This window comes from Roseovarius tibetensis (assembly GCF_050896375.1).
In the GTDB taxonomy this organism is placed as follows: Bacteria; Pseudomonadota; Alphaproteobacteria; order Rhodobacterales; family Rhodobacteraceae; genus Roseovarius; species Roseovarius tibetensis.
The window spans coordinates 1-57369 of sequence record NZ_JBPBBB010000005.1 but is presented as its reverse complement, the minus strand read 5'-3'; the positions used below and the strand labels follow the sequence as shown (position 1 = coordinate 57369).

Sequence of the window (57369 nt, the reverse complement as noted above, 5' to 3'; positions counted from 1 at the left end):
CATTGGCGCAGGATCCCATCGACACGACGTAGCGCGGTTCCGGCATCTGGTCGTAGACCTTGCGCAGCGCCGGCGCCATCTTGTTGGTCAGCGTGCCGGCCACGATCATGAGGTCGGATTGCCGAGGGCTGGCCCGCGGCGCGGTGCCGAAGCGCTCCATGTCGTAGCGCGGCATCGAGGTGTGCATCATTTCCACGGCGCAACACGCCAAGCCGAACGTCATCCAGTGCAGGCTGCCGGTGCGGGCCCAGTTGATGATGTCCTCGGTCGATGTCAGCAGAAACCCCTTGTCCTTCAACTCGTTGTTCAAGGCCTGCGTTGCGGGGTCAAAGGTCTGTCCGGCATCGAATGCCTCGACCGGTGCAAGGCTGGACGGGCCGGATTTGACCCTTTCACTCTGTGCGCCCTGCCCTTGCGTTTCGGTCACCAGCGCATCGTTTCGATCGTTCACTCCCATTCCATCGCTCCTTTGCGCCATTCATAGGCAAACCCGGCCGTCAGGATGGCGAGGAACACCATCATGGACCAGAATGCCGCCATGCTCAGATCCTGAAACGCAACCGCCCATGGAAACAACATCGCGATCTCGAGATCGAAGATGATGAAAAGAATCGAGACCAGATAGAAGCGCACGTCGAATTTCATGCGGGCGTCATCAAAGGCGTTGAAGCCACATTCATACGCGCTGACCTTCTCCGGATCGGGATGGCGCACGGCCAGCACGACCGCCGCGAGGATCAACACAAGACCAAGGCCTATGGCGATGGCCAGCAAGATCAGGATGGGGAGGTATTCCCTCAGCATCTCTTCCACGGCGTGGCTCCTTTCATGCGCGCAGCGGCGCATACCAAGATGGCTGCATTTCCTCCGATGTAGTCCCGCGGCGCCACGGGGTCAACCGAGCGCACCGGTGAATGCGCATGGCCCCTGCCGTATTTCGCGGCCTTGTATGCCGAGGCATACGATTTCTTCGGGCCCGGACACCAGCCCCGAGCGCGTCACCTCACCGCAGGCGGCGCGGGCCCCGTCCGATCAGGCGCGCCAGTATGGTGTCCGCTTTTCGAAAAAGGCCGTTATGCCCTCGGCGGCCTCTGCCCCCGACCAGCACTCGGCGAGTGCGTCGACACTCTGCCCGATCGCCCGTTCATCGATTGCAGGACCGAAACCGCGCAACAGCGCCTTGGCGCGTGCCACCGCACCGGGCGCACAGTCCAGGTATGGCGCGACTTCGGCCTCGACCCCGGCATCGAGTTCCGCGTCGGACCGCACATCGGCCAGCAGCCCGAGATCCACCGCCTCGGCCGCGTCGAACCGCCGGCCCGACATGAACACGCGGCGGGCCCGCGCCTCGCCCATGCGCGCTGCCACATACGGACCGATCGTCGCGGGGATCAGCCCCAGCCGCGTCTCGGTTAGCGCCATTCGCACCTGGTCGGAACCGATGGCAACGTCACAGACGCTCAGCAGGCCGACACCGCCGCCGAAGGCATTGCCATGCACCCGTCCGATCAGCGGCTTGGGCAAGGTGTTGAGCGCCTGCAACATATACGCAAGCTTGGCGGCCTCTGTCGCGCGCTGCTGCGGGTCGGCTTCGAACTGCGCGCGCATCCAGTCCAGATCCCCGCCAGCGCAAAAGGTCTTGCCGCGCGCCGCCAGCACCACGACGCGCACCCGATCATCGGTGCCAAGGCTGCGCGCTGCGTCGTGCAGTTCGGCGATCATCCGGGCCGACATCGCATTGTGCTTGTCGGCGCGGTCCAGCCACAGCGTTGCAACGCCGCGCGCATCGGTCTCGATGCTGATGGTTTGGGTCATGTCCCCTCCTCCGGGTTCCGGACTTTTGCGAACGACACGCAGGAATCGCGTCAGGGTTTCTATCCGGGGCTGCGCATCGCGCGCGCCATCCCCGCGGCACGCTCCAGCACCTCGCGGTCGAGCCCGGTCTCGAACCCGCGGGCCGTCAACATGTCATGCACATCTTCCGTGGCCACGTTTCCCGCCGCCCCCGGCGCAAACGGACAGCCGCCCAGGCCCCCGACCGCCGCATCGAAAACGCGCACGCCGCGCGCAAGCGACGCCTCGATATTCATCACGGCGCGTCCCGCGGTGTCATGGAAATGCCCCGCCAGCCGTGTCACCGGCACGGCCTCGCAGACTGCGGCCAGCATCGCATCGACCGCCTCGGGCGTGGCCCGTCCAATGGTATCGCCAAGGCTGATCTCGTAACAGCCCATCTGCCAAAGGGCCTGTGCCACCTCGGCCGCCCGTGCCGGCGTCACCGCACCGTCATAGGGGCAGTCCACCACACAGGAGACATAGCCCCGCACGCGCAGCCCCTCGATTTCCGCAGCCTGAAGCACCGGCGAGAACCGCGCGAGACTTTCGGCGATCGTGGCGTTGATATTGGCCCGCGAAAACCCTTCCGAGGCCGAGGCAAATACAGCAACCTCGTCGGCACCGGCCTCGATGGCATCGCTCAGCCCGCGCATGTTCGGGGTAAGGGCCGCATACCGGACGCCCGGCACCCGTGAGATACCTCGCAGCACCTCGCCCGATCCGGCCATTTGCGGCACTCGTTTCGGGTTGACGAAACTGGCTACCTCGATACGCGAAAACCCCGCGCCGCTGAGACAATCGACCAGTGCGATCTTGTCGGCGGCGGGAATGGCCCGCGCCTCGTTCTGCAACCCGTCGCGGGGGCCGACCTCGAATATCTCGACGCGCTCGGCCATCACCCATCCTCCGGCACAGGATAGAAATCCCGCGTATAGATGTCCTGCACACCGTCCCGTGCCTTGGCCCGGATGTAGGCAGGCCGTGTTTGCAGCCTCTCCCAATAGGCCGTGAGACGCGGATAGACCGACAGATCGACGTAATAGCGCGCCAGCTCGAACCCGTATGCGAACATGATATCCGCCGCCGAGAACCCTGAAGGCAGCAGATGATCCCCCTCAAGCCGGGCCTCCATCGCCGCCAGGGTTGCGCGCAGACGCGCATTCAGCAGCTTGATCACGGCCACGGATGGCGTGGCCGGCGGCCGCAGGAATACCTGGTTGAGGTTGAGATTCTCCAGCAGGCACCCCACCGTCTCGGAATAGCCGAGCATCTCAAGATACTGCGCGCGATCGGCCTCGCCCGGCGCAGGCGCCAACCCCGCCTGAGGATAGGTCTCGCATAATAGCTGGACGATCGCCGAGCTCTCGAACCAGACGGCACCGTGATGCTCCAGCACCGGCACGCGCCCGGCTGGCGACAGCGCCATGAACTCGGGGGTCCGCATCGACCCGTCGCGGATCGAGTAATGGCGGATGTCGAAATCGAGCCCCAGCTCTTCCATCAGCCACAGAACCCGGAAGGATCGCGCCAGCGGCACGTGATGCAGCGTTATCATGTCGTCACCTCCAGTCGCACTAGGGCCGCGCCGGCCGACACCTGGTCGCCAGCCTGCACGAGAACCTCGGCGACGAGCCCGTCGCAGGCGGCCAGCAGGCTGTGCTCCATCTTCATCGCCTCCAGCACCGCCAGCCTGTCGCCCTTGGCGACCGTCTGCCCGGCCCGTGCATGCACCGCCTTGACCAGCCCGGGCATCGGCGCCTCGATCAGTGCGGGATCGCCGCCGGCGGCACTTTCGCGCGCCAGCGGATCCACCAGCTCGAACGTCAGACCATGCTGCGCAAAGACGGTGATCGTGGTGCCGCAGGTCGCGGTGCGCGGCGCGGCGTGCCCGTCCAGACGCCACTGCCCGTCCACCCGCCGCGCGGCAACCCAAGTGTCATCAACAAGGATGTCATGCGCATCACCGGACAGCGTGCGCAGCCGCAGCGGGATCTCCTCGCCCGCATGGGTCAGGCGCAGCCCGCGCTCCAGCGGCGCCCACAGCACGAAGCCCGCTTCGGGCGGCGCCTCCTCCAGCAGGCCCAGCCCGGCCAGCGCCGCCAGGGCCGCCGCGCGCGCATCGGGCGCGGGTGCCACCACAAGGCTGTCGATATCGCGCCCGATCAGGCCGGTATCGACATCGCCAACGGCAAATCCCGGATGCCGCGCAAGCGCGCCCAGGAAGGCGAGGTTGGTGACCGTTCCGGCCACCTCACACGCGTCCAGCGCCCGCGACAGCCGCCGCAGCGCCACCCCGCGCGAGGGCCCGTGAGTGATCACCTTGGCGATCATCGGGTCGTAGAACGGGCTGATTTCATCACCGGCGCGCACCCCGCTATCGGCGCGCACACCTGCAGGAAAGACAAGGTGTGACAGCCGGCCCGTGGCGGGCAGAAACCCTTTCGGAACGTCCTCGGCATAAAGCCGCGCCTCGAAGGCATGGCCGGTTATGCCCAGATCTTCCTGCGCCATGGGCAGGCCCTCGCCCGCGGCGACGCGCAGCTGCCATTCCACCAGATCGACGCCAGTGATCGCCTCGGTCACCGGATGCTCGACCTGCAGCCGCGTGTTCATCTCCATGAACCAGAACCCGTCGGGACGCAGGCCGTCTGTGCCGTCGACGATGAACTCCACCGTCCCCGCCCCGGCATATCCGATCGCCTCGGCGGCCCGCACTGCCGCGTCACCCATCGCGGCGCGCATCTCGGGCGTCATGCCCGGCGCCGGCGCCTCCTCGATCACCTTCTGATGCCGGCGCTGCAGCGAACAATCACGCTCGAACAGGTGCACGGCCCTGCTGCCGTCGCCAAACACCTGCACCTCGATATGCCGCGGCTTTAGGATATACTTCTCGACCAGCACATCCGCATTGCCGAACGCGCCGCGCGCCTCACCGCGCGCGCTTTCCAGCGCCTCGGCGAAACCCTGCGACTGCTCGACCAGCCGCATGCCCTTGCCGCCACCGCCCGCAACCGCCTTGATCAGCACCGGATAGCCGATCGCCTCGGCCTCGCGCGCCAGACGCGTGTCCTCCTGATCGGCCCCGTGATAACCCGGCACCACCGGCACGCCGGCCTCGTGCATCAACCGCTTGGCGGCATCCTTCAGCCCCATCGCCCGGATCGCCGCCGCCGACGGGCCGATGAACACCAGCCCCGCCGCCTCCACCGCCTCGACAAAATCTGGATTCTCGCTCAGGAATCCGTAACCGGGATGGATCGCTTGGGCCCCGGTTTCGAGTGCGGCGGCGATGATCCGATCGCCGCGCAGGTAGCTCTCAGACGGCGCCGAGCCGCCGACATGCACCGCCCGGTCGGCCAGCGCCACATGCGCGGCCTCCCGGTCGGCATCGGAATGGACCGCGACCACTTCGACGCCCATCTCCCGCGCCGTGCGCATCACGCGGCACGCGATCTCGCCGCGATTGGCCACAAGGATCCGCTCAAACATCCGACCCGTCCCCGGCTTCATCTTTCCAAAAATACTCCAATCCCACGACCGCCACCCTCACATCCGGAAGACGCCAAAGCGCGTCTCCTCCACCGGCGCGTTCAGCGCGGCACGCAAGGACAACGCCAGCACGTCGCGGCTCTTGCGCGGATCGACGATCCCGTCATCCCAAAGCCGCGCACTGGCGTAAAGCGGGTGCGACTGGCGCTCGAACATTTCCACGGTCGGTCGCTTGAACGCCTCCTCGTCCTCGACCGACCACGTCTCGCCGCGCTTTTCCATCGCGTCGCGCTTGACAGTCGCCAGCACACCAGCGGCCTGCGCGCCCCCCATCACCGAGATGCGTGAATTGGGCCATGTCCACAGGAATCGTGGCCCGTAGGCGCGCCCCGCCATGCCGTAATTGCCGGCGCCGAAACTGCCGCCCACCAGCATGGTGATCTTCGGGACGCTCGTCGTCGCCACTGCGGTCACCATCTTGGCGCCGTGCCGCGCGATGCCCTCGTTCTCGTATTTGCGCCCCACCATGAATCCGGTGATGTTCTGCAGGAAGACCAGCGGTATGCGGCGCTGCGAACAAAGCTCGATGAAATGCGCGCCCTTCGCGGCGGCCTCGGACAAAAGCACGCCGTTATTTGCGACGATGCCGACGGGGCAGCCCTTCACATGCGCAAAGCCCGTCACCAGCGTCTCGCCGAACCGCGCCTTGAACTCGTCGAAATACGAGGCGTCGACCAGCCGCGCGATCACCTCGCGGATATCGTAGGGCGTGCGCAGATCGGCCGGCACCACGCCCAGCAGTTCCGCAGGGTCATAGGCAGGCTCTCGCGGCGTATCCCAGTCAAGGCGCGGCGCGGCCCCGAGGTTTCCTACCGCCCGCCGTGCCAGGGCCAGCGCGTGCGCGTCGTCCTCGGCCAGGTAATCGGCCACGCCCGACAGCCGCGTGTGCACGTCGCCGCCGCCCAGGTCCTCGGCGGTGACCACCTCGCCGGTCGCGGCCTTGACCAGCGGCGGGCCGGCCAGGAAAATCGTCCCCTGGTCCCGGACAATGATCGTCACGTCGGACATGGCCGGCACGTAGGCCCCACCGGCGGTGCAGCTTCCCATCACCACGGCGATTTGCGCGATGCCCTTCGCGCTCATCCGCGCCTGGTTGTAGAAGATCCGCCCAAAATGGTCGCGATCGGGAAAGACCTCGTCCTGGTTGGGCAGGTTCGCGCCGCCACTATCCACCAGGTAGATGCACGGCAGATGGCATTCCTCGGCGATCTCCTGTGCGCGCAGGTGCTTCTTTACGGACATCGGGTAATAGGTGCCGCCCTTCACCGTGGCGTCGTTGCACACGATCATGCAGTCGCGCCCCTGCACACGGCCCACCCCGGCGATAACGCCGGCGCACGGCGCGGCCTCATCGTAAAGCCCGTGCGCCGCTGTCGCACCAACCTCCAGAAAAGGGCTGCCGGGATCGAGCAGACCCGCCACACGTTCGCGCGGAGGCATCTTGCCCCGCGCGCGGTGACGCTCACGCGCCGCTGCACCACCGCCCGCCGCGGCATGGGCGGCGGCCGCTTCGACCTGACGCAACGCGGCGAGATGCCCCGCCTCATTGGTCCTGAACGCATCCGAGCCCGGAAGGATCGCCGATTTCAGTTGCATGACACAGTCTCCGGCCCGGGGACGGGACCGACCCCGCCTGTTGCAATAATGGCACGCGGCGCAGCCTGGCGCGCGACTTGATGCAGGTCAACGTCCCGGGGCGTGGTCCGGCGCATACCCGGCGCGATCGAAACAGGAGTGGACAGACCATGAAACACATCACCGCCCTCACCCTCGCCGCCCTGATGGGCACGACCGCCGCGCCGGCCCTCGCGCAATCGCAGGGGGACATGCTGCTTGGCCTCGGTCTTCATGGCGTGATCCCGAAGGACAACAACGGCGTGCTTGCGAACGGGACGATCCCGATCGACGTCGACGAAAACATTCGCCCCTCCGTGACCTTCGAGTATTTCGTCGCGGACAATATCGGGATCGAAGTGCTCGCCGCGTGGCCGTTCGAACACGACATCAACAGCGGGGGCACCCGGATCGGCGAAATCAAGCATCTGCCGCCGACCGTGTCGCTGCAATATCACTTCAGTAATGCAAGCAACGTCACACCCTTCATCGGCGCCGGTTTGAATTACACGTTCTTCTTTGACGAGACCGCCAAGGGACCCATTGCCGGCAACCAACTCAGCCTCGACGATTCCTGGGGGGTCGCCCTGCACGCCGGTGCGGACTTCGCCATCAGCGAGTCGGCATCGCTGCGCGCAGACGTCCGCTGGATCGACATCGAAAGCGATGTCAAGCTGAACGGCCAGAAGATCGGCAAGGCCAAGATCGACCCTTGGGTTGTCGGTCTTGCCTATGTGGTGAAATTCTGATCCCCGCCCGGTAGGGTCGGGATGGACAGGGCCGGCCGTCGCGCCGGCCCTTTTTGGTATCTGTACCAGGGTCACCGGTTGACCTCCGCCGCGGCGCGCGCCTTCAATTCCTTGCGGATCACCTTGCCGGTCACCGTCATCGGCAGGGCGTCGATGAATTCGATTTCCCTTGGGTAAGAATAGCTTGCAAGCCGTTCCTTTACCCATGACTGAAGCTCCTCCGCGGCAACTGTGACACCGGGTTTCAGCACGACATAGGCCTTGACAATCTGGGTGCGCAGGACGTCGGGCTTGCCCACCACGGCCGCGGTTGCCACGCCGTCATGGGTCAGCAGGCAATCCTCGATTTCCGACGGGCCGATCCGGTAACCCGCGCTCGTGATGACATCGTCCTCGCGTCCGACGAACCGGATGAAGCCCCCCTCGATGACACCACGATCGCCTGTCACCATCCAGTCGCCGCGAAACTTGTCGGCCGTCTCGGCCGGCTTGTTCCAGTATCCCAGCATCATCGACGCCGATCCGCGTCTGACCGCGATGTCACCTTCCTGGTCTGTCTTGCGCCCCTCGGCATCGATCACTGCCACCTCATGCCCCGGCACCGCACGCCCGACACAGCCCGGCACCGGGTCGAACAGCGCCGCGCACGAACTGCCCACCATGTTGCACTCGGTCTGGCCGTAGAACTCGTTTATCGTCACGCCGAGCGCACGCTGTCCCCAATCCAGCATCTCGGCCCCCAGCGGTTCGCCGCCGCTTGCGACGCTGCGCAATCCCTCGATCCGAGCGTCGGACGCCTTCAGCATCCGCAGCGCCGTTGGCGGAAAAAACACATTTCGCACAGCAGCCTCACGGATGACGTTCACGCAGGCCTCCGGGCTGAACTTGGTCATTCGGGCCGCGACGACGGGCACGCCGATCGCCAGCCCCGGCATCAGCACATCGAACAGCCCGCCGATCCATGCCCAGTCCGCCGGCGTCCAGAGACGATCACTCGGCTGGCCCAGGAAATCATGGCTCATCTCGACCCCCGGCAGATGCCCGGTCAGCACCCGGTGCGCGTGCAGCGCGCCTTTCGGGCTGCCGGTTGTGCCGCTGGTGTAGATCAGGACGGCCGGATCATCGGCCGACGTTTCGGCGGTCTCGAAACGGCCTTCGGGCAAATTCTCCTGTTCTGGCACCAGTGTCGCCAGATTGGGCAACTCTGGCAGGATATCGAGACAATCGGTGTCTGTCACCACAAGCCTTGCACCCGCGTCTTCCAGCCGGCTGCGCAGGGCGTCCTGCTTGAAGAGTTGAAACAAGGGAATTGAAATCGCGCCGATTTTCCAGATCGCGATATGCGCCGCCGCACACCACGCCCCTTGCGCGCGCAACACGCCGATCCGGTCGCCGCGCGTGAGGCCCCGCGCATGCAGCGCCCCGGCAAGGGCATCGGCCATGTCACGCAGCGTTCCATACGTGATATGTTGCAGCCCGTCACCCGACGGGGTCACGATCGCCACGCGATCGGGGTCGCGGGCGGCCCAGTCATCGCAGACCTGCGCGGCCATGTTGAGATGCGGGGCGATGTTCCATCGGAACGTTTCACGCAAGGTGTCGTAGGGGGCGGGCTGTAACAGGGGGCGCATGTCCGTCATGAGGTCGATCCCGGACCGTTCGTGTGCGCCAGCCGACCATAGGCATCGACGAAATATTCATGATGGCCGCAGGTCACCACGAGCCACAGATCATCGCTTGCCGCTGGCCGCGCGGAACAATCGGATCTCTGTGCATCCTCGCCCGCCTCGTCGAGATACCGCGCCGCGATCCGCTCGATCACGTCTGTCTCGGTGGTGGTGACCGCACGTCCCCCCAGCAGCAGCCCGATCCCGGCCACCACGGCGACCAGCGCCACGAGCGGCAAGACCATCATTCGGCGTGGCATCGACCGGTTCCGAAACAACGCTGCCATCCAGGGCCGCGCCGGGCGCGCGGCGGGATGCGTGGGGATGTCATGTCATGGCCCCCATCATCTCGCGGCCCACCAGCATGCGGCGGATCTCGGAGGTGCCGGCACCGATCTCCATCAGCTTGGCATCGCGGAAGATCCGCGCGACGGGGCTGTCGTTCAGGAACCCGGCCCCGCCCATGGCCTGCACCGCCTGATGCGCCTGCACCATTGCCTGCTCGGACGCATAAAGACAGCAGGCCGCGGCATCCTGACGTGTCACGTCGCCGCGGTCGCAGGCCTTGGCGACCTCGTAGACATAGGCGCGGGCAGAGTTCATCGCGGTGTACATGTCCGCCATCTTGCCCTGCATCAACTGAAACGACCCGATGGGCTGGCCGAACTGCTTGCGCTCTGCCATGTAGGGCATGATCGCATCGAGACAGGCGGCCATGATGCCCGTGCCGATACCGGCCAGCACGACACGTTCGTAATCGAGGCCGGACATCAGCACGTTCACGCCCTTGCCTTCTTCGCCCAGCACGTTCTCGAACGGCACCTCGACATCGTCAAAGATCAGCTCGGCGGTGTTGGACCCGCGCATCCCCAGCTTGTCGAAATGCGGCGAGGTGGTGAAGCCGGTCATCGTCTTCTCGATCAGGAAGGCGGTGATGCCTTTCGCCCCGGCATCGGGGTCGGTCTTGGCATAAACCACCAGCGTGTCCGCATCCGGGCCGTTGGTGATCCAGTATTTCGTGCCGCTCAGCTTGAAGTGATCATTGCGCTTTTCCGCTCGTAGCTTCATCGAGACGACATCGCTGCCGGCGCCGGCCTCGGACATCGCGAGCGCCCCGACCTGTTCGCCGGACACCAGACCGGGCAGATATGTCTGCTTCTGCTCGGGGGTGCCGTTCAGCTTGATCTGGTTGACGCACAGGTTGCTATGCGCCCCGTAGCTGAGCGAGACGCTGGCAGAGGCGCGCGCGATCTCCTCGACGGCGACGACATGCGCGAGGTAATTCATGTCCGACCCGCCATATTCCTCGGGCACGGTGATCCCCAGAAGGCCCAGATCCCCCATCTCGCGCCATAATTCCGGCGGAAAGGTGTTGCTGCGGTCGACCTCGGCGGCGATCGGCGCCACACGTTCCTGCGCCCATTTGTGGACCATGTCGCGCAGTGCATTCACATCCTCTCCCAGGTCGAACTGCATCACGGCATTGAACATCGCTTCCCTCCCCCAGCGGCCCGTTTATTGAACGCACGTTCATTTGTAAACGCAAGCCACGCGCAAGGTCAATCCCGCATGAAAAAGGGCCACCCGAATGGGCGGCCCTTGCATGTCTCCGGTGATCCGGAAATCAGCGCTTGGAGAACTGGAAGCTCCGACGCGCCTTGCGGCGACCGTACTTCTTGCGCTCCACCACGCGGCTGTCGCGCGTCAGGAAGCCCGCGGCCTTGAGCGCACCGCGCAGGGACGGGTCATAAAGCTGCAGGGCCCGCGAGACGCCGTGCTTGACCGCACCGGCCTGACCGGACAGTCCGCCGCCCTTGACCGTCGCCATCACGTCGAACTGATCTTCGGTGCCGGAGACGGTGAATGGCTGTCTCAGGATCATCTGCAGAACGGGCCGCGCGAAATACACGTTGATCGGCTTGCCGTTCACGACGACCTTGCCCGAGCCGGGCTTGATCCAGACACGGGCGACCGCATCCTTGCGCCGACCGGTCGCGTAGGAGCGGCCAAGCGCGTCGCGCACCGGCTCGCGCGGTTCGGGCATTGCCTCCGGGGTCGCGCCGATGTCGCCTGCGACGGATTCCAGCCCTTCGAGGGATTTGATTTCTTCAGCCATCAGTAAGCCACCCGCGTATTCTTGGAGTTCATGGTCTTGACGTCCAGCACTTCCGGGGTCTGCGCCGCGTGCGGATGCTCGGTGCCGGCGTAGACGCGCAGGTTCGTCATCAGGCCGCGGCTCAGGCGGTTGCCCGGCAGCATGCGCTTGACGGCCTGCATGACGACGCGCTCGGGGTGCTTGCCCTCGAGGATCTCGCCCGTCGATTTCGACTTTATTCCGCCGGGATGGCCGGTGTGCCAGTAATTCGGTTTATCGCGCTTGTTGCCGGTCAGTTGCACCTTGTCGGCATTGATAACGATGACATTGTCCCCGGTATCCATGTGCGGTGTGAAACTGGCCTTGTGCTTGCCGCGCAGGCGCATGGCGATGATCGACGCCAGTCGACCCAGAACGACACCTTCGGCGTCTATCAGGATCCACTTCTTGTCGATATCTGCCGGTGTTGCAGAAAATGTCTTCATGTCAGGCGGAACCTCTCGCTTGGTCTTCGTGTCGGTCCGACGCGGACCAGACATGGCCCGCCTCGCGATCCTCGCCTTATAAAGGGTGCCGCGGTGGCGTCAACACGGCACCCGGACAATTATTATAATTAAAACAATCGCTTGCAAATTGGGTATCATGTTACCCCATATAATGACTTGCCTGTTCCGCCCTTCATCCTCGGCACGATGACCGCCGTGACCTCCGGCACCCGCCTTGCGACCCGTCATGACATCGTCTCCACGGGCCCACCCGCGTGGGGTCCATGCGGCCCTGCGAGAGGCGGCGTCCGACCTATTTCGGCGGGATCGAATAAGTCAGGCTCGCGCGTGCCACGGGGTCCGCGATGCCGTCGGAATGGACAAGCACATCCCCCACGGCCAGCACGCGCCCCAGCTTCAGCAGCCGGCACTCGGCGATCAGATCCGTGCGGGCCGCCGGCTTGCGCATGAAATCGATGCTGCAATTGGTGGTCACCGCCAGTCCCTCGGGCCCGATCATCGCCAGCACCGCAAGGTAGACCGACACGTCGGCCAGCGCGAAGATCGACGGACCCGACACCGTCCCGCCGGGGCGCAGGTGCCGCTCGCCGACCAGAAGACGCGTGCGCACGCGCATCTCGCCCACCTCCTCGATCGCGAAGTCCTGCCCGACCTGCGGAAATTCCCGTTCGAGAAACTCGGTCAATTCGGGTGCGCTCATCACGACGCCCATGCTTTCCTCCCGGCCCGTTTTCGTGCCACAATGGACATAACCCACTGGAGGAGACAAGATGGCAATTCTGGACCGTACCGACGAGGGCGCAATCGCGCGCCTGACACTGGACTCGCCCGGCAATCTCAATGCGCTGTCGGACGCGATGCTGGCCGAATTGCAGGCCGAGTTCGATCGGCTGGCAACGGATCGCAGTATCCGCGTCGTGACGCTGGCGGGGAACGGCAAGGCATTCTGCGCCGGCCACGATCTCAAGGAAATGCAGGCCGCACGCCAGTCCGAGGATGCCGGTCGCGCCTATTTCGCAGATCTCTTTTCGCGCTGCACGGCCGTGATGACCGCGATCCGAAACCTGCCGCAGCCGGTGATCGCCGCGCCGCACGGCATCGCCACCGCGGCCGGGTGTCAGCTCGTGGCGTCCTGCGACATGGCGGTGGCGGCGCATGGCACGCGGTTCGGGGTGAACGGCGTCAATATCGGCCTGTTCTGCTCGACGCCGATGGTGGCCCTCAGCCGCAACATCCCCCGCAAACAGGCATTCGAGATGTTGACCACAGGCCAATTCATCGAAACCGACCGCGCGACAGAGCTTGGCCTGATCAACCGGGCCGTACCCGCCGACGCCCTCGAGGCCGAGACCCTCACGCTTGCCGAAACCGTCGCAGCCAAGCTTGGTAGCGCCGTTCGCGTCGGCAAGCGCGCTTTCTACGAACAACTCGAAATGGGGCTCGACGATGCCTACGCGCATACCGGGGCGGTCATGGTCGAGAACATGCTCGACCGCGACACAGACGAGGGCATCAACGCCTTTCTTGACAAGCGACAGCCGGACTGGCCGCAGTGAGGACCTTTGCAAATGCCGTGTCATCGCCTAGGTGATCGTTCATGACAAACACATTGCATATCATCGGCGGTGGCATGGCCGGGTCCGAAGCCGCCTGGCAGGCCGCCAACATGGGCGTGGACGTGGTCATCCACGAGATGCGCCCCAAGGTCGGCACATTCGCGCACCGGACCGGCGATCTGGCAGAGATGGTCTGCTCCAACTCCTTCCGCTCGGATGACGACGAGCAGAACGCCGTTGGCCTCTTGCACTGGGAAATGCGCGCCGCGCAGGGGCTCATCATGCAGATGGCCGATCACCACCGCCTGCCCGCCGGCGGCGCGCTCGCCGTCGACCGCGACGGGTTTGCACAAGGCGTCACCGAAAGGCTCATCCAGCACCCGAGGATCAGCGTGCAACATGGTGAAATCACCGACCTTCCCAAGGACGGTCAGTGGATCATCGCTACCGGTCCGCTAACCTCGCAAGGTCTCGGACAGGCGATCGCGACCGAAACGGGGACCGACGCGCTCGCGTTCTTCGACGCCATTGCGCCGATCGTGCATTACGACAGTATCGACATGTCGACCGCATGGATGCAGTCGCGCTATGACAAGGGCGAGACCGAAGACGAGCGCACCGCGTATCTCAACTGTCCGATGGACCGCGCCCAGTACGAGGCTTTCATCGACGCGCTGCTCTGCGCCGAGAAGACCGCCTTTCACACCGGCGAGGCCGAGATATCGCCCGACGGCACGCCCTATTTCGACGGCTGCCTGCCGATCGAGGTGATGGCCGAGCGGGGCCGCGAAACCCTGCGCCATGGCCCGATGAAGCCTGTTGGCCTAACCAACCCGCACCAGCCCGATATCAAGCCGCACGCGGTCGTGCAGCTCCGCCGCGACAACGCGCTCGGCACGCTTTTCAATATCGTCGGCTTTCAGACCAAGATGAGGTACGGCGCACAAGCGGATGTTTTCCGGACCATTCCCGGTCTCGAGAACGCCCGTTTCGCACGGCTCGGGGGCATGCATCGCAATACATTCCTCAACGCGCCCACGCTGCTCGACGCGCAGATGCGCCTGCGCACGCGGCCGCATATCCGCTTTGCCGGACAAATCACCGGGGTCGAGGGCTATGTCGAATCCGCGGCCATGGGCCTCGTGGCGGGCCGTCTCGCCGCGGCAGAGATCCTGGGGCAGTCGCTTCCGGACGTGCCACAGGACAGCGCCATGGGCGCGCTCATCCATCACATCACCGGCGGCGCCGAGGCCAAGACCTTCCAGCCGATGAACGTCAATTTCGGCCTCTTCCGGCCGGTCGAGGGCCTCAAGGGCGGGCGCCGCGGCCGCGTCCATAGGTACAAGGCCTATACCGACCGCGCCAAGGCCGCCTGGACGGACTGGCTGGCGTCGCAGCAACCCGCGCATGACATGGGCATCGCTTCCTGAGCGGATGTTCGTCACGCGCTTCGCCCCGTCACCGACCGGTCCGCTGCATCTGGGGCATGCCTATTCGGCCATGCTGGCACATGACATGGCACAGGCGGCAGGCGGCACGTTTCACCTGCGTATCGATGATCTCGACCAGACCCGCGCCCGGCGGGAATACGAGGTGCAGATCTACCAGGATCTCGCCTGGCTCGGGCTCGACTGGCCTAGGCCCACCATGCACCAGTCGGCGCGCCTGCCGCGCTACCGCGCCGCACTCGGCACGCTCTGGGACACGGGGCTGCTTTATCCCTGCACCTGCACGCGCCGCGACATCCGCGTCGCGGCCACCGCCCCGCAGGAAGGCGCGCCGCTGCACGGGCCAGATGGCGTGATCTATCCGGGCACGTGCCGCCCCGCGACCCCTCCGACCGGGCCGATGCCCCGGGATACTGCCCTGCGCCTCGACATGGCCCGCGCGTGCGCGACACTCGGGAACCCGCTGATCTACCACGAAAAGGACGACAGGATCCTCCCGGTAAACCTGTTCGAAACGGTTGGCGACGTGGTCCTTGCGCGCCGCGACATGGGGGCGTCCTATCACCTCGCGGTCGTGCTCGACGATGCCGACCAGAAGATCACGCACGTGATCCGGGGCGAGGATCTGCAGGACGCGACGCAGATCCACGTGCTTCTGCAACGCTTGCTCGGGGTGCCGACCCCGGCCTACCACCACCACCGGCTGATCCGGGACGAGGCACGCCGCCGCCTTGCCAAACGCGACGACGCCCGGGCGATCACCGCCTATCGTGCGGACGGGGCGACCCCTCAGGATATCCGGGCGATCGTCGGACTTTGAATTTTCATCTTTCCATAAATACTCAATCTGCCCGCGCCACAGGCGCCATGATCTCGATCTCCTCACCCCCGCGCAGGGCCGTGTAGAAGCACGACCGCCGGTTCGTGTGACAGGCGGGCCCGGTCTGGCGGATCAGCAACAGCAGGCAATCACGGTCGCAATCGACCCGCATCTCGACCAAGTCTTGCACGTGCCCCGAGGTTTCGCCCTTGATCCACAATGCCTGCCGCGATCGGCTCCAATACGTGACGCGCCCGGTCTCCAGCGTGCGCTTGACGGCGTCCGCGTTCATCCACGCCATCATCAGGACCTCGCCGGTATCATGCGCCTGCGCGATGGCGGGAATGAGACCCGCGGCATCGAATGTCAGTGTGGCCGGGTCGAACGCCATGGCGGATTTCCTTTTGAAACTGGGCTTCGCGAGTCTATTTATTGGGAACAACGCGAAAGGAAAAGCCATGAGCGGCGACACCGACCTGATCAAACTCTATTCCGCGCGCATCCTGGAGCTGGCCGCCGACATTCCGCATCATGGACGGCTGGATGATCCACAAGCCAGCGTCAAGCGGCGCGCGCCGCTTTGCGGCTCTGCCGTCACCGTGGACATCTCCTGCGCCGAGGGTCGGGTCACCGACTACGCGGCAGAGGTCAAGGCCTGTGCCCTCGGCCAGGCGGCCGCGAGCGTCGTGGGCAAGGGCATCATCGGCTGCGACCTGGAACAGGTGAGTGCGGCGCGCGACGCGCTCAAGGATATGCTCAAGAACGACGGGCCCACGCCGCCCGCACCATTCGACGGTCTCGAAGTGTTGCGCCCCGCACGTGACTACAAGAACCGCCACGCCTCGATCCTGCTGACGCTTGAAGCGGCTGCCGAGGCGATGGAAGAGGCGCGGGCGCAAGCACCCTGCGGCTAGCCTTGACGCGGCCTTCCGATCAGGGCCCTCGCGCAGTCATGTTGGACACGATCCCCAAAGTCCCCGCTGTCGATGCGTGTTTCCCGGTGCCGGATGCCTTGGCGATCTTCGGCGTTGACAGTCGGTCACGACGGCCCTGCGCGGCACAAAAAACCGCCGCGCATCCAAGGGATGGCGGCGGCAAGTAAGGCGGATCCAACGGACCCCGACAGCCTTCGGGCGCAATGGGACAAACCCCCGAAGACCGGCTTGGACAGGCATTCGTGCCGGCACCCCGATTCGGGATGCGCACGGTCAGGACCCGGACCCGCCCGGCAGAAACATCACCTCATGGCGGTCAGAACGTCCCGGGCAGGTAAAGCGCGCCGACCAGCGTGACCACCAGCGCAGCGGCCCCGATCGCGTCGCCGACAATCGTGGCCCGAGATCGAATCGCGGCAGTCTTGATCTGGTGCAACATGAGAGGACCTCCATCCATGACCCGTTGTTGCCACTTTGTTCTCATTTTGGGGCGTGCGTGTAAAGAACTTTTTAAGAACTTTTGTGAACACTTCGGAACGCGCAATATATCTCGCGGGACCTATTAGCCGACCATGAGCAGGCGAATGGCCTGATCCTGCTCCATCAGCCACAAGAGAACGCGCGCCGCGCGGCCGCGCTCGGCCTCGAGGTCGGGGTCGTCATGCAAAAGCTTGCGGGCATCCGATTGCGCCACCGCCATCAGCGCCGCCTGCGCCTCGAGATCGGCGATGCGGAACCGCGGCAGGCCCGATTGCGCCGTGCCGATCAGATCGCCGGCGCCGCGCATGTCGAGATCGACCTCGCTGATCCGGAACCCGTCCTCGGTGTCGCGCATGGTCTCGAGCCGGCGTGCACCGCTCTCGCTCAGCGGGGCCTGATACATCAGCAGACAGGTCGACGCCGCCTCGCCGCGCCCCACCCGGCCCCGCAACTGATGCAGTTGCGCAAGGCCGAAGCTTTCGGCGCGTTCGATCACCATGATCGACGCATTGGGCACGTCGACCCCCACCTCGATCACCGTGGTCGAGACCAGCACATTCGTCTCGCCGCGCTGGAATGCCGCCATCGCCGCGTCCTTCTCGTCAGGGGGCATCTGGCCGTGGACCAGCCCGACGACGCCTTCACCAAGCGCGGCGCGCAGTCTTTGATAGCGCTCCTCGGCGCTGGACAGATCGACCACCTCGCTTTCCTCGACCAGCGGGCAGACCCAGTAGGCCTGACGTCCCTCGGCGATGGCGCGGCGCAGATGATCGACAACCTCGTTGATGCGGCCCATGTTGACCAGCGCGGTCTTGATCGGTTTGCGCCCGGGCGGTTTCTCGTCAAGCACGCTGACATCCATGTCGCCATACTGCGCCAGCGCAAGGCTGCGCGGGATCGGCGTCGCGGTCATCACCAGCACATCCGCCTGCGCGCCCTTGCGCCCCAGCTCCAGCCGCTGACGCACGCCGAAGCGGTGCTGCTCGTCGACAATGGCCAGCCGAAGATCGGCAAATTCCACGTCCTTCTGAAAGACCGCATGCGTGCCCACGAGAATCTGGATGTCCCCGCGCTGCAAGGCTGCCAGCTTGGCACGACGCTCGGCCCCCTTGTCGCGCCCCGTGAGGAGTTCGAGAACCACGCCGGCCTCTTCCGCCAGCGGCCGCAGCCCCTGCAAATGCTGCCGCGCAAGGATCTCGGTGGGGGCCATCATCACACCCTGCCCGCCCGCCTCGACGGCGATCAGCAGCGCTTTGAACGCGACCAGCGTCTTGCCCGCGCCGACGTCCCCCTGCAACAGCCGGTTCATCCGCATTTCACTGGCCATGTCACCGGCGATCTCGGAAATCGCCCGGATCTGCGCGCCGGTCAGCGGATAAGGCAAGGCGTCGAGAACCTTTGCCTGCAGCATTCCGGTGCCCGCCGTCGCGCGCCCCTTGGCGCGGCGCAGCTTGGCGCGCGCCAGCGCCAGCGTCATCTGATGCGCCATCAACTCGTCATAGGCCAGACGTTCGCGCGCGGGGTGCGCGGGCGACAGATCCCGCGCCGCGGCCGGGGCATGGGCGGCGCGGACAGCATCGGCCCAACCGGGCCAGCCGGCCTGCGCCTTCTGCACCGGGTCGATCCATTCGGGCAGGTCGGGCAGACGCAGGATCGCAGCCTGCACCGCCTTGGCCATCACCCTCTGCGTGACGCCCGCGGTCAGCGGATAGACGGGCTCGAAGGCGGGGATCTCCTGCGCCTCGTCCACGGGCACGACGTGATCGGGATGTACCATCTGCGCGATGCCGTCGAACAGCTCCACCTTGCCTGACACGATGCGGCGCGCGCCGGTGGGCAGGATGCGCTGCAGGTAATCGCCGCGCGCATGGAAGAATACCAAGTGAAAGCTGGTCGCGGCATCCTCGACCACCACGCGGTACGGCCCGCCCTTGCGGGTGTTGGCGCGGTGGGGACCCACCGTCACCTCGACGGTCACGACGCCGGGCAGTTCGGCGCCCTGCACCGTGGCGCGGCGGGCGCGGTCCACACCGGAATGTGGCAGGGTAAAGAGCAGATCACGCGGTCGCGTGACGTCAAGCGCCCCAAGCGCCTGCGCGGTCTTCTTGCCCACCCCTTCGAGCGTGTCGAGCCCCGCGAAAAGCGGGAACAGGATCTCGGGCCGGGTGCTCATGCCTGACCGATGAGGCGCAGCCAGCCGTCTTCATCCAGCGTCTCGACGCCAAGTTCGGCAGCCTTCTTTGCCTTGCTGCCGGCCCCCGGCCCCGCGACCAGAAAATCGGTGCGCGCCGACACGCTGCCCGACACCTTGGCACCAAGCGCCTCGGCGCGGGCCTTGGCCTCGGCCCGCGTCATGCGCTCGAGGTTGCCGGTGAAGACCACCGTCTTGCCCGCCACCGGGCTATCGGACATGTCGGGCTTTGCCGCATCCTCGACCGTCAGATGCGCCACCAAGCGGTCGATGCTCGCGCGCTCGCGCGAATCGGCGAAGGCACCTACCAGGCTGCGCGCCATCACCTCACCGACGCCGTCGATCCCCAGAAGCCGCTCCCAGTCTGGCCCGCTGAACCCCGCGGCGGCATCCATCGCCGCGATGAACGTGTCCCAGTCGCCGTAATTGCGCGCGATGAGGTTGCTGGCCTGCTCGCCCACATGCCGGATGCCAAGGGCGAACAGCAGCCGCGCAAAGGGGATGCTTCGCTTTTCCTCGATCGCGTCGAAAAGGTTCTGCGCACTTTTCTCGCCCCAACCCTCGCGGTTCTTGAGTTGCCGTGCACCACGGCCGAATCTCTCCTGCAAGGTGAAGATCTCGGCCGGTTCGGTGATCCAGCCGTCGCGGTAGAACTGCTCGACCTGCCTGGCGCCCAGCCCCTCGATGTCGAACGCCGCGCGGCTGACGAAATGTTTTAGCTTTTCGACCGCCTGCGCGGGGCAGACCAGCCCGCCCACGCAGCGCCGCGCGGCATCACCGGGCTCGCGCACCGCGTCCGATCCGCATTCGGGGCAGGTCGTGGGAAACGCGTACGGTACCGCGTCTTCGGGGCGCTTTGACAGGTCGAGATCGGCGATCTTCGGAATCACGTCGCCGGCGCGGTAGACCTGCACCCAGTCGCCGACGCGGATATCCTTGCCATCCCGGATCGCCTCGCCCTTGCTGTCGCACCCGGCGATGTAATCCTCGTTGTGCAGCGTTGCGTTCGACACCACGACACCGCCCACTGTCACCGGCGTCAGCCGTGCAACGGGGCTTAGGGCGCCGGTGCGCCCCACCTGGATGTCGATCGCCTCGAGCCGGGTCCAGGCCAGTTCGGCGGGAAATTTATGCGCGATCGCCCATCGGGGCGTGGTCGAGCGGAACCCGAGCCGCGCCTGCAGGCCAAGGTCGTTGACCTTGTAGACCACGCCGTCGATATCATAGCCGAGCGTCGCGCGTGCCTGTTCGATCCGCGCGTATTGCGCCCGCATCTCGGACGGACCATCGCAGACGGTGATCAGCGGGTTGATCGCGAATCCGAGCGCGACCAACCTTTCCATCGCGCCCATCTGTGTGTCGGCCAGCGCCACAGACAGCTCGCCCCAGCCATAGGCAAAGAACCGCAGCGGTCTGGCCGCCGTGATCGACGGGTCGAGTTGCCGCAGTGAGCCCGCCGCGGCGTTACGTGGATTGGCGAACACCTTGGCCGAGCGTGCGTGCTGGCGGTCGTTGAGCGCGCTGAAATCTGCGTGGCTCATGTAGACCTCGCCGCGGACCTCCAGAAGGTCGGGAGCGTCGGTCAGGCTGGTCGGAATATCGGCGATGGTGCGCGCATTGGCGGTGACGTTCTCGCCGGTCTCGCCGTCTCCCCGCGTGGCGGCGCGGGTCAAGGTGCCGTTCTCGTAACGCAGGCTGAGTCCCAGCCCGTCGATCTTCGGCTCACAGCAATAGGCCAGCGGCGCCTCTGCATCCAGACCAAGGTACCGGCGAATGCGGGCGTCGAATTCGTCGATTTCCGCGGGCTCGAACGCGTTGCCGAGGCTGAGCATGCGCACGCTGTGACGCACCTTGGCAAACGCCTCGGCCGGGGCAGCGCCAACGCGCTCGGACGGGCTGTCACCGCGCTTGAGGTCGGGAAACCGTGCCTCGATCGCAGCGTTGCGTGCCTTGAGCGCGTCATACTCGGCATCCGACAGTACCGGGGCGTCGTCGGTGTGATAGGCGGTGTCGGCCTCTGCCAGGACCTTGGCGAGACGCGCCAACTCCGTGCGCGCCTCGGACTTGGTCAAACGCTCCACATCGGTTGTGTCGCTCATCGGGCCCCCCGCCGTCCTGTCAAGCGGGACGCGCCGCGATGTGTTCACGCCTCCGCCGCCTGCGCCACGTCTTAGGCGCAGTCACAGCGGAGGTCCAGTGATCGGGTTCGTTGCCGTCAGGCACCGATCGCCAGCGGCCTTCCCTGCATCTGGTCCTCTTCGGGATCGCGCAGCACGTAACCCCGGCCCCAGACGGTTTCGATATAGGTTTCCCCCTCGGTTGCCTCGCTGAGCTTCTTGCGCAGCTTGCAGATGAAGACGTCGATGATCTTCAACTCGGGCTCGTCCATGCCGCCATACAGGTGATTGAGGAACATCTCCTTGGTCAGAGTGGTCCCCTTGCGCAGCGACAGCAGTTCGAGCATCTGGTATTCCTTGCCGGTCAGATGCACGGCCTGCCCGGCCACGTCGACTGTCTTGGCGTCGAGGTTCACGTTTATCTTGCCCGTGCGGATAATCGATTGAGAGTGTCCCTTGGACCGCCGGATGATTGCATGAATGCGTGCGACCAGTTCTTCGCGGTGGAACGGCTTGGTCAGGTAATCGTCGGCGCCAAAGCCGAATCCCTTGAGCTTGCTTTCGGTATCGTCGCTGCCCGACAGGATGAGGATGGGGGTCGAGATACGCGACAAGCGCAATTGTCGCAGCACCTCGTGGCCATGCATGTCGGGAAGTCCGAGATCGAGAAGAATCAGGTCATAATCGTACAGCCTGGCCAGATCTACGCCTTCCTCGCCCAGATCGGTCGTGTAGACATTCAGGTTTGCATGCGACAGCGTCAATTCGATGCTTTTCGATGTCGTGGCGTCATCCTCGACCAGCAATACACGCATAAGGGTTCTCCATTTCTTCTTAAATCTTGATTACAACCTTGAACAGCAATGGTTAACCTTGTGTTACCTTTACAAAAATAATGTGCACAATCGCCTTATGGTTGTCTATAGGATTTGAGCAACGTCACTTTGAGCGCATCCAGACCGTGTTTTTTCACGCCACGGACCCAGGTTTCGAACTCTTCCTCGCTCAACCCATAGATGTTCAGGGCCTCGGATCGTGACATCAACCCATACGCGACACCTTGCACCACGGCGAGCTTGCGCGACGCCACCCAGCGACAGGTGTCCGGAGGTGGCAGGTCGGCCCTGCTGAAGACCGTGCCATCGGGCAACGTGACGGCCCTTGGCCCATCGACTTTCTTGAGATACATAGCGTTCACCCTTCTCCCTACCGCGATCAGATTGCGCGGATCAGGCTTAATGACGGGTGAAACAGAGCCCTGGGAATGCCTAGGATTTTCCTAGATTTCTTCATGCTGGAGGCCGATATGGCACTGGACGCAAACACATCGCTCAACTCGCTCGGCTTTGCCAAGGCCCCTGCCGACACGCGGGTCGTCGTGGCGATGTCAGGCGGTGTCGACAGCTCCGTGGTGGCGGCCCATCTCGCGGCGCAGGGCTATGACGTGATCGGGGTCACTTTGCAGCTTTATGACCACGGCGCGGCGCTGGCCAAGAAAGGGGCGTGCTGTGCCGGCGTCGACATCCACGATGCGCGCCGTGTCGCAGAGGATCTGGGCTTTCCGCATTACGTTCTGGATTACGAGAACATCTTTCGCGATGCGGTGATCGATGAATTCGCCGACAGTTATCTGGCCGGGGCGACACCGGTGCCCTGCATCCGCTGCAACGAACGGGTGAAGTTCAAGGACCTGCTGGAGACCGCCCGCGATCTCGAGGCCGATTGCATGGCGACCGGGCATTACATCCAGCGCAAGTCAGGCGCGCACGGGCCGGAATTGCACAGCGCCGCCGATCCAGTGCGGGACCAGTCCTATTTCCTGTTCTCCACCACGTCTGAACAGCTCGATTACCTGCGGTTTCCGCTGGGGCACCTGCCCTCGAAACAGGCGACGCGCGATCTTGCGGGGCAATACGGCCTGCAGGTCGCGGACAAGCCCGACAGCCAGGACATCTGCTTTGTGCCGGATGGTGACTATGCCAGCGTGATCGAGAAGCTGCGCCCCGGCGCGGCAGAACCGGGCGAGATCGTCCACGCGGACGGGCGCGTTCTTGGCCAGCACGACGGTGTGATCCATTACACTGTCGGTCAGCGACGGGGGCTTGGCATTGGCGGGCTAGAGACGCCGCTATACGTGGTGCGGCTCGACGTCGAGGCGTCGAAAGTGATCGTCGGACCAAAGGAAATGCTGGCCACGCGCCGCGTGCCGCTACGCGAAATCAACTGGCTGGGGGATGCGCCTCTGACCTCGCAGGATGCTTGGGAGGTGTCGGTCAAGGTACGCTCCACCCGCCCCCCGCGCGAGGCCGTGTTGCGGCCAGTGTCCGAGACCGAGGCCGAGGTTGAATTGCTGACGCCCGAAGAGGGTGTGTCGCCGGGTCAGGCATGCGTGTTCTATCAGACCGGCAGCACCCGCGTTCTGGGTGGTGGATGGATCTGGCGCGGGGCCTGATGGCGCGCCCTGTGCGGCCTTGGTGTCTGACAGTCGTTCCACAATGATCGCGCCCTTATCCTTTGACGGCGTCCCGGCAATGACACGCCGCAAGATCGGCGGAAACGGTCCCATTTGTCCAAGATTGCTTCCGATTCTACCGTGATCGGGGTATACTCGCGGCAATCAAGAACGAGCGACAAGAGGCAGAACGATGCGCGCAAGTTTCCTGGGGCTGTCAGGCCTTTTCATCTGTGTATCGACAACCTGTGCGGTTGCTGCGGTCGATGAATCGTTGCGACCGCAGATCCGGCCCGGGTCTGGCCTGATCACCCCGGCCGCGGTGGTCATGGAAGCCGGACCGATCCGCAGCCTGCGACCCCAATCGCGACCCGAGACGACGGCTGTCGCCCAGACCGGCGCACCATCCGGATTCGACAGGTGGATCGCGGGGTTCCGCGGGCGGGCGCTGTCGCAGGGCATCGACGCGGCGGTCTTTGATCGGGCGTTCCGCAACGTGCGATACAACCCCGATATCGTGGCCAACGACCGCAACCAGTCGGAATTCAAGCGGGAGATCTGGGATTATCTGGACAGCGCGGTTTCGCCCGTACGTGTCGAGAACGGTCAGACCGCGCTGCGCCGGCATGACCGGACCCTGACCCGTATCGAGGCGCAATACGGCGTCGAGAAGGAGATCGTCACCGCGATCTGGGGCATGGAAAGCACCTATGGCGACAGGCTGGGCGATCTGCCGCTGATCGGCTCGATGGCGACGCTGGCCTTTGACGGCCGGCGCGGCGCCTTCTTCGAGAAACAACTCGTCGCGGCCCTCAGGATTCTGCAATCGGGCGACGTGCGCCCCGAGAACATGACGGGGTCATGGGCCGGCGCGATGGGGCACACGCAGTTCATGCCGACGTCGTACGAGGCCTACGCGGTCGATTTCACCGGCGATGGCAGGCGCGATGTCTGGTCGGACGACCCCACGGACGCGCTGGCCTCCACGGCGGCCTACCTCGAGCGGTTCGGGTGGCGCACCGGCATGCCGTGGGGCGTCGAGGTGCGCGTGCCGCAGGGCGCGTCCTTTGGCGATACCAAACGCATGCCGTCGGATTGGGCGACACGCGGCGTGGTCGGCACCGATGGTGCCCCGGTACGTGACTTCGGATCGGCGCGGATACTGCAACCGGCCGGGCCGGAGGGGGCGTCGTTCATGATCTTCGCCAATTTCGATGTGATAAAGCGCTACAACAATTCCGATGCCTACGCGCTTGGCGTGGGGCATCTCGCCGATCGCATTGCGGGTGGGCCACCGATCCGGGCAAGCTGGCCGCGCGGCTACGATCCGCTGTCCTTCGACGAGCGCAAGGAGATGCAGCGCCGGTTGAAAGGCAAAGGGTTCGCGATCGAGAAAATCGACGGGATCGTGGGGCCCAACACCGTGGCCGCGATCCGCGCGTTCCAGACGTCGGTGGGGGCCACGGTGGATGGGCTGCCTTCGCGAGGGCTTCTGGCACTGCTGAAACGGTCGTGATGCGCGGGGGTGTCGGCCGCGTTACAGACCACCCTGCGAGACCGCGACGCAGTTTGCGTCGAAATCAGCGCGGCAGAGGTGCACGGGAATCGCGAATTGGTTGTCAAAAGTGATGTTTTTTGAGCCTGAAAACCGACGCCTGCGACGTCTAACATACTAACCCAATGAAACCACGTGGTATTCATCGGCATACAAGGCATTCCAAGCGGCTTGCCGGGCGATGAAGGCTCTGCTACACCCCTGCCGAAATTCGAGGTGCCGAGCGGTACTTCGCACGCAATAACCCCCCGGACGTGACGCCGCGTCACAGCTACAAAAACCGGGGCCAGAACATCGGAAGGATGGACGTGTCCGAACCAGCTGCGATTTCTTCCGGCATTGCCGCGCGCTATGCCATTGCGATCTTTGAGCTTGCGAAGGAAAACGGATCTCTTGCACGGCTCGAAGAGAATACCGATGACCTCGCCACGGCGATGCGCGAAAGCGCGGACCTGAAGGCGCTGGTCGCGTCCCCGGTGCTTGGCCGTGCCGCGCAAAACGCCGCGATTACCGCGATCGCGGACAAGATGGATCTGGCGACCGAGCTGCGCAACGGTCTGGCGGTCATGACCAACAAGCGGCGGCTGTTCGTTTTGCCGCAACTGCTGGTGCAGCTCGATGCGTTGATCGCCGAGGACAAGGGCGAGGTCACCGCCGAGGTCACAAGCGCCAAGGCCCTGACCAAGGCGCAATCCGACAAGCTGGCCAAGACACTCAAGGCGCAGGTCGGCCGCGATGTGAAACTGAATGCGACCGTGGATGAAAGCCTCATCGGCGGTCTTGTTGTCAAAGTGGGCTCGAAGATGATCGACACCTCGATCCGCTCGCGGCTCGACTCCCTCCAGAATGCAATGAAAGAGGTCGGATAAATGGGTATCCAAGCGTCAGAGATTTCTGCGATCCTGAAGGACCAGATCAAGAATTTCGGCCAGGAGGCCGAGGTCGCCGAGATCGGCCGGGTCTTGTCGGTGGGTGACGGGATCGCACGGGTCTACGGTCTGGACAATGTGCAGGCCGGCGAACTCGTCGAGTTTCCGGGCGCGATCATGGGCATGGCGCTCAATCTCGAAACCGACAATGTCGGCGTCGTGATCTTCGGCTCGGACCGCGACATCAAGGAAGGCGACACCGTCAAGCGGACCAAGTCCATCGTGGACGTGCCGATCGGTGACGAGTTGCTCGGCCGGGTCGTGGATGGTCTGGGCAACCCGATCGACGGCAAGGGCCCGATCAAGACCAAGACCCGCGCCCTGGCCGATGTGAAGGCGCCGGGCATCATGCCGCGCAAATCGGTGCACGAGCCGATGGCGACCGGCCTGAAATCCGTGGACGCGATGATCCCGGTCGGGCGTGGCCAGCGCGAGCTGATCATCGGCGACCGCCAGACCGGCAAGACCGCCGTGGCGCTTGACACGATCCTCAACCAGAAGAACTACAACGACGCGGCCGGCGACGACGAGTACAAGAAACTGTACTGTGTCTATGTCGCGATCGGGCAGAAACGCTCGACCGTCGCGCAGCTTGTCAAGAAGCTCGAGGAAACCGGCGCGATCGAGTATTCGATCGTCGTGGCTGCCACCGCGTCGGACCCCGCGCCGATGCAGTTCCTCGCGCCCTACTCGGCCACCGCGATGGCCGAGCATTTCCGCGACAACGGCCGGCACGCGCTGATCGTTTATGACGACCTGTCCAAGCAGGCCGTCGCTTATCGCCAGATGTCGCTGCTGCTGCGCCGTCCGCCGGGCCGTGAAGCCTACCCCGGCGACGTGTTCTACCTGCACTCCCGCCTGCTGGAGCGGTCCGCAAAGCTCAACGAGGCCAATGGCTCGGGCTCTCTGACCGCGCTTCCCATCATCGAGACGCAGGCCGGCGACATCTCGGACTTCATCTCGACCAACGTGATCTCGATCACCGACGGTCAGATCTTCCTGGAAACCGATCTCTTCTACCAGGGCATCCGCCCGGCGGTGAATACCGGCCTGTCGGTCAGCCGTGTCGGCGGTTCGGCGCAGACCAACGCGATGAAATCCGTGGCCGGCCCGGTCAAGCTGGAACTGGCGCAATACCGCGAAATGGCGGCCTTCGCGCAGTTTGGCTCGGATCTGGACGCGGCGACGCAGCAGCTTCTGAACCGCGGCGCACGCCTGACCGAGCTGATGAAGCAGCCGCAATATTCGCCACTGACCAACGCGGAAATCGTCTGCGTCATCTATGCGGGTACGAAAGGCTATCTCGACAAGGTCAGCGTCGACGATGTCGGCCGCTTCGAGGAAGGTCTGCTCAAGCATCTGCGCGGAAAGCATCAGGATCTGCTCGATCACATCACCAAGGAAGACCCCAAGATCAAGGGCGAACCCGAGGAAAAGATCAAGGCTGCGCTGGACGAATTCGCCGCTGATTTCGCGTAAGGGGCAAATAGCGTCATGGCTAATCTCAAGGACCTGAAAACCCGGATCTCGTCGGTCAAGTCGACCCGCAAGATCACCAAGGCCATGCAGATGGTCGCCGCGGCGAAACTGCGCCGCGCTCAGGAGGCCGCGGAAATGTCGCGGCCCTACACGGAACGCTTCAACGCGGTCATCGCGAAACTGGCGGCCTCTGTCGGCGATGCGGACAACGCACCGGCGCTTCTGGCCGGCACGGGCGAGGACAAGGTGCACCTGCTGGTGGTGATGACCGCGGAACGCGGCCTGTGCGGCGGTTTCAACGGCAATATTGCCAAGCTGGCGCGGGCCGAGGCGGACTCGCTCATGGCCGAGGGCAAGACGGTCAAGATAATCACCGTCGGCAAGAAGGGCCGCGAGGCGATGAAACGTGACTATGGTCAGTATTTCGTCGATCACGTGGACCTGTCAGAGGTCAAGCGCATCAGCTATGCCGAAGCACAGATGATTGCCGGCAATGTGCTGAAGCGGTTTGATGCGGGCGAGTTCGACGTTGCCAAGATCTTCTATTCGGCGTTCCAGAACGTCGCGACGCAGATCCCGACAAAGCAGCAGATCATTCCCGCCGACGTGGGCGAGGTCGAGGAATCGGATGCCGACACGGTCTACGATTACGAGCCCGACGAACAGGCGATCCTGGCTGATCTGTTGCCGCGCGGTGTCGCCACGCAGATCTTCAGCGCGCTTCTGGAAAACGCGGCGTCGGAACAGGGCGCGCGGATGTCCGCGATGGATAACGCGACCCGAAACGCGGGCGAGATGATCGACGACCTGACGATCCAGTATAACCGCACCCGTCAGTCCGTGATCACAAACGAGCTGATTGAAATCATTTCCGGCGCGGAAGCGCTGTAAGACAAACCGGAGACCAAAAATGGCAAACGCAAAAGGCAAAGTGACCCAGGTCATCGGGGCCGTGGTGGACATCCAGTTCGGCGATCACCTGCCGGCGATCCTGAACGCGCTGGAAACCGACAATAACGGCAAACGCCTGGTGCTCGAGGTGGCGCAACATCTTGGCGAGAATACCGTGCGCTGCATCGCGATGGACGCGACCGAGGGACTCGTGCGCGGGCAAGAGGTCACCGACCTCGACGGACCGATCAGCGTGCCTGTTGGGGACGCGACGCTTGGCCGCATCATGAACGTGATCGGCGAGGCGATCGACGAGGGTGAACCGATCAAATCCTCCGAGACGCGCGCGATCCACCAGCCCGCCCCCGCCTTCGACGAGCAGTCGACCGAGAGCGAAATCCTCGTGACCGGGATCAAGGTTGTCGACCTGCTGGCGCCGTATTCCAAGGGCGGCAAGATCGGCCTCTTCGGCGGCGCCGGTGTCGGCAAGACGGTTCTCATCATGGAACTGATCAACAACATCGCCAAGGTGCACTCGGGCTACTCGGTGTTTGCCGGTGTCGGCGAGCGTACCCGCGAGGGCAACGATCTCTACCACGAGATGCTGGAATCGAACGTCATCAAGCCCGACAACCTGACGGAGTCGCAGGTGGCGCTGGTCTACGGCCAGATGAACGAGCCGCCGGGCGCGCGTGCGCGTGTCGCTCTGACCGGCCTGACGCTGGCCGAGAACTTCCGCGACTCGTCGGGGTCCGACGTGCTGTTCTTCGTGGACAACATCTTCCGCTTCACGCAGGCCGGGTCCGAGGTGTCGGCGCTTCTGGGCCGCATTCCGTCCGCCGTGGGCTACCAGCCGACGCTGGCGACCGACATGGGCCAGATGCAGGAGCGCATCACCTCGACCAAGGCTGGCTCGATCACATCTATCCAGGCGGTTTACGTGCCCGCGGACGACTTGACCGACCCGGCCCCCGCGACGACCTTTGCGCACCTCGACGCGACAACGGTTCTCAACCGCGCGATCTCCGAGCTGGGCATCTATCCGGCCGTTGACCCGCTCGACTCGAACTCGCGCCTGATGGACCCGCAGATCGTCGGCGAAGAGCATTACCAGGTGGCGCGCGACGTGCAGGGCATCCTGCAACGCTACAAGGCCCTGCAGGACATCATCGCCATTCTCGGCATGGACGAACTCTCCGAGGAGGACAAGCTGACCGTGGCGCGTGCCCGCAAGATCCAGCGTTTCCTGTCGCAGCCGTTCGACGTGGCCAAGGTGTTCACCGGCTCCGATGGCATCCAGGTGCCGCTGGAGGATACGATCGCCTCGTTCAAGGCGGTGGTCGCCGGGGAATACGATCACCTTCCCGAAGGTGCCTTCTACATGGTCGGCGGCATCGAGGATGTGAAAGCCAAGGCCGAGAAGATGGCCGCAGACGCCGCATAATTGTCAGGTGGGGCATGCCCCACCACAGCAGGAGGCCGATATGGCTGAGACAGTGCAATTCGATCTGGTAAGCCCCGAGCGGCTTCTGGCATCCATGGCCGTCGACGAGGTGCAACTCCCTGGAGCCGATGGCGACTTGACGGCAATGGCGCATCACGCACCGCTCATCACGACGCTGCGTCCCGGTCTTGTCCGGGTCGCAGGCCGCGAGGGTGAAAAGGAATATGTTGTCACCGGCGGGTTCGCAGAGATCGACGGAGAGAGCATTTCGGTGCTGGCCGAACAGGCCGTGGCGCGCGAAGACATGACGCAGGAACAGATGACGGCAATGGTGGATTCGGCGACCGAAAAGCTGAATACCGCCAAGGAAACCTACGTCAACGAGCCTGGCCCCGTTGACGAGGCCACAAAGCTGTTGTCGGACATGATGGCGGTTGGAGAGCGGATCGGCCTCTCGACCCACTGAAATCTCCGACCGGGTGTGTGACCATCACACCTTTCGCGTCACGAATTGATAGTTGCAGCGGCCTCTTCGGAGGCCGCTTGCCTTAGGGCATCCGGCAGCGCCCGCGCCAGCACCTCCAGATCCTCCGGACGTCCGCAACTGATGCGGATACAGCGATCTAGCGGGGCGACCCCCGGCATCCGCACGAACACGCCGCGCGCCTGCAATGCCGTCAGCACGTCGCGGGCAAACACGCCGTCACGCCCGCAATCGACAGCCACGAAATTCGTGGCCGATGGCGCAGCGTCGAGGCCGTTATCCCGTGCAATCCGGCTGATCCTGTCTCGCGCCTCGCCGACCTCGGTCTGCACATGGGCCAGCCAGTCTGCGTCCTGCAGCGCGGCATGCGCGCCGGCCTGTGCCATCCGTGTCATGCCGAAATGGTTGCGGATCTTGTCAAAGCTCTTGATCAGCGGCGCGGCCCCGATGGCATATCCGACGCGCGCGCCGGCCATGCCATACGCCTTGGAAAAGGTGCGCATACGGATCACGCGGGGGTCCTCAGCACCGATCTCGGCCGCCGTGCCGTCGGGCGCAAACTCCGCATAGGCTTCGTCGAGGCATAGCAGGCAGCCCTCGGGCAGCGTCTCCAACGCCGCCACGATGTCGGCGCCGCGCCGCCACGTGCCCATCGGGTTGTCGGGATTTGCAAGGTAAAGCAGTTTCGCATCCACAGCCCGCGCCGTCTCGATCAGCGCCGGCAAATCCTCGTGATCGTCCCGGTACGGCACCTTGTGCAGCGCGCCGCCATAGCCGTTCACATGGTAGTTGAACGTCGGATAGGCGCCGTCCGAAGTGACCACCGCATCACCGGGCGCTATCAGCAACCGAACGAGATTGCCCAGAAGCCCGTCGATCCCCTCGCCGACCAGCACGTTCTCGGGGGCCACGCCCATGTGATCGGCCAGCGCCGCGCGGAGGTCGTGGCAATCAGGATCGCCGTATTTCCAGACCTCCGTTGCCTCGGCGCGCATCGCCTCGATCACCGCGGGCGACGGGCCGAACAGGCTTTCATTGGCGCCAAGACGGGCCGCGAAGGGGGCGCCGCGCTGGCGCTCAAGCTCTTCGGGGCCGACAAACGGCACGTTGGCAGGCAGGCTGTCGATCAGCGGGGTGTAGCGTGGTGTATCCATGCGGGTAATTAACGGGATGCGCCGCGATCTTGCAAGCCTGCCCTGCGCAAACGGCCGGGCCGCGCCGGCTCAGCCGCCATGCACCACGCTCCAGCGTTCGATGAGGGCTTGTTGCAGGTCCTTGGCGCGCCGGTTCCAGCCGCGCGCACCGGGCGGGCGTTCATCGCGCGAGGGGTCGATGCCGTCACGCAGGCTGTCGCTTGACGCAAAGATGGCAAAGGTCAGATCTGCGCCCTGCGGCGTTGTGACATAGCCCGCGAGGCCGCTGACGAAATAAAGCGTGCCGGTCTTCGCCAGCACCTCAAGCGGATGATTGCGATCCACCCGACCATTTGCGTCGCGCATCCTGTGTTCGCGCAACAGGGGTCTGAGCAGGCCCGCATCCCGCGCCCGAGCCAACCCCTGCGCCGTTGATGCGGCCGTCAGGCGCGACCGGTCGCTAAGGCCGGAATGATCCCGCAGGTCTGTCCCGCTCATCCCGAGATCGTCGGCCGCCCACGCGCTCATCGCCTGCGCCGAGCGCTCCAGTGGCAGCGCGCGCCCCTGCCGCTGCGCCGTTGCCGTCATGCCAACAAGCTCGGCGGTGATGTTGGTGGAATACTCCAGCATGTCGCGCAGGATGCTGTCCAGCGGCGCGCTGTGATGGGTCACGAACACGCTGCCTTTGGGCAGATCGTCAACCACCTCGGCCGTGCCGAGGGCGATGCCGTGCGACCGGGCCAGCGTCGCGAAGACCTCTGCAGTGTAAAGCTCGGGCTTGCGCACCGGCAGCCAGCGCGCCCCGCCAGAGCCCAAGGCGCCGCGTGCCACGCTCCAATCGTCGCGCTCTCCTGCGTCTTCGTAGGTATAGACCGGGCCGCGACGGTCGGCGACCTGCATCTGCGCGACGGTCACATCCGGACGGTAGCGGCCCGCGCGGGCATCCATCGAGACCTCGTATGTGCCGCCCGCGCGTTTCCATTCGAAATGCACGCGGTTGAAGTTGAGGTTCAGCCCCGACAGCGCGGGATTGTAGCCCACATGCTCTGGCTGGCGCTCGTCGATCGCGCGCTTGAAGGGCACGGCCCCGCCCCAGACCAGGAACCGTCCATCCAGCGCATGCATGCCGGCGGCCTTCATCCCTTCGGCAAGGCTTGCGAGTGCGCGTGTGTCCAGCGTCGGATCACCGCCACCGGCAAGCACAAGATCGCCTTTCAGCACGCCTTTGTCCAATACGCCGGTCGCGATCAGGCGGGTGGCGAAGCGGTAGTCGGACCCAAGGGTGTCGAGTGCATATAGCGCCGTGATCGCCTTGGTCACACTCGCCGGTGGCAGACCCGTCGCACCATCGTGTTGTTCCAGCACGCGGCCGGTCTCGGCCTCCGCCACGGCGAAACCGACCCGTCCCGAAAGCCGCGCCCGGTCGATAAGTGACTCAGCCCCCGGCGCGCGCCGCGCCGCGCCGCCAGCGGGACGCGCGACCGGGCGCAGCGACACCGCCGGAGCATCGGCCATCGCCGCCCCGCCGGCAATCGCCGACAGCGCGGTGCCAAGGAATAGTCGTCTTGAAACATACCGTGTCATGGGGACGACCTAACCGCAGGATTGCGACCGGCGCAATCGGCTTTCGCGTAGGTGGGGATCATCTGCGATCGTCGGGGTCAGGCGGGGTTGCGACGGATCGACCTTGGGCGCGCAGGGCGCTTGACGAGATATCCACCATCGGCACGTTGACAAAACACCATTTCGGGGCCGGGACATGCCCGAGAATCCGGCTGGCGCGGGCGGGCAATTGTACATGACGGTATATCCGCGCCGCGGGCGACATTCGCGCCGAGATCCGCTGACCGGGTCGGGCAAGCACCCCGACCGGCACGCTCTCGATGATGCGCCGCCAGTCCTGCCAACGATGGAACTGTGCGAGGTTGTCGGCCCCCATCAGCCAGACGAAGCGTACGCCGGGTGCGGCCTGCCGCAATGCGTCAAGTGTCTGCGCGGTATGACGGGTGCCCGCGCGGGCCTCGAAATCCGTGACCTCGATGCGCGGGTGATCGACCAGCGCGCGTGCCGCGTGCAGGCGCGCGGTCAGCGGCGCCGGGCCATGGGGCTTGAGCGGGTTGCCCGGACTGACCAGCCACCACAGCCGATCCAGCCCGAACCGCTTGAGCGCCTCGCGGCTGATATGCAGATGACCGGCATGCGGCGGATCGAAGGACCCGCCCAGAAGGCCGATCACCTGACCGGAACGGGCATGTGGCAAGGCGTGTCTCATGCCCCCGTCATCGTCAGACAGGGGCGCGGTGTAAAGCGGAAAGACCCCCAAACGGCCCCGATGCGCCGGTCACGCCACCCGTTCGATGGCGATTGCCGTACCCTCGCCGCCCCCGATGCAGATCGCCGCCACGCCGCGCTGCAGGTCGCGGGTTTCCAGCGCGTTGAGCAGCGTCACAATGATCCGCGCCCCCGAGGCGCCGATGGGATGGCCAAGCGCGCAGGCCCCGCCATGCACGTTCACCTTCTCGCGCGGCACGCCCATCTCGTGCATGAAGGCCATGGGCACCACCGCGAAGGCCTCATTGACCTCCCACAGATCGACGTCATCGGTTGACCATCCGATCCGCTGCAACAGCTTCTGCGCCGCCGGCACCGGCGCCGTCGTGAACCAGCCCGGCGCCTGCGCGTGGCTGGCATGCCCAAGGATACGTGCGCGTATGGTCAGGCCCTGCGCCCGCGCCGCGTCGTGCGAGGCCAGGACCAGTGCCGCCGCCCCGTCGCTGATCGAGCTTGCATTCGCGGGCGTCACAGTGCCGCCCTCGCGGAAGGCGGGCTTGAGATGCGGGATCTTGTCGGGGCGGGCTGTGCCGGGTTGCTCGTCGGTGCTGACCGTGACCTCGCCCTTGCGGGTCTTCAGCGTCACGGGCACGATCTCTGACGCGAACACCCCCGATTTCTGCGCGTCGAGCGCGCCTTGCAGCGAGCCGAGCGCGTAGTCGTCCTGCGCCTCGCGCGTGAACTGGAACTTTTCCGCGCAGTCCTCGGCGAAGGTGCCCATCAGGCGACCCTTGTCATACGCATCCTCGAGCCCGTCGAGAAACATGTGATCGATCGCGGCGGCGTGTCCCAGACGCGCGCCACCGCGCATCTTGGGCAAGAGATAGGGGGCGCAGGACATCGACTCCATCCCCCCCGCGATCATCGTGGCGGTATGACCGAGCGCGATCTGGTCAAAGCCCATCATCGCTGCCTTCATGCCAGAGCCGCACATCTTGTTGAGCGTGGTGGCAGGCACATCCGCGTCAAGACCGGCGGCAAATCCCGCCTGCCGCGCCGGGGCCTGCCCCTGCCCCGCCGGCAGCACGCAACCCATCAGAACCTCGTCCACCGTGTTACATCCGGCGGCCGTCAAGGCCGCCTTGATGGCCTCCCCGCCAAGGACCGATGCCGGCACACCGTCGAAATCGCCCTGAAAACCACCGAGTGGCGTACGCACCGCCCCCGCGATCACAACCTCGTTCATCCTGTGCCCTCCTTGATGGATGCCCGATCCGCGCATACCGGATGGTAAGGAATCGGGTCTAGTGTCAGTCGCGGAAAGCATATCACGCCGGAGGCAGCATGGAACTCTCAACGACCCTTGACGGGACCACCACCGTCGTACACGTCAACGCCGCCCGTATCGACGCGGCAGCGGCCATCGCGTTCAAGGATGCCCTGCGCGAGGCGGTCGCGCAGGGATCGGATGACGTGGTGCTGGACCTCGGCGAGGTCACATTCGTCGATTCAAGCGGTCTTGGCGCGATTGTCGCGGCGATGAAGAACCTGGGGCATGGGCGCCGGCTGGATCTGGCCGGGCTGACACCCGACGTGGCCAAGGTCTTTCGCCTGACGCGCATGGATACGGTGTTCGTGATCCATGACAGGATCGATCACCTGAGTGCGCGCGCGCCGGGATGATCGCCGCGCGACGTCGCGACCAACGAACCATGTCAGACTGACGGGAATACAAGCGCGCAGATCATGACAGGCGAGATTACCTTACGCTGCAACGCCACCGCTCTGGACGTGCGCCACATGCTCGACACCTTGCGTGCGCACCTTTTGAACGAACCTCTTCCCGACGATGTCTGCGGCAATATCGAGATCGCGATGGCCGAGGCGCTCAACAATATTGTTGAACACGCGTACTATCCGGGCTCTGCGGGGACAATCATGCTGACAGTGCGGATCGGCCCGAGCCGCGTGTCCTGCGAGGTGCGCGATCACGGCGTCGCGTTACCGGGCCTTGGACCGCTTTCGGGGTTGCCGCCGGACGTCTCTGGTCTGCGCGCATCCCTTCCGGAAGGGGGTTTTGGTTGGTCCCTCATCCATGCCTTGACCGCCAGGCTGTGCTATTTGCGCGATGGGGCCGAGAACCGGCTGGTTCTCGATTTCGACCGCGGGACGCCATGAGGGTCGCGGCGCACCGGCTGCGACCGCCATATGGTCACAATACGGGCAAATCGCTGACACGAACCCGGCGTAGCGTATTCATGTAGCCGAAAGGCTGCCCTCGACGCCGCGTATCATTGCCCCCGCCACTGCGCGGCGTCGAGGTCACGAGGCCCTGAAAACGCTGTTTCACATACCGAATTCGGGCAGCACAGCGTGCTACCCCGCGCGTCACACGTTTAATTCAACTGGAATTGCAGGGGATACTGGCCGTCCTCGAACGGGCCGAACAGATCGGGGATGTCCGGATGGTCCACGGGTTCGCCCGAATAATCGGCCACGAGGTTCTGCTCGCTGACATAGGCGATGTAGAAACTTTGATCGTTTTCGGCCAGAAGATGGTAGAATGGCTGTTCCTTCGAGGGGCGGCTATCCTCGGGGATCGACGCATACCATTCGTCGGTATTGGCGAATTGCGGATCGACGTCGAAAACAACCCCGCGGAACGGGTGTTTCTTGTGACGGACCACTTGGCCCAGGTGATATTTGGCGCGTTGTTTCATCATGCTTCTTTCGAGTTTAACAGACGAGCGTACGGGTACAAGGTCGGGTGCACGTATTCTTGGCTGAAATCCGCGACACACGGTTGGCAACAGAATGCCTGACGCAGATGTGGTGTCAATGCGGGCAAATTCGTGTTTCCCACCGCTTGCCGTTTCGGCTATGTTCGGCCAAAACGAAAGCGAGAGGCAGATGAGCAGAACTCTTCGCGCACTGGCCGTCCTTTTCCTGCTGTCGTCCTGCGGTGGTGGAACCGGGTATGGTACGGCCCCGCGCAATCTAGACAACGCTTGTGCGATCATTTCGGAACGCCCCGAATATGCGCGCGCGTTTCGCGCCAGCGAACGCAGGTGGGGCATCCCGGCGCATGTGCAGATGGCAACCATCCACCAGGAAAGCAAATTCATCAGTGATGCGCGCACTCCGTTTCGCTACAGTCTGGGGGTGATCCCGCGGGGTCGGATCAGTTCGGCCTACGGGTATTCACAGGCCCTGGACGGGACCTGGGACGAATACCGCGCGGAAACCAACCGGCGCGCGGCGCGGCGCACCAACATCCACGATGCGGCGGATTTCATCGGCTGGTACATGTCGAAATCAAGCGACCGCCTGGGGCTGTCGCCGTTCGACGCGCGCAACCAGTATCTTGCCTATCACGAGGGACGCACCGGGTTCTCTCGCGGGAACCACAACAGCAAACCATGGCTGTTGCGTGTGTCGGACAACGTGGCGGGGCGCGCCGCCCGGTATCGCGCCCAGCTTGGCAGTTGTCGTGCGGGGCGCGGTCTCGTGTAAACGGGTGCGCGCCGACCGGGCCGGCATCGCATCCCGGATTAATGTCTGGTGCGGGCGGCCGGACTTGAACCGGCACGGCCTTTCGGCCCAGGCATTTTAAGTGCCATGTGTCTACCATTCCACCACGCCCGCACGGCGCATCCGGCACTGCCAGACCGGGGGTGGACCTAATACCGTCACGCGCCGAAAACAACGCCTCTCGCGCGCGTCGCGCAGTGATCACCCCTTTCCATAGCCACCAGCCGTCGGCGTGGTGACCGTGATCGTCTCGCCCGCCGCAAGCTGGGTCTGCGCGCAGGCATCCAGAACCTCATCGCGCCCGTCAAGGTGATGCACGACAGTGCGCCCCGCGCGCCCCGCGCCGCCGCCCGCGATACCCTGCGGCGGCCGTGTCCGGTGCGACGACAGGATCGCGCAATCCATGTCTTGAAGGAAACGCAGCCGCCGATGCGTGCCATCGCCGGCGTGAAACGCGCCCGTCCCGCCCGAGCCTTGGACCAGCGAGAAATCTTCCAGCAGCACGGGAAAGCGCAGCTCCAGCACCTCGGGGTCGGTCAGGCGCGAATTGGTCATGTGGACATGCACCCCGTCGGTGCCGTGAAAGCCAACGCCTGAATTCATCCGCCCCGCGGGCGAGCCCGAGCATATCGTCTCGTAATACTGGTACTGGGCATTGCCGAAGGTCAGGTTGTTCATGGTGCCTTGCGAATTGGCGATTGCGCCGAGGGCCGCGAACAGCGCGTTGGTGACATGCTGCGAGGTCTCGACATTGCCGGCCACCACCGCGCGCGGATAGGCGGGTTTCAGCATCGAGCCGTCAGGAATGCGGATTCGCAGCGGCCGCAGGCACCCGGCATTCATCGGGATCGGCGCCTCGACCATCACCCGAAAGACGTAAAGCACCGCGGCGCGCGTCACCGGTTCGGGCGCGTTGAAATTGTTGCCCTGCGCGTCACTGGTCCCGGTGAAGTCGATCAGCGCCTCGCGGGCGTCGTGATCGACGGTGATCTTGACGCGGATCGTCTGGCCGGTATCGGTGGGGTAGTCGTACTCGCAATCCTCAAGCTTGCCGATCAGGCGGCGCACCTCCTCGGCGGCGTTGTCCTGCACATGGCCCATATAGGCGTGCACCACGTCGAGGCCGAATTCACCCACCATGCGCCGCAACTCGGCGATGCCGCGCGCATTCGCGGCGATCTGCGCCTTGAGGTCCGCGACGTTCTGATCGGGATTGCGGCAGGGCCAGGGGTGATCGGTCAGCAATTCGCGCAGCGCGTCCTCGCGGAAGGTGCCGCGATGGACGACTCGGAAGTTGTCGATCAGCACGCCCTCTTCGTCCACGGTCGTGGCCAACGGCGTCATCGACCCCGGCGCGGTGCCGCCGACATCGGCGTGATGCCCGCGCGAGGCGACCCAGAACAGGATCGCCTCGCCTGCATCGTCGAAGACCGGCGTGACCACTGTGATATCGGGCAGATGCGTGCCGCCATTATAAGGCGCGTTCAGCGCGAAGACATCGCCGGGATTCACGTCCCCCTCGTTGAGACGAATCACGGTTTCCACGGATCGGTCCATCGATCCCAGATGCACCGGCATGTGCGGCGCATTGGCCACCAGCGCGCCCGAGGCGTCGAAGACCGCGCAGGAAAAATCCAGCCGTTCCTTGATGTTGACCGATTGCGCGGTGTTCTGCAGAGCCACGCCCATCTGTTCGGCAATGTTCATGTAGAGATTATTGAACACTTCCAGCAGCACCGGATCGGCCTTTTCGGTGCCGATCGCCTGATCGCGCCGCAACTCCATGTGCCGGCTGAGCAGCACATGATCGCGGGCGGTGATCGTGGCTTGCCAGCCCGGCTCGACCACGATGGTCTGGTTGGGCTCGATGATCAGGGCGGGACCGCGCAGTTGGTCGCCGGGGTCGAGCCCCTCGCGGTGAAACACCGCAGCCTCGTGCCATGTTCCGCCCGAAAACATCGGCGCGCGACGGTCGCTGGTCGCTTCGCCGCCTGTCTCGGACTTCAGATCTTCCGGCGCGGCGGCGGGATCCGCCTCGAATCCCTCCATCTCGACCGCCTCGATCATCAGGCGTTTTTCGGGGCTGACAAAGCTGAACTGCGCCTGGTGCGCGGCCTCGAACTCGGCCTGTGCGGCGGCCAGATCGCTGCCGTCGAACAGCACGGGCAACGGCGTATCGGTGCCCTCGTATTTGAGGTGCAGCTTGGCGCGCGTCGCGACGGCGTCCCGGTCAAGGCCCTGATTGTGCAACTCGTCGAGAACCTCGCTGCGCAGGGCCTCCAACGCGGCGTCGATCTCTGCGCGGCTGGCCTCTTCGAACGGGGCCTCCAGCGCCTTTTGCCGTGTGGTGAAGACGCGGGCGAGCCCGATCCCGTAGGCCGACAGCAACCCCGACAGCGGGTGGATCAGGATCGATTCCATGCCAAGCGCATCCGCCACGAGGCAGGCGTGCTGCCCGCCGGCCCCGCCAAAGGAATTCAGCAGGTAGCGCGTCACGTCGTAGCCGCGCTGCACGCTGATCTTCTTGATCGCGCCGGCCATGTTCTCGATCGCGATATGGATGAACCCCTCGGCGACCTCTTCGGGGCTGCGGCCCTCGCCGGTCTCGGCGGCGATCGCCTTGAACTGCTCGGCCACCGTCTTGCGGTCGAGCGTCTGGTCCTGCCCTGGCCCGAAGATCGCCGGGAACAGTTCGGGATTGAGCTTGCCCAGCATGACATTGGCGTCGGTCACGGTCAGCGGGCCACCGCGCCGGTAGCACGCCGGGCCGGGATCGGCACCCGCCGAGTCCGGGCCGACGCGAAAGCGCCCCGGTTCGGCATGCAGGATCGACCCGCCCCCCGCCGCGACGGTGTGAACCCGCATCATCGGCGCACGCATCCGCACGCCTGCAACCTCGGTATCCAGCGCGCGTTCATAGTCGCCGGCAAAATGCGCGACATCCGTGGAGGTGCCGCCCATGTCAAAGCCGATGACCTTGTCGAAACCGGCAATCTCGGCGGTGCGCGCCATGCCCACGACGCCGCCCGCCGGACCCGACAGGATCGCGTCCTTGCCCTGAAACCGCTCGGCCGCCGTCAGCCCGCCCGAGGACATCATGAATTGCAGCGTCGGGCCGGTCTCGCCCGCCCGCGTTGCACCAAGCGCGTCCTTCACCCGTGCCACGTATCTGCGCAGGATGGGCGAAAGATAGGCATCGACCACGGTCGTGTCGCCACGCCCCACCAGCTTGATCAACGGCGAGATCTCGTGGCTGACCGACACCTGGTCAAAGCCTTTGGCGCGCACATGCGCGGCCAGCGCAATCTCGTGTTCCGGGTTGCGCCAGGCATGCATCAGGACGATCGCCACCGCGTCGATGCCGTCCGCGCGCAGCGCGTCCAGATCCTTGTCCAGCATCGCGGGGTCGAGCGGTGTTTCCACCGTGCCGTCGGCATGCAGGCGTTCCTCGACCTCCACAACACGCTCGTACAGCATTTCGGGCAGGATGATCTGCTTGGCGAAGATATCGGGCCGGGCCTGGTAGCCAAGGCGCAACGCATCGCGAAAGCCGCGCGTGATCAGCAGCGCGGTGCGGTCGCCCTTGCGCTCCAGCAGGCCGTTGGTGGCCACGGTCGTGCCCATCCGCACGGTGCCGATCCGGACGGGGTCGATGCCGGCCGCATCCGGGGCCCCGAGCACTTGCCGGATGCCCTCGATCGCAGCGTCCTCGTAGGCCTCGTCATTGTCCGACAGCAACTTGAGCGGATGCAGGGCACCGTCGGGCGCGCGTCCGATCACATCGGTGAACGTGCCGCCACGATCGATCCAGAAATCCCAACGCATGCCTGTTTCCGCCATGATCCGCCCTTCTGCTTTCGGTACATGGCCGCCAGTTTCAGACGGATACGCTTCGTTGACAAGCCGAGAGTTTGCGCCCAGCATCGACGCCACACCAACCAGAAAAAACGAGGGGAGATATCGATGAGCATCATCAGCCGACAGATCGTCGCGGGCGCCGTACTGACAGCCACGCTTGGCGCAGCACCGGCGCTGGCGCAAAACTGGGACATGCCCACGCCCTATGGCGATGGCATCTTCCACACCCAGAACATCATGCAATTCGCCGATGACGTACGAGAGGCGACCGACGGGGAACTGGACATCACCGTGCATTCCGCGAACTCGCTGTTCGGGCACGCCGAGATCAAGGATGCGGTCCGTCAGGGACTGGTCCCGATCGGAGAGATCCTTCTGTCACGGCTGTCCAACGAAGATCCCATCTTCGGCGTCGATTCCATTCCGTTCCTGGCCTCCAACTATGAAGAAGCCGAAGCCCTCTGGGATGCCTCGCGCCCGGCGGTCGAGGAAAAGCTGGCAGCCCAGGGGCTGACCGTGCTGTATGCCGTGCCATGGCCGGGCCAGAGCCTTTACCTGCGTGAGGAGGTCACCGACCCCGCCCAGCTGGAGGGGCTGAGCTTCCGCGCCTATAATGTCGCCACCGAACGGCTTGCCGAATTGCTGGGGGCCACACCGACACAGGTCGAGGAAGGCGACATACCGACGGCGTTTTCCACAGGTCGCGTCGAGGCCATGATCACCTCGCCGTCGACCGGGGCCAACGCGAAGGCCTGGGACTTTGTCTCGCATTACATCGACACACAGGCGTGGCTGCCCAAGAACATCGTGCTGGTGAACTCTGCCGCGTTCGACCGGCTGTCCGAGGAACGGCAGGCCACGGTGATGGAGCTTGCCGCACAGGCCGAGGATCGCGGCTGGGACATGTCCAAGGCCGAGACCGAGGAAAAGATCGCCGAGCTGGTCGAGGGTGGCATGCAGGTGTCGCAGCCCTCGGACGCGCTGAGCGCACGGCTGGCCGAGGTCGGCGAGACGATGACCGCCGAATGGCTCGAAGCGGCGGGTGACGAGGGTCAGGCCGTCATCGACGCGTACCGCGAGAACTGATGGACTGATGCGGGCGGCATCGCGGATGGCGCCCGCACCCGGATCATTCCAAGACAACCGGCAGGAGAGTGTAATGCGCAAGGCGCTGGACACGGTCTACGGGACCGCCCTTGCAGGGTCGTGCCTTGCCATGGTGACGATCGCGACCCTCGTACTGATCCAGGTTGGGGGTCGCATCATCGACCACGGGCTTACCTTTCTCGGGGTCGCGCCGCTCGGCGTTTCGGTGCCGTCGCTTGCGGAATTCGGCGGCTTTCTTTTCGTTGCCGCCGCGTTTCTCGCGCTGCCCTCCACGCTGCGCGCCGCCGGACATGTTCGGGTCACGTTGATCCTGCGGGCGTTCGGTCCGGCAGGCAACCGGGTGCTGGCCGCGGTCGTGCTGGCCATCGCCGCCGGGCTGGCCGGGTTCGCGACATGGCACGTGATCCTGAGCGTGCTGGACGCGCATGCCGCGGGAATGGTCTCATACGGGCGGATCGTCGTGCCGCTTTGGATTCCGAAAACCCTGATGGCGACAGGTCTGGTGATTTTTACCGTCGCGCTGATCGACGAGCTTGTGACGACGCTGCGCGGCGACGACCCCGCCTTTCGCACGGCCGAGCGGGCCCGCGACACGCGTGAAGGACCACGCTGATGGATATCGGCACGCTTTCGATCATCCTGCTGGTCGTGCTGTTCGGCTTCCTGCTGCTTGGCCTCTGGGTCGGGTTCGCACTTCTGGCCGTGGGTCTGGTGGCGATGGAGCTTGCGACATCCGCGCCGACCGGGTCGGTGCTGGCAACCCGGATGTGGGGCGCGCTGAATGTCTGGAACCTGACGGCGCTGCCGATGTTCATCTGGATGGGCGAGATCCTGTTCCGATCGCGGCTGTCGTCGGACCTGTTCACCGGCCTGTCGCCCTTCACGCGGCGGCTGCCCGGCGGCCTGTTGCATGTCAATATCCTGGGATGCGCGCTGTTCGCGGCCGTTTCCGGCTCGTCGGCGGCGACGACGGCCACCGTCGGGCGGATGTCCCTGCCCGAGTTGAAATCGCGCGGCTACGATATGCGCATGGCGATCGGCACGCTGGCCGGGTCGGGCACCTTCGGCTTTCTGATCCCGCCCTCGATCATCCTGATCGTCTATGGTGCTGCGACCGAGCAGTCCATCGCGCGGCTGTTCCTGGCCGGGCTGCTGCCGGGGCTGATGCTGGCGGTGATGTTCGCGGGCTACGTGATGCTGTGGTCGCTGCTGCATCGTGACCGCGTGCCGGCCCCCGATCCGCGCCCGACGATGCGCCAGAGGCTGCGCGCGCTGAAGCTTCTGCTGCCCACGGTGCTGCTGATCGTGGCGGTGATCGGGTCGATCTATGCCGGCCTCGCATCGCCGACCGAGGCGGCGGTGGTCGGTGTGGCCGGCGCGCTGATCATTTCCGGTCTGACCGGGGGGCTGGATCGCGACAGCCTTGTGGGTGCGTTGCGCGGGGCCGCGATGACGACCTGCATGATCGCCTTCATCCTTGGCGGCGCGGCGTTTCTCACCGTGGCGATGGGGTTTACCGGCATCCCGCGCACGTTGGCCACGTGGATCGGCGAGCAGGGCTATTCGCAATTCGCGCTTCTGTCGGCGCTGCTGGTGTTCTTCATCGTGATGGGGTTCTTCCTCGACGGCATCTCGATCGTGGTGCTCACGACCTCGGTGATCCTGCCGATGGTGACGGCAGCGGGCATCGACCCGATCTGGTTCGGGATCTTCCTTGTGCTTGTCGTCGAGATGAGCCAGATCACCCCGCCGGTGGGGTTCAACCTCTTCGTGCTGCAATCGATCACCGGGCGCGGCATATTCGAGATCGCGCTGATGGCGCTGCCGTTCTTTCTGATACTGGTCTTGGCAACCGCCATCCTGTCCCTGTTCCCGGAAATCGCGTTGTGGCTGCCGGGCACGATGATGTCGCGTTGAGCGTGGCGGGCGGCCCCCCGACACTGATCCGGGACAGCACATGATGCTTGGCTGGGTTGCGCGCAATGGGCGATCGGTGCTGATCGTCGGGCTCCTTCTGGGGATCGGATGGCCCGCGCTGGCGCGGGCCTTGGAGCCGCTGATCGTGCCGCTGATCGGGTCGATGCTGTTTCTCGCCGCCCTGCGCATCGGATCAAGTGCCGCGCGTCCACGTCCGCGTGACATCCCTCTTTATCTGGGCATGGCGCTGTTGTTTCAGATGCTGATGCCGTTGGCCGCGCTCGGGGTGCTGACGCTGTTCGGATGGCAGGGCGGTGTTATCGGTCTCGGCGTGGTGCTGGCGCTCGCCGCCAGCCCGATCACGGGCAGTCCGGGGCTTGCCATCCTGTCGGGCGCCGATCCGATGCCCGCCCTGCGCGGCCTTGTGGTTGGCACCGCGCTGTTGCCGTTGACCGTGTTGCCGGTATTCTGGTTCATGCCGATCTTTCCCGATCCCGCCGCGACACTGACCGCCGCTGGCCGGCTTCTGGGCATCATCGTGCTGGCCGGCGGCGGCGCGCTGGTGTTGCGGCGTCTAGTGCCGGGGTTGGCCAAGCCGCACGTGCAGCAAGGCCTGGACGGGCTGACCGCGCTGACGATGGGGGTTGTGGTGATCGCGCTGATGTCGGGGGTCGGCCCGGCGGTGATGGCCGGTGATCCGGCGGTTCTGGGCATCCTTCTGCTGGTCCTGGCGCTGAACTTCGCCACGCAGATTGTTGTCTGGACGGCGTTTCGCAGTGCCGGTGCCCCGCACCTGGCCCCGTCCATGGCCATCGTCGCAAGCAGTCGCAATCTGGCGCTGTTTCTGGCCGCAGTGCCGCCCGACATGGGCGACGCGTTGCTGCTGTTCGTCGGGTGCTTTCAGATCCCGATGTACCTGACGCCCCTGACCATGGGGCGGCTTTATGCCCGTTCCAACGCCTGAGACCCTGTCGGACGCGGCACAAGCAGCGCATATGGCGCAGCGCAGGACCCGCGGCGACAGACGCGCGGCAAAAAGACTTGACTCGCAGCGGGTGTTCGGGCCCCTACTCGCATCAGAGCGGTGACGCGGCCTTGAAATCCTTGGCTAAAGTGATGTCCTGCCGTTCGACAATACGGCGTTGCATGCCGCGGCGTGACCGCGAACCTGCATCAGTCGCCATGCCGCAAGAGGTGTCATTTGGACGCGTATCTCGATCCGACGTCACTGCTGATCATGACAGCGGTCGGCACGTATGTCATGGCGTTCCTGTTCCGCAATCAGATCCACATCCGCCTGCTCGTCATAATCGGCAGTCTTTGCTATTGCGCCTACTACTTCATGGCCGGTCCCGAGCCGCTCTGGGACGCCTTTATCGGCTCGACGATGATCGCGGCGGCCAGTTTTCAGGGCATGGTCAGGCTCTGGCTCAGCCGTGTGCCTGCCATCCTGCCGCGCGCGGATCGGCCGGTGTGGCGCTTGATGGGGGATATAGAACCGGGTCTGTTCCGGCAACTCCTGAAGGTCGGCGAAACACGCCGGATCGAGACGACGACGATCCTGACACAGGAAGGCCGAGCACCCGACGCCCTATGGTTTCTTGTCGAAGGCGAGCTGCGCCTCGAACGCCGGGCACAGGCACCGGCGCGTCTGAGCGGAAGCGGTTTCGTCGGCGAGATCGCGTGGCTCAACCACGGCGCAGCCTCGGCAACCGTCATCGCCGAACCGGGCGCACGGCTCATCCGGTGGCACGCCCCGACGCTGCGGCGCACGCTGCGCAAGAACCACAGGCTCGAACTGGCGCTCGAAGCATTGATCGCCCACGACATGGCGAGAAAACTTGCAAAAAGCAGCCCGATCACCAAAATTTGCGACGATGTTCCGCCCCGGTCCCGCGAGGTGTGACAGGATCGGTCGTCGGTCGTCGAGATCGGTGGACAGATTGGCATCGCACAGTCCGCGCCCGGCGCCATGATACGGCTGCACACGGGTTGAACGATCCGCGTTTCCGTTGACCGTTCACGAAAAATGTTGACGCACGGAATGCCACGCGGCACCGTGAAGACATTGTCAACAGGAGATTGATCATGCTGGACCTTATCATCGTGGGGGCCGGCTTGACCGGTCTCAAGGCTGCGCGGGACTGCACATCCCCAAGTGCCGGTCTGTCCGTAAAGGTGCTGGAAGGCCGCGACCGTGTCGGCGGGCGGGCCTGCTCGGTGGAACAGACGTGGCAGGGCAAATCCACATGGTTCGATTTCGGCGCACATTTCATCGGTGACGAACCGTTCCAGGACTCGATCTGGAAACTTGCACGCGAGCTTAACCTGAAACCCTTCAAGCAATATGCCGGCCCCGAGACACCACCGGGCCCCGGTGATCCGTTCTGGTGCGGCCAAGGCGCGAACCTGCAGGAAAACGCGAAAGGCGGGTTCGACGCCTATATCGGAACCACCGTGCCCGACGCGCCCGGCGATCAGTTCTATCTGCAGATGATGCAAAGCATGGTCGACCAGATCCCGACCGACGCGCCATGGTCGGTGCCCACTGCCGCCGCGCTGGACGCGCTGTCGGTCGAGGACTGGGTCAAGACCGTCAACATCCCAGAAGTCGGCCCGCCGTCGGATTACTTCATGGGGCTTGTGGCGATGCTCTGCCGGGTCGGATTCTCTTGCGAGCCGCGCGAAATCTCGATGCTCTGGTTGCTGTTCTACATCGGATCAAGCGGCGGTCTGGCACGGTTTCAGGCAATCCGGTGGCCCCTGCAAGGCGCGCAGGGGTTTCGTCTTCCAAAGGGCGCGCAGTCGCTGGCCGAGCGGATGGCGGCAGAATTGCCGTCCGGAACGGTGACGACCGGCGTGACCATCACCGACTGCAAGAACCCACCGGGCGGGCCGGTCACGCTATACGACGCGCAGGGCACTACCTATCAGGCACGCACGGTTCTTTTCGCCATGGCGCCGGCCCTTTACGCGGATATCGCGTTTCATCCGGCCCTGCCGCAGGCACGGCGCGATGCCGCGGGTGCGATGGCCAATTCCGACATGATCATGACCTTCGTGCGCTTCGACACGGCGTTCTGGCGCACCGACACCGGCACCTACCAGGCGGGAACGGTCAATGGCATCCCGGTCTATCCCGGCAACCCGGACCCGATGTTCGACGGCAACATCTCGGCCTGGGGGCTGTCAGGCGACGTCCTGATGCTGAACGGCCCCAGCGTTTGGATGATGGATAATGCCAGCGCCGAGCACGCGCCGGCGCTGTTCGCGTTCATCGTCGGCGATCAGGCACGCAAGCTGCGCAAGCAGACACCCGCACAGCGCGAGGCCGCGATCCTCAAACGGGTGGCGGAGGTGTTCAAGACCGACCTGACGGCATACAACCCCCGATATTTCGAAATGGACTGGAATGCCGAGCCCTTGTCCAAGGGCTGCCCGGCGGGCCATTTCGGCAAGGGCGGGTTTCTCGATGGTGGCCCCGCGATCCTTCTGGAAGGCAACGGACGGATGCCGGAAGGCGAGGTCTTCTTCGCCTCCACGGAAACCGCCTCGATCTCGAACGGCTACATGGATGGCGCGATCTGGTCGGGAACCCAGATCGCGCTGGCGATTCAGGCCCATCTGAAAAAGCAGACCCCCACGATTCACGACGATTTCCTGCGCCGCGGCGCGATGGACGGGTGTATTCGATCGGTCACAAGGGCGCTCGCGGCCGGCAATCCGTTCCTCGCACAAGCGGCGGTCGACCCCGGTTGCGTGCTGCACGGACCGGGCGGCGCCGCCTTTTCGGGCAGCTTCAAGGGGCAGATGGGCGCGGTGAACTTCTTCACCGAACTGGGCGTGCTGCTGACCCTCGACACGGTCAATCTGGAAAGCGTGGCGGTCGATGTTGCCAGCAATCGCGGCTTCGCCTGGCTCAGCCTGACGGGTGTCGCGAACCTGACAGGACAGCGCTTTCGGGATCTCAAGGCGACGCTCATGGTGCGGTTCACCGACCCCGCGCAGGCCGAGGTGCAGGTGGCCGAGCAATGGGTGATCGCCGACAGCGCCCTTATCGACGCGCTGGCCCTGCCGGGGGGCGCGCAGACCAAAGACCCCATCGCCGATATGCTGGACCGTGCCCCGGACGAGGGTCTCGATTGGCTGGTCCAGGCCAGCGATCCGGGTGGGGTGATCTTTTACGGGCCGGGCGGGACAGCCGTGCCCGAGGGGCCATGGCTCGACGGTGGCGGGCTGACGGCACTTCTGGCGGCGTTCGACGCGGTGCCGTGTTTCAAGGCCAGCCTCGAGGCGACGACGGGCGATCCTGCCGGTCTTGCGGGGCTGCTGCGGTACCGCATCACCGGGCAGTCGGTCACCGGCGGATCGGATTTCGATCAGCCGCTTCTCATGACCCTGCGCTTTGGCAACGCGCCGGGCAATCCGCTGACCGAGGTCCGGTTTCAGACCGACGGGACCGCGCTCGACTGAGGTCGGTTCACGGTTCCTGCGCCGCCCAGAGCGGCGGCTTGGCAAGATCGAGATCGCGCAGGATGGTATCGGCGCGCGCCCGCAGCGCGGCGGCGTCGTCGTGCCCGGCCCGATGCGCCAGACGTAGCGCTGCCTGCGCCTCGTCGAGATAGAGCCCGCGGGCCGCGGCATCGACGCGCGCGGCTTCCCAGAACCTCGCAGCGCGGCGGTGGCGCCCGGCCATCGCGGCGCCGTCGCCCCTCGCATAGGCCAGCTTGGCCCGCGCGCCCGGATACTGCCGCGCAAGGCGGCTGCCATAGCCCACGGTCGACCGCATCACGGCCGCCAGCCTGCCGGGATCGGCACCGCGCAGGCGCATGACCTCGATCAGGTCGCACATCATCATCACGGGCTCCATCCCGTAGATTCCGGGGCTTGCCATGCTGTCGAACAGACGCGCCACCTCGACCATCGAGACGAGGGCATCAGCGTCACGCCCCGCCCGGACCCGCGCGCTGGCATGGGCAAGATGCAGGGTCATGTAATTGTCGGTGCTGCCTTCGGTCACATTCTCGGGTGTGGCGAACAGCACGTCCAGGCGGTCAAGGCAGTCGTCCAGCGCGTCGAATTCGCCCAGATATACATGGTTTTTCGCGATCGCCGTGCGCGACCACACCTGTGCCAGCACGTTGCCGCGATCCAGCGCCACCTCCAGCAGGCGCACGTCAACGGCCTGCGACGCGGCCACCCGACCCTCGACCCGCAAGGCGTTGCCGTAATTGGCCATCGACGAAAACCAGTTCTTCCATTCGCCCACGCGCTCGCAGATCGGCGGGCAACGTCCCAGATGGGTCTGCGCCGTCGGGAAATTCCCCTGCCCCATCTCGAACACACCGGCAACGAACAGCACCCAGGACCAGGTCAGATCATCCTCCAACCGCTCGCACATCGCCAGCGCGCGGTCACGGTACGCCAGCGGGTCGATGGCCCACGGTGCGGACATGCCGACAAAGGCTATGCCCATCAGGATCTTGGCCATGATCGGGCTGTCGCCACCGGCGCGTTCGCCAAGGTTCAGCGCATAAAGCGCCCCCGCCAGCGTCTGCGGGATATCACCATGCTGATAGGTGATCTCGGACAGCGCGTGGAGCGCCTCGGCCACCATCAGCGCCGTGTCCCGCTGTTCCGGCGGGATAGAGCCCGGCCTCACACCGGTCTTGAGGCGCATGAATTCCCGCAGGCTGCACCAGATCGCCCCGGCCTTTCCGGCCGGTAGCGGCGCGTCCAGAAGGGCGATCGCCCCGCGCAGGGTATCCGCGCCACGACGGTAATATCCAAGCGACATCAACGCGTTGCCCTCAAGGTAAAGCCACCGACCTCGTCGGTCTGTCTCGAACCTGCGCGACGCGCGATTGGCATGGTCCCGCGCGCGGCTCGTGAACTCCACGACTTCGGCCGGGGCGTTGCCCGCCTGCGCACCATGCGCGGCACGTTCGTACCAGTCCACGGCGCGGTCATGCTCTTCGGCGTTGGACCAGTGAAAGGCGATCACCGGCGCGGCGTCACCGGCATCGCCCTGCCCTTCCATCCAGCGCGCCGCGGCGCTGTGCAACTCCATCCTCTGCTCTCGCAGAAGCAGACTGTGCGCGGTGTCCTGGATGATCGCGTGATGAAACCGGAACCGATCCGCGTGCCCGGCCCGCGCCTCGATCAGGCCGGTCCGCAGGATCGCCTGCAGATGTGCCGACAGTGTGGCGGCCTCCACCCCGCCGGGTCGGATGCTCGAAAGCTGCGCAAGGTCAAACCTGCGACCGCAGACGGCCGCGGCCTTCAATGTCAACTGCACCGTCGGATCGAGCGTCGAGATCCGGTCGGCCACCACGCCTTCGACACCGTCGGGAAACTCGATCGCCGCGACACCGTCCTCTCCCAGCCTGACGGAGCAGTGCTGCCCCCGCGTGCGGATGATCCCGCGGTCGCGCAGCGACAGCGTCAGTTCCTTGACGTAAAGCGGATGACCCTCGGCCCGGTCGTGAATGAGACGCGCCAGATCGCCCGGCAGATCGGTCACACCGAGCACCGCCGAGGCAAGCTCGGCCGTCTCGTCGTGCGGCAGCGCCGCCAGCGGCATCTCGACCAGGCAGGTTTCCTGAAACATGGTCGCCGTCTCCCGCGGCAGTGCCGCCCGGTCCAGCACCCGAGAGACCAGCAGCAACCCGAGGCCGGGCATCCGGCGATGGACCTCGGTCAGTACCAGCCACGAGGAACTGTCCAGCCAGTGGGCGTCTTCGATCACCAGCCAGTCTGCCGTGTCGCGCAACAGCCGCGCGGCGACCTCGGCGACCGTATCCACAAGCAACCGACCGCGCGTGGCCGTGTCGAACCCTTGTGTTTCCGGGGTGTCGGGCAAGTCCTGCGGCAACACCGGGTTGAGAAGTGGCAAGCGTCCGGCGAGCACCGGATCATCCGCGACCAGCGCGGACAGGCGCGGCTCCATAGGCGCATCGCCGAGGAGCCGGGCGAATATGGCGCGCCACATGTGCAGACCCGTGGTCCGGCGCAGAACGTCACCGGCACCGTCGACATGGCGCAGGCCCTGATCCGCCAACAGGGTGCGCGCCTGACCGGCCAGCCGTGACTTGCCCATGCCGGCCTCGGCCTCGATCAGAAGGATCGGCGCGGCCTCGCCAGGGCGGTCCATGACCATCTCGGAAATCGCCGCCAGTTCCCGCCGCCGACCGACGAAGGCGTGTGTTTCGACACGGGCGCTGGCTTGCTCCTGCGGGTCGGCATGGACCGCCCAAGGGGTCTGCCAGCCCTTGAGCGGCACCTCGACCGGCGGGGCAAAGGTGAACCGCGCGTCCGCCGCGTCCGCCGTCGCCGTGTCGGCGCGCAGCCTGTCACCCGACAGGCGCGACAGGGCCGAGGCCCTGTTGACCGCATCGCCAAGCACCGCGTATTGTCGGTATTGCGCATGCCCGATCAGCCCGGCGAACACCTTGCCGGTGGCGATCCCGGCGCGACATCCGAACCCCCGTTCCTGCACGGCGTCCTGCGCGTCCAGTGCCGCCAGGACACAGCGGGCCGCGTCGTCTTCATGCGTGTTGGTCGCAAGGCCCCAGACCGCCTGCACCAGCAGCCCCTTGTCATCGTTGATCGCCTGCAGCACCAGACCGTCGGTCGCCTCGATTGCCGCACCGATCGCGGAAAACAGCCGGTCGAGCCGGTCGGCGGCCCCGGTCATCGCCGCGCTGAACCCGTCGATCGCCAGAAACAGCACGGAGGCGCGGCGAAACTCCGCCAGCCATCGCCGGTCACCGGCCCGCACCAGAGATGCCGTGGACGCGGCGACATAGGCCGCGGGGGCCGGTGCCATCGTGTCGGACGCGGCATCGGGCACGGTGGGCGGTTCGGCGCGGCAGGCCCCAAGGCCATCGACGATGAATCCGGCCCCGTGCCCGTGACCCGTCACGCCGTCGCCCAACAGGTCGCGAAGTTCGATCGGCATCGCGACCTGTCCCGGTCCGGTCAGGGCGCCGAGGGTCGCCAGATCTTCGAGCACCGGACCGGCGGCGTGCAGGTGCCGCCGCCCGGCCCCAAGACCCACATCCGCAACCCAGACAGGCCCCGCCGCGACCGAGACCTGCAGGCGCACGGGCGCAAGGATGGGGTCGCGCTGGTCCGAAGAGATCCGCTGCAGCTCCTGCGCGCAGATCAGGGCCCGCGCAACGGCATCGGGCACGTCACCCGCATCCGGGGCCGGCCAGATCGAGATTGCGGCATCCCCTGCAAGCGTCACCACCGATCCGCCATGCCGCGCGATGCAGTCGGCCATCAGTTCGAGCAGACGGTTCAGAAACCCGCCGATTTCCTCGGCGCTTCGGGCGTGCGTATCGACCAGCGTGGCGCAGATGCGTGAGTACCCCACCAGGTCGGCCAGAAGGACCACCCCGCCCTGCCCCTGCCCGGCCCGCAGGACATCCCCCTCGGCGTCCAGGCGCTGGCGCAGGTAAACCGGAACCAGCGCGGCACTGTCAGAGGGATCGATCCCGGCGCGCGTCATCGCATCGGCCCGGGACCGGCCGGAACACGCCCCGGATCGTCACCCCGCAGTGTCGGTGCCGCCTCGGCGGCAAGGCCCTGTGTGGTCGCAGCGCCTCGTCGGAAGGTCTTGCGGGTGTCAGTCGGCACGATCTCGTAGTGCAAAATCCTGTCGCCCTTCATCTGGAATGACCTCACCGGTTTCAGTGTTTGATCGCTATCCTGTCGGCATCATTGCCGATCGCGCCCAAGGCGGCAAGTCTCGGCTGGTTCCGGCACCCGTGGTACGGCGTCATGTATCGGCGCGACGGGACCGTGGCGCCCTGCCCTCGTCGCAGGCAAGACGTCGTACGTCGGACAGGATGGGCATCCGCGCGCAACTTGCGCTGCGGCTCCGGCTCTTTTGCATCGGGCCGCGCGGGGCTGCTGCCGGTCGGACCGGGCGACAAGGTCCTGTCCCGGCGGGTCCAGCGGTCATCCGGTGTTCACGCTCAAAGCGTTTATACCGCAGCCATCCTATGCTACCCCGTGCCCCATCAAGCCGCGCGCGACCTTATGCTCGATCAAATCCGTCGAAAGGCGGTGTGACCTCGGGCACGGTCGCAGCCAGAACACTGACGGGGGATGATCATGGCGCATGAGGATCAACAGGCGGTCAAGGATTTTCTGGAAAATCCTGCACTCTACGGCCAGACCGGCACCGTCGAACGGATCGACACGCATATCTCGTGCCTGTTCCTGATCGGCACGCGGGTTTTCAAACTCAAGCGCGCCGTGCAACTGGCCTATCTGGACTTTTCAACGCCGGAACAACGCCTTGTAGCCTGCGAGACCGAGTTGCAGCTTAACCGCCGGACAGCGCCGGAACTCTATCTGGCGGTCCGTCGCATCACGGCAGGGGCGCAGGGGCCGGAATTTGACGGCACCGGTGATCTTCTGGATGCGGTGGTCGAAATGCGCCGCTTTGATCAGGAGGCCTTGTTCGACCGCATGGCGCGGCGCGGGGCGTTGACGCGCCGGCACCTCGATGCATTGGCGCAGCAGGTCGCGGCATTCCATGCCGAGGCCCCGGTCGACACGCATGCCGACGGGGCCGGCAACATCGCCTCGGTGCTGAAGATCAATGCGGCCGGATTCAGACAGAGCGCCCTTTTCGACGCCGCCGACATGTCCCGCCTCGACGCCGCCTTCGAGGCCGCCTTGCACACCCATGCCGACCGGCTGGACGCCCGAGCGCGCGCAGGCAATGTGCGGCGGTGTCACGGGGATCTGCATCTTCGCAATATCTGCCTTTACGAGGGGCGGGTGCGGCTGTTCGACTGCCTCGAATTCGACGAGGCGCTTGCGACGGTGGATGTGCTCTATGATCTCGCATTCCTGGCGATGGACCTGTGGCATAGGGGCCTGCAGGAGGAGGCGTCGCAGGTCGTGAACCGCTATTTCGACGGATCCTCACAGGAGGACGGCTATGTCCTGATGCCGTTCTTTACCGCCTTGCGCGCTGCGGTGCGGGCACATGTCACGGCGACGCAGGCCGCATCCGCAACAGAGGATCGCGCAACGCTCGCCAATGAGGCGCGCCGCTATTTCGATCTGGCCGAAGATCTGCTTGTGCCCAAAGCGGCGCGGCTGGTGGCCGTTGGCGGTCTGAGCGGGTCGGGCAAATCCACCCTTGCCGCAACGCTCGCCCCGCATCTGGACCGTGCGCCGGGCGCCCGCGTGATCAGCAGTGACCGCACGCGCAAGGCGATGTTCGACACGCCCCCGGATCAGCCCTTGCCGCCCGATGCCTACAGCCCCGAGGTGTCCGCGCGGGTCTATTCGGATATGGCCCGACGGGCAGAGCGGCTGCTGAAGGACGGTGTTACCGTGATTGCCGACGCTGTGCACGACCGCGCAGAGGACCGCGCCGCGATCGAGGATGCGGCGCATGCCGCCGGGGTGCCGTTCGACGGCGTGTGGCTAGAGGCCGATCCCGACAGGTTGCGCGCGCGCCTGCAAACCCGCGATCCCGGTGCATCGGATGCCGATCCAGATGTGCTGTCGGGACAACTCGCCCGCGCGCCGAAATCCACGGACTGGCACAGCATTTCCACGTCCGGGACCCTGGCAGATAGCATGAACGCGGTCCTGACACGATTGACCAAGCGCGCGGACGACCCGTCCTGACGGCACGGTATCGACAGCACCGGTGTCATCGGCGAACGCGGTCCCTGTGTCCGGGTTGAAAAACACACGGCAGGCTGTGCGACATGAAACCGCCGTGGGACCGATGATGCGGGCAAAGCTCGACTGATCGAGGGCCGCGGTAAAACGCACACCGCCCGGAGATGCGCACATGCGATATCCGGCATACTTACTACAGGGTAAGGCGCGCTGCCCTTTCTTGTTCCACCCTTTTGCCACGGTTACCGTGACGTGAAACGCGTGGGTTTTTGGGCCATCCCATGGTCGATGACACTGTTCGGCCCGGTCTTGGCACTTGACCTCTTGGTGGCGCTGGCGGGAACCGGCATGCTGATCGCACGGAACCTGTGGCCGTCGGGCGATCCTGAAACCGAACCTCGACCTGACACGAGCCGAGACCACGACACGCAAAAGGAGTCACGCCATGAAACGAACATCCCTTGTCACCGCGCTTCTACTGGGCGCAGGTGCGGCCATGGCGGCCGGCACGCATGATGGCGGGCATGGTCACGACGACGGGCACATGGCCGGTCACGGCCACGACGCGATGATGCAGGTCGGCCGGCCCGGCACGTCGGACAAGATCGATCGCACCGTCAAGATCACGATGCGGGAGACGTCGGATGGCCGGATGATCTTTGATCCCGACAATCTGAGCTTTCAACCCGGCGAAACGGTGCGGCTGCGGGTGCATAACGCCGGGGATCTCGATCATGAATTCGTTATAGATACCCATGAAAACAACGAAAAGCATCGCAAGATGATGCAGACCTCCCCGAACATGGAGCATGACGATCCCAACGCGATCCGCCTTGCTCCGGGCGCGACCGGGGACATCATCTGGACGTTTGCCAACGCGGGAAAGTTCCAGTTCGCCTGCCTGATCCCCGGCCACATGGAAGCCGGCATGCATGGGCCGATCCATGTTTCGGACACATGACATCGCCACGGTCGGGAAGATCACTGCGAGACGCGGCAGGCCCTAAGACCGCAAGGTCAGGATCATGCGCGATCATCGCTCCCCTAAGGTCCCGCGCGTCAAGACGAGCAGATCTGCCGACATCAAGGGTGCGCCCGACACGGCTCGGGGCCATCTGCCCCGAAGGGCATCACATTACGAAACCGGAAAGGAAAACAACATGATCCACAATACGCTCACGCGGCGCGCGATCCTCGGTGGCGCGACAGCGCTTTTGGCGACAGGTCCGTTGCAGACATCGGCACAAGGCACCGGACCAGCGATCCATGTGCTAAAAGACCCAAACTGTGGCTGCTGCTCGGCCTGGATCGATATCCTTGACCGGCAAGGGTTCGCCATCACGACCGAACACAGCGCCGGGGTCCTGCTCATGCGCTACAAATCCGAGAACGGGATCCCGCCGGACATGGCTTCGTGCCATACGGCCCGCGTCGAAGGCTACATGATCGAGGGTCATGTCCCGGCTGCCGACATTCGCCGGCTGCTCGACCAGCGGCCAGACGCGGTCGGCCTCGCGGTTCCGGGCATGCCCTACGGATCGCCCGGCATGGGCCCCGAGTCCGCCCGTGAGGCATACGACGTGTTCCTGATCCTTCGCGATGGCGGAACCGAGGTGTTCAGTCGGTATGAAAGCGCCTGACAACGGGCACATGTTCCTACAGGCCCAACCGGCGCGGGCAACACCCCCCAAGGGGGCTCCATCGGGGTCTAGGCGGTCCCCGACCGGACCGGGGCGATTGTCCCTTGCCATGTCGACCAATCATTGGGGGACAGAAATGCGCGGTCTACGTGATGGGTGTCACCCCGACAGCCTGCCGGCTGCAGCTCGAACGGTGCGCCGTCTCGCCGCCCCGGCCTGTCAAGCGATGCGCTTGTGCCCCGATGCCGCGTGATCAGCCGGAACGGGAGAAGAAGGTAAATAACCGTCACACGAGCGCGGTACCTCCGGCAAAGTATTTGTATTATACCTCTAACCTTCCAAAAACCGAAATTCTTGGTGGGTTATGACGCGGAAATTGTCTGACACCTGTTCGCGGAACATTTTCCATTCTCTTGGGATGGTTTCGCGGAAGAACGCCAGGATGGCGTCGGCGAA

50 protein-coding genes and 1 tRNA gene (1 of these 51 only partly in view) are annotated in these 57369 nt (G+C 65.1%); 24 read left to right on the top strand and 27 right to left on the bottom strand.

What is annotated here, in order from left to right:
* From ACROSR_RS05305 to ACROSR_RS05275, 7 genes are all read right to left on the bottom strand, one after another.
* Positions 1-457 carry the 5' portion of a NuoB/complex I 20 kDa subunit family protein gene (locus ACROSR_RS05305; RefSeq protein WP_432682796.1) on the bottom strand. Its footprint begins 164 nt before the window's first position, so 457 of the gene's 621 nt are visible here — the first part of the coding sequence; the start codon lies at positions 455-457; its stop codon lies beyond the left edge, outside the window.
* Positions 448-813 carry an NADH-quinone oxidoreductase subunit A gene (locus ACROSR_RS05300; RefSeq protein ID WP_432682794.1) on the bottom strand — a complete coding sequence of 122 codons (366 nt, stop codon included), beginning with the start codon at positions 811-813 and terminating at the stop codon, positions 448-450. The genes ACROSR_RS05305 and ACROSR_RS05300 overlap by 10 nt, the downstream gene beginning before the upstream one ends.
* Positions 814-1032: 219 nt before the next feature.
* Positions 1033-1815, bottom strand: coding sequence for a crotonase/enoyl-CoA hydratase family protein (locus ACROSR_RS05295; protein ID WP_432682792.1), 783 nt, complete (start codon positions 1813-1815; stop codon positions 1033-1035).
* Between the two features lie 59 nt (positions 1816-1874).
* Complete coding sequence (locus ACROSR_RS05290; protein ID WP_432682790.1) at positions 1875-2732, bottom strand: hydroxymethylglutaryl-CoA lyase; 858 nt, start codon at positions 2730-2732, stop codon at positions 1875-1877.
* The gene (locus tag ACROSR_RS05285) at positions 2732-3391 is read right to left on the bottom strand and encodes a glutathione S-transferase family protein (protein ID WP_432682788.1); all 660 of its coding nucleotides are present in this window, start codon (positions 3389-3391) and stop codon (positions 2732-2734) included. The genes ACROSR_RS05290 and ACROSR_RS05285 overlap by 1 nt, the downstream gene beginning before the upstream one ends.
* On the bottom strand, positions 3388-5325 hold the full coding sequence (locus ACROSR_RS05280) for an acetyl/propionyl/methylcrotonyl-CoA carboxylase subunit alpha (RefSeq protein WP_432682786.1): 1938 nt from the start codon (positions 5323-5325) through the stop codon (positions 3388-3390). Before ACROSR_RS05280 ends, ACROSR_RS05285 begins: the two co-directional genes overlap by 4 nt.
* Positions 5326-5382: 57 nt before the next feature.
* The gene (locus ACROSR_RS05275) at positions 5383-6981 is read right to left on the bottom strand and encodes a carboxyl transferase domain-containing protein (protein ID WP_432682784.1); all 1599 of its coding nucleotides are present in this window, start codon (positions 6979-6981) and stop codon (positions 5383-5385) included.
* Positions 6982-7130: 149 nt separating this feature from the next.
* Here ACROSR_RS05275 and ACROSR_RS05270 point away from each other — a divergent pair, with 149 nt between their 5' ends.
* On the top strand, positions 7131-7748 hold the full coding sequence (locus tag ACROSR_RS05270) for an OmpW/AlkL family protein (protein ID WP_432682782.1): 618 nt from the start codon (positions 7131-7133) through the stop codon (positions 7746-7748).
* 71 nt (positions 7749-7819) lie between these two features.
* Here ACROSR_RS05270 and ACROSR_RS05265 read toward each other — a convergent pair whose 3' ends face one another.
* From ACROSR_RS05265 to ACROSR_RS05240, 6 genes are all read right to left on the bottom strand, one after another.
* Positions 7820-9388 (bottom strand): AMP-binding protein, encoded by a 1569-nt coding sequence (locus tag ACROSR_RS05265; RefSeq protein WP_432682780.1) that lies wholly within the window; start codon positions 9386-9388, stop codon positions 7820-7822.
* Positions 9385-9675 carry a hypothetical protein gene (locus tag ACROSR_RS05260; protein ID WP_432682778.1) on the bottom strand — a complete coding sequence of 97 codons (291 nt, stop codon included), beginning with the start codon at positions 9673-9675 and terminating at the stop codon, positions 9385-9387. Before ACROSR_RS05260 ends, ACROSR_RS05265 begins: the two co-directional genes overlap by 4 nt.
* A gap of 67 nt (positions 9676-9742) precedes the next feature.
* Positions 9743-10906: an isovaleryl-CoA dehydrogenase gene (locus tag ACROSR_RS05255; protein WP_432682776.1), complete on the bottom strand. Its 1164-nt coding sequence runs from the start codon at positions 10904-10906 to the stop codon at positions 9743-9745.
* Positions 10907-11039: 133 nt separating this feature from the next.
* Complete coding sequence (gene rpsI, locus ACROSR_RS05250) at positions 11040-11531, bottom strand: 30S ribosomal protein S9 (protein ID WP_432682774.1); 492 nt, start codon at positions 11529-11531, stop codon at positions 11040-11042.
* Complete coding sequence (rplM, locus tag ACROSR_RS05245; RefSeq protein WP_432682773.1) at positions 11531-11995, bottom strand: 50S ribosomal protein L13; 465 nt, start codon at positions 11993-11995, stop codon at positions 11531-11533. The genes rpsI and rplM overlap by 1 nt, the downstream gene beginning before the upstream one ends.
* Before the next feature lie 313 nt (positions 11996-12308).
* Positions 12309-12728, bottom strand: coding sequence for a PaaI family thioesterase (locus ACROSR_RS05240; RefSeq protein ID WP_432682772.1), 420 nt, complete (start codon positions 12726-12728; stop codon positions 12309-12311).
* Positions 12729-12786: 58 nt separating this feature from the next.
* Between ACROSR_RS05240 and ACROSR_RS05235 the strand changes: the two genes are divergently transcribed.
* Genes ACROSR_RS05235 through gluQRS form a run of 3 tightly spaced genes read left to right on the top strand, consistent with a single transcriptional unit; the run spans position 12787 to position 15840 of the window.
* Entirely contained in the window at positions 12787-13572 is a 786-nt protein-coding gene (locus tag ACROSR_RS05235) for an enoyl-CoA hydratase (protein ID WP_432682771.1), read from the top strand.
* Positions 13573-13613: 41 nt separating this feature from the next.
* A complete protein-coding gene (trmFO, locus tag ACROSR_RS05230) occupies positions 13614-15002 on the top strand; it encodes a methylenetetrahydrofolate--tRNA-(uracil(54)-C(5))-methyltransferase (FADH(2)-oxidizing) TrmFO (RefSeq protein ID WP_432682769.1) in 1389 nt (462 codons plus the stop codon).
* A 4-nt stretch (positions 15003-15006) separates the two neighbouring features.
* Positions 15007-15840 carry a tRNA glutamyl-Q(34) synthetase GluQRS gene (gene gluQRS, locus ACROSR_RS05225; RefSeq protein ID WP_432683060.1) on the top strand — a complete coding sequence of 278 codons (834 nt, stop codon included), beginning with the start codon at positions 15007-15009 and terminating at the stop codon, positions 15838-15840.
* Between the two features lie 22 nt (positions 15841-15862).
* On the opposite strand, the gene hisI is transcribed toward gluQRS, so the two are convergent.
* Positions 15863-16231 (bottom strand): phosphoribosyl-AMP cyclohydrolase, encoded by a 369-nt coding sequence (gene hisI, locus ACROSR_RS05220; RefSeq protein ID WP_432682767.1) that lies wholly within the window; start codon positions 16229-16231, stop codon positions 15863-15865.
* 67 nt (positions 16232-16298) lie between these two features.
* On the opposite strand from hisI, the gene ACROSR_RS05215 reads away from it, so the two are divergent.
* The gene (locus ACROSR_RS05215) at positions 16299-16754 is read left to right on the top strand and encodes an iron-sulfur cluster assembly scaffold protein (protein WP_432683058.1); all 456 of its coding nucleotides are present in this window, start codon (positions 16299-16301) and stop codon (positions 16752-16754) included.
* Between the two features lie 337 nt (positions 16755-17091).
* Here ACROSR_RS05215 and ACROSR_RS05210 read toward each other — a convergent pair whose 3' ends face one another.
* From ACROSR_RS05210 to sciP, 5 genes are all read right to left on the bottom strand, one after another.
* Complete coding sequence (locus tag ACROSR_RS05210) at positions 17092-17214, bottom strand: hypothetical protein (RefSeq protein ID WP_432682765.1); 123 nt, start codon at positions 17212-17214, stop codon at positions 17092-17094.
* Positions 17215-17337: 123 nt separating this feature from the next.
* The gene (gene recG / locus ACROSR_RS05205) at positions 17338-19428 is read right to left on the bottom strand and encodes an ATP-dependent DNA helicase RecG (protein WP_432682763.1); all 2091 of its coding nucleotides are present in this window, start codon (positions 19426-19428) and stop codon (positions 17338-17340) included.
* Positions 19425-21545 (bottom strand): NAD-dependent DNA ligase LigA, encoded by a 2121-nt coding sequence (ligA, locus tag ACROSR_RS05200; RefSeq protein WP_432682761.1) that lies wholly within the window; start codon positions 21543-21545, stop codon positions 19425-19427. Before ligA ends, recG begins: the two co-directional genes overlap by 4 nt.
* A gap of 116 nt (positions 21546-21661) precedes the next feature.
* Positions 21662-22378, bottom strand: coding sequence for a response regulator transcription factor CtrA (ctrA, locus tag ACROSR_RS05195; RefSeq protein WP_432682759.1), 717 nt, complete (start codon positions 22376-22378; stop codon positions 21662-21664).
* Between the two features lie 95 nt (positions 22379-22473).
* The gene (gene sciP, locus ACROSR_RS05190) at positions 22474-22752 is read right to left on the bottom strand and encodes a CtrA inhibitor SciP (protein WP_432682757.1); all 279 of its coding nucleotides are present in this window, start codon (positions 22750-22752) and stop codon (positions 22474-22476) included.
* Positions 22753-22869: 117 nt separating this feature from the next.
* Here sciP and mnmA point away from each other — a divergent pair, with 117 nt between their 5' ends.
* The 7 genes from mnmA (at position 22870) to ACROSR_RS05155 (ending at position 30779) form a co-directional block, all read left to right on the top strand.
* Positions 22870-24015 carry a tRNA 2-thiouridine(34) synthase MnmA gene (mnmA, locus tag ACROSR_RS05185; protein WP_432682755.1) on the top strand — a complete coding sequence of 382 codons (1146 nt, stop codon included), beginning with the start codon at positions 22870-22872 and terminating at the stop codon, positions 24013-24015.
* A 193-nt stretch (positions 24016-24208) separates the two neighbouring features.
* The gene (locus ACROSR_RS05180; RefSeq protein ID WP_432682753.1) at positions 24209-25531 is read left to right on the top strand and encodes a lytic murein transglycosylase; all 1323 of its coding nucleotides are present in this window, start codon (positions 24209-24211) and stop codon (positions 25529-25531) included.
* Between the two features lie 341 nt (positions 25532-25872).
* Positions 25873-26439 carry a F0F1 ATP synthase subunit delta gene (locus tag ACROSR_RS05175; protein WP_432682751.1) on the top strand — a complete coding sequence of 189 codons (567 nt, stop codon included), beginning with the start codon at positions 25873-25875 and terminating at the stop codon, positions 26437-26439.
* Entirely contained in the window at positions 26440-27978 is a 1539-nt protein-coding gene (gene atpA / locus ACROSR_RS05170; RefSeq protein WP_432682749.1) for a F0F1 ATP synthase subunit alpha, read from the top strand.
* A 15-nt stretch (positions 27979-27993) separates the two neighbouring features.
* Positions 27994-28869: a F0F1 ATP synthase subunit gamma gene (locus tag ACROSR_RS05165; RefSeq protein WP_432682747.1), complete on the top strand. Its 876-nt coding sequence runs from the start codon at positions 27994-27996 to the stop codon at positions 28867-28869.
* A gap of 19 nt (positions 28870-28888) precedes the next feature.
* Positions 28889-30313, top strand: coding sequence for a F0F1 ATP synthase subunit beta (gene atpD / locus ACROSR_RS05160; protein ID WP_432682745.1), 1425 nt, complete (start codon positions 28889-28891; stop codon positions 30311-30313).
* A gap of 40 nt (positions 30314-30353) precedes the next feature.
* On the top strand, positions 30354-30779 hold the full coding sequence (locus ACROSR_RS05155) for a F0F1 ATP synthase subunit epsilon (RefSeq protein ID WP_432682743.1): 426 nt from the start codon (positions 30354-30356) through the stop codon (positions 30777-30779).
* A 38-nt stretch (positions 30780-30817) separates the two neighbouring features.
* Here ACROSR_RS05155 and ACROSR_RS05150 read toward each other — a convergent pair whose 3' ends face one another.
* From ACROSR_RS05150 to ACROSR_RS05135, 4 genes are all read right to left on the bottom strand, one after another.
* A complete protein-coding gene (locus tag ACROSR_RS05150; RefSeq protein ID WP_432682741.1) occupies positions 30818-31951 on the bottom strand; it encodes a pyridoxal phosphate-dependent aminotransferase in 1134 nt (377 codons plus the stop codon).
* 69 nt (positions 31952-32020) lie between these two features.
* Positions 32021-33514, bottom strand: a complete 1494-nt coding sequence (dacB, locus tag ACROSR_RS05145; RefSeq protein ID WP_432682739.1) for a D-alanyl-D-alanine carboxypeptidase/D-alanyl-D-alanine endopeptidase — start codon at positions 33512-33514, stop codon at positions 32021-32023.
* A gap of 58 nt (positions 33515-33572) precedes the next feature.
* Entirely contained in the window at positions 33573-34202 is a 630-nt protein-coding gene (locus tag ACROSR_RS05140) for a nicotinate-nucleotide adenylyltransferase (protein ID WP_432682737.1), read from the bottom strand.
* Between the two features lie 69 nt (positions 34203-34271).
* Complete coding sequence (locus ACROSR_RS05135) at positions 34272-35447, bottom strand: thiolase family protein (RefSeq protein ID WP_432682735.1); 1176 nt, start codon at positions 35445-35447, stop codon at positions 34272-34274.
* Between the two features lie 98 nt (positions 35448-35545).
* Between ACROSR_RS05135 and ACROSR_RS05130 the strand changes: the two genes are divergently transcribed.
* Together ACROSR_RS05130 and ACROSR_RS05125 are read left to right on the top strand one after the other, a co-directional pair.
* Positions 35546-35884: an STAS domain-containing protein gene (locus ACROSR_RS05130; protein WP_432682733.1), complete on the top strand. Its 339-nt coding sequence runs from the start codon at positions 35546-35548 to the stop codon at positions 35882-35884.
* A 63-nt stretch (positions 35885-35947) separates the two neighbouring features.
* On the top strand, positions 35948-36379 hold the full coding sequence (locus tag ACROSR_RS05125; RefSeq protein WP_432682731.1) for an ATP-binding protein: 432 nt from the start codon (positions 35948-35950) through the stop codon (positions 36377-36379).
* 218 nt (positions 36380-36597) lie between these two features.
* Here the strand turns inward: ACROSR_RS05125 and hspQ are convergent, their stop codons facing one another.
* The gene (gene hspQ / locus ACROSR_RS05120) at positions 36598-36924 is read right to left on the bottom strand and encodes a heat shock protein HspQ (protein WP_432682729.1); all 327 of its coding nucleotides are present in this window, start codon (positions 36922-36924) and stop codon (positions 36598-36600) included.
* Positions 36925-37111: 187 nt separating this feature from the next.
* Here hspQ and ACROSR_RS05115 point away from each other — a divergent pair, with 187 nt between their 5' ends.
* Positions 37112-37714 carry a transglycosylase SLT domain-containing protein gene (locus ACROSR_RS05115; RefSeq protein ID WP_432682727.1) on the top strand — a complete coding sequence of 201 codons (603 nt, stop codon included), beginning with the start codon at positions 37112-37114 and terminating at the stop codon, positions 37712-37714.
* Between the two features lie 46 nt (positions 37715-37760).
* Here ACROSR_RS05115 and ACROSR_RS05110 read toward each other — a convergent pair.
* Positions 37761-37846: transfer RNA gene (locus ACROSR_RS05110), tRNA-Leu, on the bottom strand.
* A gap of 87 nt (positions 37847-37933) precedes the next feature.
* Positions 37934-41557, bottom strand: a complete 3624-nt coding sequence (locus ACROSR_RS05105; RefSeq protein ID WP_432682725.1) for a hydantoinase B/oxoprolinase family protein — start codon at positions 41555-41557, stop codon at positions 37934-37936.
* A gap of 138 nt (positions 41558-41695) precedes the next feature.
* Here ACROSR_RS05105 and ACROSR_RS05100 point away from each other — a divergent pair, with 138 nt between their 5' ends.
* The 6 genes from ACROSR_RS05100 (at position 41696) to ACROSR_RS05075 (ending at position 49087) form a co-directional block, all read left to right on the top strand.
* The gene (locus ACROSR_RS05100; protein WP_432682723.1) at positions 41696-42676 is read left to right on the top strand and encodes a TRAP transporter substrate-binding protein; all 981 of its coding nucleotides are present in this window, start codon (positions 41696-41698) and stop codon (positions 42674-42676) included.
* A 73-nt stretch (positions 42677-42749) separates the two neighbouring features.
* Positions 42750-43310: a TRAP transporter small permease gene (locus ACROSR_RS05095; RefSeq protein WP_432682721.1), complete on the top strand. Its 561-nt coding sequence runs from the start codon at positions 42750-42752 to the stop codon at positions 43308-43310.
* Complete coding sequence (locus ACROSR_RS05090; RefSeq protein WP_432682719.1) at positions 43310-44614, top strand: TRAP transporter large permease; 1305 nt, start codon at positions 43310-43312, stop codon at positions 44612-44614. Before ACROSR_RS05095 ends, ACROSR_RS05090 begins: the two co-directional genes overlap by 1 nt.
* Positions 44615-44657: 43 nt before the next feature.
* On the top strand, positions 44658-45578 hold the full coding sequence (locus ACROSR_RS05085; protein WP_432682717.1) for a hypothetical protein: 921 nt from the start codon (positions 44658-44660) through the stop codon (positions 45576-45578).
* Between the two features lie 273 nt (positions 45579-45851).
* On the top strand, positions 45852-46520 hold the full coding sequence (locus ACROSR_RS05080) for a cyclic nucleotide-binding domain-containing protein (protein WP_432682715.1): 669 nt from the start codon (positions 45852-45854) through the stop codon (positions 46518-46520).
* A gap of 182 nt (positions 46521-46702) precedes the next feature.
* Positions 46703-49087: a flavin monoamine oxidase family protein gene (locus ACROSR_RS05075; protein WP_432682713.1), complete on the top strand. Its 2385-nt coding sequence runs from the start codon at positions 46703-46705 to the stop codon at positions 49085-49087.
* A gap of 7 nt (positions 49088-49094) precedes the next feature.
* Here the strand turns inward: ACROSR_RS05075 and ACROSR_RS05070 are convergent, their stop codons facing one another.
* Entirely contained in the window at positions 49095-53129 is a 4035-nt protein-coding gene (locus tag ACROSR_RS05070; protein ID WP_432682711.1) for an AAA family ATPase, read from the bottom strand.
* 608 nt (positions 53130-53737) lie between these two features.
* On the opposite strand from ACROSR_RS05070, the gene ACROSR_RS05065 reads away from it, so the two are divergent.
* The 3 genes from ACROSR_RS05065 to ACROSR_RS05055 all read left to right on the top strand — a co-directional run bounded on the left by ACROSR_RS05065 (position 53738) and on the right by ACROSR_RS05055 (position 56913).
* Positions 53738-55276, top strand: a complete 1539-nt coding sequence (locus ACROSR_RS05065) for a bifunctional aminoglycoside phosphotransferase/ATP-binding protein (protein WP_432682709.1) — start codon at positions 53738-53740, stop codon at positions 55274-55276.
* Between the two features lie 442 nt (positions 55277-55718).
* Entirely contained in the window at positions 55719-56234 is a 516-nt protein-coding gene (locus tag ACROSR_RS05060; protein WP_432682707.1) for a cupredoxin domain-containing protein, read from the top strand.
* Between the two features lie 199 nt (positions 56235-56433).
* A complete protein-coding gene (locus tag ACROSR_RS05055; protein ID WP_432682705.1) occupies positions 56434-56913 on the top strand; it encodes a DUF411 domain-containing protein in 480 nt (159 codons plus the stop codon).
* Positions 56914-57369: the final 456 nt, after the last annotated feature.

Bases quoted from the DNA above. Each gene is read 5' to 3' on its own strand.
- ACROSR_RS05295 (WP_432682792.1), bottom strand. From the start codon at position 1,815: ATGACCCAAACCATCAGCATCGAGACCGATGCGCGCGGCGTTGCAACG.
- ACROSR_RS05290 (WP_432682790.1), bottom strand. From the start codon at position 2,732: ATGGCCGAGCGCGTCGAGATATTCGAGGTCGGCCCCCGCGACGGGTTG.
- ACROSR_RS05285 (WP_432682788.1), bottom strand. From the start codon at position 3,391: ATGATAACGCTGCATCACGTGCCGCTGGCGCGATCCTTCCGGGTTCTG.
- ACROSR_RS05280 (WP_432682786.1), bottom strand. From the start codon at position 5,325: ATGTTTGAGCGGATCCTTGTGGCCAATCGCGGCGAGATCGCGTGCCGC.
- ACROSR_RS05275 (WP_432682784.1), bottom strand. From the start codon at position 6,981: ATGCAACTGAAATCGGCGATCCTTCCGGGCTCGGATGCGTTCAGGACC.
- ACROSR_RS05270 (WP_432682782.1), top strand. From the start codon at position 7,131: ATGAAACACATCACCGCCCTCACCCTCGCCGCCCTGATGGGCACGACC.
- ACROSR_RS05265 (WP_432682780.1), bottom strand. From the start codon at position 9,388: ATGACGGACATGCGCCCCCTGTTACAGCCCGCCCCCTACGACACCTTG.
- ACROSR_RS05260 (WP_432682778.1), bottom strand. From the start codon at position 9,675: ATGCCACGCCGAATGATGGTCTTGCCGCTCGTGGCGCTGGTCGCCGTG.
- ACROSR_RS05255 (WP_432682776.1), bottom strand. From the start codon at position 10,906: ATGTTCAATGCCGTGATGCAGTTCGACCTGGGAGAGGATGTGAATGCA.
- rpsI (WP_432682774.1), bottom strand. From the start codon at position 11,531: ATGGCTGAAGAAATCAAATCCCTCGAAGGGCTGGAATCCGTCGCAGGC.
- rplM (WP_432682773.1), bottom strand. From the start codon at position 11,995: ATGAAGACATTTTCTGCAACACCGGCAGATATCGACAAGAAGTGGATC.
- ACROSR_RS05240 (WP_432682772.1), bottom strand. From the start codon at position 12,728: ATGGGCGTCGTGATGAGCGCACCCGAATTGACCGAGTTTCTCGAACGG.
- ACROSR_RS05235 (WP_432682771.1), top strand. From the start codon at position 12,787: ATGGCAATTCTGGACCGTACCGACGAGGGCGCAATCGCGCGCCTGACA.
- trmFO (WP_432682769.1), top strand. From the start codon at position 13,614: ATGACAAACACATTGCATATCATCGGCGGTGGCATGGCCGGGTCCGAA.
- gluQRS (WP_432683060.1), top strand. From the start codon at position 15,007: ATGTTCGTCACGCGCTTCGCCCCGTCACCGACCGGTCCGCTGCATCTG.
- hisI (WP_432682767.1), bottom strand. From the start codon at position 16,231: ATGGCGTTCGACCCGGCCACACTGACATTCGATGCCGCGGGTCTCATT.
- ACROSR_RS05215 (WP_432683058.1), top strand. From the start codon at position 16,299: ATGAGCGGCGACACCGACCTGATCAAACTCTATTCCGCGCGCATCCTG.
- ACROSR_RS05210 (WP_432682765.1), bottom strand. From the start codon at position 17,214: ATGTTGCACCAGATCAAGACTGCCGCGATTCGATCTCGGGCCACGATT.
- recG (WP_432682763.1), bottom strand. From the start codon at position 19,428: ATGAGCACCCGGCCCGAGATCCTGTTCCCGCTTTTCGCGGGGCTCGAC.
- ligA (WP_432682761.1), bottom strand. From the start codon at position 21,545: ATGAGCGACACAACCGATGTGGAGCGTTTGACCAAGTCCGAGGCGCGC.
- ctrA (WP_432682759.1), bottom strand. From the start codon at position 22,378: ATGCGTGTATTGCTGGTCGAGGATGACGCCACGACATCGAAAAGCATC.
- sciP (WP_432682757.1), bottom strand. From the start codon at position 22,752: ATGTATCTCAAGAAAGTCGATGGGCCAAGGGCCGTCACGTTGCCCGAT.
- mnmA (WP_432682755.1), top strand. From the start codon at position 22,870: ATGGCACTGGACGCAAACACATCGCTCAACTCGCTCGGCTTTGCCAAG.
- ACROSR_RS05180 (WP_432682753.1), top strand. From the start codon at position 24,209: ATGCGCGCAAGTTTCCTGGGGCTGTCAGGCCTTTTCATCTGTGTATCG.
- ACROSR_RS05175 (WP_432682751.1), top strand. From the start codon at position 25,873: ATGGACGTGTCCGAACCAGCTGCGATTTCTTCCGGCATTGCCGCGCGC.
- atpA (WP_432682749.1), top strand. From the start codon at position 26,440: ATGGGTATCCAAGCGTCAGAGATTTCTGCGATCCTGAAGGACCAGATC.
- ACROSR_RS05165 (WP_432682747.1), top strand. From the start codon at position 27,994: ATGGCTAATCTCAAGGACCTGAAAACCCGGATCTCGTCGGTCAAGTCG.
- atpD (WP_432682745.1), top strand. From the start codon at position 28,889: ATGGCAAACGCAAAAGGCAAAGTGACCCAGGTCATCGGGGCCGTGGTG.
- ACROSR_RS05155 (WP_432682743.1), top strand. From the start codon at position 30,354: ATGGCTGAGACAGTGCAATTCGATCTGGTAAGCCCCGAGCGGCTTCTG.
- ACROSR_RS05150 (WP_432682741.1), bottom strand. From the start codon at position 31,951: ATGGATACACCACGCTACACCCCGCTGATCGACAGCCTGCCTGCCAAC.
- dacB (WP_432682739.1), bottom strand. From the start codon at position 33,514: ATGACACGGTATGTTTCAAGACGACTATTCCTTGGCACCGCGCTGTCG.
- ACROSR_RS05140 (WP_432682737.1), bottom strand. From the start codon at position 34,202: ATGAGACACGCCTTGCCACATGCCCGTTCCGGTCAGGTGATCGGCCTT.
- ACROSR_RS05135 (WP_432682735.1), bottom strand. From the start codon at position 35,447: ATGAACGAGGTTGTGATCGCGGGGGCGGTGCGTACGCCACTCGGTGGT.
- ACROSR_RS05130 (WP_432682733.1), top strand. From the start codon at position 35,546: ATGGAACTCTCAACGACCCTTGACGGGACCACCACCGTCGTACACGTC.
- ACROSR_RS05125 (WP_432682731.1), top strand. From the start codon at position 35,948: ATGACAGGCGAGATTACCTTACGCTGCAACGCCACCGCTCTGGACGTG.
- hspQ (WP_432682729.1), bottom strand. From the start codon at position 36,924: ATGATGAAACAACGCGCCAAATATCACCTGGGCCAAGTGGTCCGTCAC.
- ACROSR_RS05115 (WP_432682727.1), top strand. From the start codon at position 37,112: ATGAGCAGAACTCTTCGCGCACTGGCCGTCCTTTTCCTGCTGTCGTCC.
- ACROSR_RS05105 (WP_432682725.1), bottom strand. From the start codon at position 41,557: ATGCGTTGGGATTTCTGGATCGATCGTGGCGGCACGTTCACCGATGTG.
- ACROSR_RS05100 (WP_432682723.1), top strand. From the start codon at position 41,696: ATGAGCATCATCAGCCGACAGATCGTCGCGGGCGCCGTACTGACAGCC.
- ACROSR_RS05095 (WP_432682721.1), top strand. From the start codon at position 42,750: ATGCGCAAGGCGCTGGACACGGTCTACGGGACCGCCCTTGCAGGGTCG.
- ACROSR_RS05090 (WP_432682719.1), top strand. From the start codon at position 43,310: ATGGATATCGGCACGCTTTCGATCATCCTGCTGGTCGTGCTGTTCGGC.
- ACROSR_RS05085 (WP_432682717.1), top strand. From the start codon at position 44,658: ATGCTTGGCTGGGTTGCGCGCAATGGGCGATCGGTGCTGATCGTCGGG.
- ACROSR_RS05080 (WP_432682715.1), top strand. From the start codon at position 45,852: ATGACAGCGGTCGGCACGTATGTCATGGCGTTCCTGTTCCGCAATCAG.
- ACROSR_RS05075 (WP_432682713.1), top strand. From the start codon at position 46,703: ATGCTGGACCTTATCATCGTGGGGGCCGGCTTGACCGGTCTCAAGGCT.
- ACROSR_RS05070 (WP_432682711.1), bottom strand. From the start codon at position 53,129: ATGACGCGCGCCGGGATCGATCCCTCTGACAGTGCCGCGCTGGTTCCG.
- ACROSR_RS05065 (WP_432682709.1), top strand. From the start codon at position 53,738: ATGGCGCATGAGGATCAACAGGCGGTCAAGGATTTTCTGGAAAATCCT.
- ACROSR_RS05060 (WP_432682707.1), top strand. From the start codon at position 55,719: ATGAAACGAACATCCCTTGTCACCGCGCTTCTACTGGGCGCAGGTGCG.
- ACROSR_RS05055 (WP_432682705.1), top strand. From the start codon at position 56,434: ATGATCCACAATACGCTCACGCGGCGCGCGATCCTCGGTGGCGCGACA.